General features: G+C 28.9%; 41 protein-coding genes and 6 tRNA genes (1 of these 47 running past the window's edge). 44 read left to right on the top strand and 3 right to left on the bottom strand.

Translation table 4 applies throughout. The features are described from left to right. Together MCJ_RS02555 and MCJ_RS02550 are read left to right on the top strand one after the other, a co-directional pair. Nucleotides 1-1,815: the 3' portion of a DNA polymerase III subunit alpha gene (locus MCJ_RS02555; protein ID WP_012751732.1), read on the top strand. Its footprint begins 1,122 nt before the window's first position; only the last 1,815 of its 2,937 coding nucleotides appear in the window; its start codon lies beyond the left edge, outside the window; it ends in the stop codon at nt 1,813-1,815. Next, nucleotides 1,808-2,689: a 5'-3' exonuclease gene (locus tag MCJ_RS02550; protein ID WP_012751731.1), complete on the top strand. Its 882-nt coding sequence runs from the start codon at nt 1,808-1,810 to the stop codon at nt 2,687-2,689. Before MCJ_RS02555 ends, MCJ_RS02550 begins: the two co-directional genes overlap by 8 nt. A gap of 211 nt (nt 2,690-2,900) precedes the next feature. Here MCJ_RS02550 and gap read toward each other — a convergent pair whose 3' ends face one another. Further along, nucleotides 2,901-3,908 (bottom strand): type I glyceraldehyde-3-phosphate dehydrogenase, encoded by a 1,008-nt coding sequence (gene gap / locus MCJ_RS02545; protein ID WP_041594538.1) that lies wholly within the window; start codon nt 3,906-3,908, stop codon nt 2,901-2,903. A gap of 89 nt (nt 3,909-3,997) precedes the next feature. Here gap and MCJ_RS02540 point away from each other — a divergent pair, with 89 nt between their 5' ends. The 9 genes from MCJ_RS02540 to MCJ_RS02500 all read left to right on the top strand — a co-directional run bounded on the left by MCJ_RS02540 (nt 3,998) and on the right by MCJ_RS02500 (nt 19,407). After that, on the top strand, nt 3,998-5,935 hold the full coding sequence (locus MCJ_RS02540; protein WP_012751729.1) for a DNA gyrase/topoisomerase IV subunit B: 1,938 nt from the start codon (nt 3,998-4,000) through the stop codon (nt 5,933-5,935). Then, the gene (locus MCJ_RS02535) at nt 5,925-8,519 is read left to right on the top strand and encodes a DNA topoisomerase IV subunit A (protein WP_012751728.1); all 2,595 of its coding nucleotides are present in this window, start codon (nt 5,925-5,927) and stop codon (nt 8,517-8,519) included. Before MCJ_RS02540 ends, MCJ_RS02535 begins: the two co-directional genes overlap by 11 nt. A 2-nt stretch (nt 8,520-8,521) precedes the next feature. After that, the gene (ileS, locus tag MCJ_RS02530) at nt 8,522-11,179 is read left to right on the top strand and encodes an isoleucine--tRNA ligase (RefSeq protein ID WP_012751727.1); all 2,658 of its coding nucleotides are present in this window, start codon (nt 8,522-8,524) and stop codon (nt 11,177-11,179) included. Next, on the top strand, nt 11,169-11,843 hold the full coding sequence (locus tag MCJ_RS02525; protein WP_012751726.1) for a signal peptidase II: 675 nt from the start codon (nt 11,169-11,171) through the stop codon (nt 11,841-11,843). Before ileS ends, MCJ_RS02525 begins: the two co-directional genes overlap by 11 nt. Before the next feature lie 148 nt (nt 11,844-11,991). After that, nucleotides 11,992-13,974, top strand: coding sequence for a PTS fructose transporter subunit IIABC (locus MCJ_RS02520; RefSeq protein ID WP_012751725.1), 1,983 nt, complete (start codon nt 11,992-11,994; stop codon nt 13,972-13,974). Beyond that, nucleotides 13,967-14,242: a hypothetical protein gene (locus MCJ_RS02515; RefSeq protein WP_012751724.1), complete on the top strand. Its 276-nt coding sequence runs from the start codon at nt 13,967-13,969 to the stop codon at nt 14,240-14,242. The genes MCJ_RS02520 and MCJ_RS02515 overlap by 8 nt, the downstream gene beginning before the upstream one ends. A gap of 1 nt (nt 14,243) precedes the next feature. Further along, nucleotides 14,244-15,137 (top strand): type I phosphomannose isomerase catalytic subunit, encoded by an 894-nt coding sequence (locus MCJ_RS02510; RefSeq protein ID WP_012751723.1) that lies wholly within the window; start codon nt 14,244-14,246, stop codon nt 15,135-15,137. A gap of 199 nt (nt 15,138-15,336) precedes the next feature. Continuing rightward, nucleotides 15,337-16,701 (top strand): dihydrolipoyl dehydrogenase, encoded by a 1,365-nt coding sequence (locus MCJ_RS02505; protein ID WP_012751722.1) that lies wholly within the window; start codon nt 15,337-15,339, stop codon nt 16,699-16,701. A gap of 117 nt (nt 16,702-16,818) precedes the next feature. Continuing rightward, nucleotides 16,819-19,407, top strand: a complete 2,589-nt coding sequence (locus MCJ_RS02500; protein WP_012751721.1) for a cation-translocating P-type ATPase — start codon at nt 16,819-16,821, stop codon at nt 19,405-19,407. Nucleotides 19,408-19,412: 5 nt separating this feature from the next. On the opposite strand, the gene MCJ_RS02495 is transcribed toward MCJ_RS02500, so the two are convergent. Next, nucleotides 19,413-20,249 (bottom strand): MurR/RpiR family transcriptional regulator, encoded by an 837-nt coding sequence (locus MCJ_RS02495; RefSeq protein WP_012751720.1) that lies wholly within the window; start codon nt 20,247-20,249, stop codon nt 19,413-19,415. Nucleotides 20,250-20,379: 130 nt separating this feature from the next. Between MCJ_RS02495 and MCJ_RS02490 the strand changes: the two genes are divergently transcribed. The 20 genes from MCJ_RS02490 (at nt 20,380) to MCJ_RS02395 (ending at nt 43,934) form a co-directional block, all read left to right on the top strand. Continuing rightward, entirely contained in the window at nt 20,380-21,381 is a 1,002-nt protein-coding gene (locus MCJ_RS02490; RefSeq protein ID WP_041594536.1) for a prolipoprotein diacylglyceryl transferase, read from the top strand. A gap of 19 nt (nt 21,382-21,400) precedes the next feature. Next, nucleotides 21,401-22,318 carry an NAD(P)/FAD-dependent oxidoreductase gene (locus MCJ_RS02485; protein ID WP_012751718.1) on the top strand — a complete coding sequence of 306 codons (918 nt, stop codon included), beginning with the start codon at nt 21,401-21,403 and terminating at the stop codon, nt 22,316-22,318. A 176-nt stretch (nt 22,319-22,494) separates the two neighbouring features. Next, the gene (locus MCJ_RS03740) at nt 22,495-25,608 is read left to right on the top strand and encodes a P97 family adhesin (protein ID WP_012751717.1); all 3,114 of its coding nucleotides are present in this window, start codon (nt 22,495-22,497) and stop codon (nt 25,606-25,608) included. A 21-nt stretch (nt 25,609-25,629) separates the two neighbouring features. Then, nucleotides 25,630-28,605, top strand: coding sequence for a P110/LppT family adhesin N-terminal domain (locus MCJ_RS02475; RefSeq protein WP_012751716.1), 2,976 nt, complete (start codon nt 25,630-25,632; stop codon nt 28,603-28,605). A gap of 113 nt (nt 28,606-28,718) precedes the next feature. Next, nucleotides 28,719-28,794 (top strand) — tRNA-His (locus tag MCJ_RS02470). 165 nt (nt 28,795-28,959) lie between these two features. Beyond that, the gene (locus MCJ_RS02465) at nt 28,960-30,549 is read left to right on the top strand and encodes an APC family permease (protein WP_012751715.1); all 1,590 of its coding nucleotides are present in this window, start codon (nt 28,960-28,962) and stop codon (nt 30,547-30,549) included. Nucleotides 30,550-30,699: 150 nt separating this feature from the next. Then, a complete protein-coding gene (pheS, locus tag MCJ_RS02460; protein ID WP_012751714.1) occupies nt 30,700-31,662 on the top strand; it encodes a phenylalanine--tRNA ligase subunit alpha in 963 nt (320 codons plus the stop codon). Between the two features lie 7 nt (nt 31,663-31,669). Beyond that, nucleotides 31,670-33,832, top strand: coding sequence for a phenylalanine--tRNA ligase subunit beta (locus MCJ_RS02455; protein WP_012751713.1), 2,163 nt, complete (start codon nt 31,670-31,672; stop codon nt 33,830-33,832). Nucleotides 33,833-33,897: 65 nt separating this feature from the next. Further along, nucleotides 33,898-34,095, top strand: a complete 198-nt coding sequence (gene rpmF / locus MCJ_RS02450; protein WP_041594534.1) for a 50S ribosomal protein L32 — start codon at nt 33,898-33,900, stop codon at nt 34,093-34,095. Nucleotides 34,096-34,164: 69 nt separating this feature from the next. After that, nucleotides 34,165-34,239: transfer RNA gene (locus tag MCJ_RS02445), tRNA-Asn, on the top strand. A gap of 3 nt (nt 34,240-34,242) precedes the next feature. Further along, nucleotides 34,243-34,318, top strand: a tRNA-Glu gene (locus MCJ_RS02440). Between the two features lie 7 nt (nt 34,319-34,325). Next, nucleotides 34,326-34,401, top strand: a tRNA-Val gene (locus tag MCJ_RS02435). 2 nt (nt 34,402-34,403) lie between these two features. Continuing rightward, a tRNA-Thr gene (locus tag MCJ_RS02430) sits at nt 34,404-34,480 on the top strand. Nucleotides 34,481-34,513: 33 nt separating this feature from the next. Then, nucleotides 34,514-34,598 (top strand) — tRNA-Leu (locus tag MCJ_RS02425). 70 nt (nt 34,599-34,668) lie between these two features. After that, nucleotides 34,669-35,529 (top strand): tRNA pseudouridine(55) synthase TruB, encoded by an 861-nt coding sequence (locus MCJ_RS02420; RefSeq protein WP_012751712.1) that lies wholly within the window; start codon nt 34,669-34,671, stop codon nt 35,527-35,529. After that, nucleotides 35,516-36,328 carry a YcsE-related riboflavin metabolism phosphatase gene (locus MCJ_RS02415; protein WP_012751711.1) on the top strand — a complete coding sequence of 271 codons (813 nt, stop codon included), beginning with the start codon at nt 35,516-35,518 and terminating at the stop codon, nt 36,326-36,328. The genes MCJ_RS02420 and MCJ_RS02415 overlap by 14 nt, the downstream gene beginning before the upstream one ends. Beyond that, on the top strand, nt 36,321-37,163 hold the full coding sequence (locus MCJ_RS02410; protein WP_012751710.1) for an FAD synthase: 843 nt from the start codon (nt 36,321-36,323) through the stop codon (nt 37,161-37,163). The genes MCJ_RS02415 and MCJ_RS02410 overlap by 8 nt, the downstream gene beginning before the upstream one ends. 147 nt (nt 37,164-37,310) lie before the next feature. Continuing rightward, the gene (locus MCJ_RS02405; protein WP_012751709.1) at nt 37,311-40,427 is read left to right on the top strand and encodes a P97 family adhesin; all 3,117 of its coding nucleotides are present in this window, start codon (nt 37,311-37,313) and stop codon (nt 40,425-40,427) included. 17 nt (nt 40,428-40,444) lie between these two features. Continuing rightward, entirely contained in the window at nt 40,445-43,495 is a 3,051-nt protein-coding gene (locus MCJ_RS02400; RefSeq protein WP_041594532.1) for a P110/LppT family adhesin N-terminal domain, read from the top strand. A 34-nt stretch (nt 43,496-43,529) separates the two neighbouring features. Then, on the top strand, nt 43,530-43,934 hold the full coding sequence (locus tag MCJ_RS02395; RefSeq protein ID WP_041594531.1) for an LLM class flavin-dependent oxidoreductase: 405 nt from the start codon (nt 43,530-43,532) through the stop codon (nt 43,932-43,934). A gap of 90 nt (nt 43,935-44,024) precedes the next feature. Here the strand turns inward: MCJ_RS02395 and MCJ_RS02390 are convergent, their stop codons facing one another. Further along, a complete protein-coding gene (locus MCJ_RS02390; protein ID WP_041594530.1) occupies nt 44,025-44,531 on the bottom strand; it encodes an HNH endonuclease signature motif containing protein in 507 nt (168 codons plus the stop codon). 390 nt (nt 44,532-44,921) lie between these two features. Here MCJ_RS02390 and MCJ_RS02385 point away from each other — a divergent pair, with 390 nt between their 5' ends. The 13 genes from MCJ_RS02385 (at nt 44,922) to MCJ_RS02325 (ending at nt 57,663) form a co-directional block, all read left to right on the top strand. Continuing rightward, complete coding sequence (locus MCJ_RS02385) at nt 44,922-45,443, top strand: hypothetical protein (RefSeq protein WP_012751705.1); 522 nt, start codon at nt 44,922-44,924, stop codon at nt 45,441-45,443. Nucleotides 45,444-45,503: 60 nt separating this feature from the next. After that, nucleotides 45,504-46,778 (top strand): DEAD/DEAH box helicase family protein, encoded by a 1,275-nt coding sequence (locus MCJ_RS02380; protein WP_129621956.1) that lies wholly within the window; start codon nt 45,504-45,506, stop codon nt 46,776-46,778. Then, the gene (locus MCJ_RS02375) at nt 46,771-47,448 is read left to right on the top strand and encodes a hypothetical protein (RefSeq protein WP_012751703.1); all 678 of its coding nucleotides are present in this window, start codon (nt 46,771-46,773) and stop codon (nt 47,446-47,448) included. The genes MCJ_RS02380 and MCJ_RS02375 overlap by 8 nt, the downstream gene beginning before the upstream one ends. Nucleotide 47,449: 1 nt before the next feature. Continuing rightward, the gene (locus MCJ_RS02370) at nt 47,450-49,687 is read left to right on the top strand and encodes a phage/plasmid primase, P4 family (protein ID WP_012751702.1); all 2,238 of its coding nucleotides are present in this window, start codon (nt 47,450-47,452) and stop codon (nt 49,685-49,687) included. 16 nt (nt 49,688-49,703) lie between these two features. Then, on the top strand, nt 49,704-50,111 hold the full coding sequence (locus MCJ_RS02365; RefSeq protein ID WP_041594529.1) for an Eco57I restriction-modification methylase domain-containing protein: 408 nt from the start codon (nt 49,704-49,706) through the stop codon (nt 50,109-50,111). 106 nt (nt 50,112-50,217) lie between these two features. Further along, a complete protein-coding gene (locus MCJ_RS02360) occupies nt 50,218-50,754 on the top strand; it encodes a hypothetical protein (RefSeq protein ID WP_129621952.1) in 537 nt (178 codons plus the stop codon). Then, nucleotides 50,741-51,574: a hypothetical protein gene (locus tag MCJ_RS02355; protein WP_012751699.1), complete on the top strand. Its 834-nt coding sequence runs from the start codon at nt 50,741-50,743 to the stop codon at nt 51,572-51,574. Before MCJ_RS02360 ends, MCJ_RS02355 begins: the two co-directional genes overlap by 14 nt. Continuing rightward, nucleotides 51,564-52,793 (top strand): DNA cytosine methyltransferase, encoded by a 1,230-nt coding sequence (locus tag MCJ_RS02350; protein ID WP_012751698.1) that lies wholly within the window; start codon nt 51,564-51,566, stop codon nt 52,791-52,793. Before MCJ_RS02355 ends, MCJ_RS02350 begins: the two co-directional genes overlap by 11 nt. 1 nt (nt 52,794) lies before the next feature. Further along, nucleotides 52,795-53,250, top strand: a complete 456-nt coding sequence (locus MCJ_RS02345) for a hypothetical protein (RefSeq protein WP_012751697.1) — start codon at nt 52,795-52,797, stop codon at nt 53,248-53,250. Nucleotide 53,251: 1 nt separating this feature from the next. Then, a complete protein-coding gene (locus MCJ_RS02340; protein ID WP_012751696.1) occupies nt 53,252-53,737 on the top strand; it encodes a hypothetical protein in 486 nt (161 codons plus the stop codon). A 772-nt stretch (nt 53,738-54,509) separates the two neighbouring features. Then, nucleotides 54,510-55,214, top strand: coding sequence for a hypothetical protein (locus tag MCJ_RS02335; protein WP_012751695.1), 705 nt, complete (start codon nt 54,510-54,512; stop codon nt 55,212-55,214). An 18-nt stretch (nt 55,215-55,232) separates the two neighbouring features. Further along, entirely contained in the window at nt 55,233-55,877 is a 645-nt protein-coding gene (locus tag MCJ_RS02330; protein WP_012751694.1) for a hypothetical protein, read from the top strand. Next, nucleotides 55,870-57,663 carry a terminase TerL endonuclease subunit gene (locus MCJ_RS02325; protein ID WP_012751693.1) on the top strand — a complete coding sequence of 598 codons (1,794 nt, stop codon included), beginning with the start codon at nt 55,870-55,872 and terminating at the stop codon, nt 57,661-57,663. Before MCJ_RS02330 ends, MCJ_RS02325 begins: the two co-directional genes overlap by 8 nt. The last annotated feature ends 8 nt before the right edge of the window (nt 57,664-57,671 follow it).

Below are 57,671 nucleotides of genomic sequence, written 5' to 3'. Positions count from 1 at the left end.
TCAAAAGCTTTTGGCATTAGTGAATCAGAAGTAAATGCTAATGCTAAATTAATTAAGCCGAATATGACGCTTCAAGAATGTTATGATGAAGAAAAATCAGCTTTTCGTTCATTGATAGATCGTCAGGAACAAGATAAAACCTATAAATATAAAGAGATTTTTAAAATTTCTAAATTTTTAGAAGGTATGCCAAGACAATCGGGTACTCATGCTGCTGGAATTGTTGTCTCTAAAGTTCCTATTTGTCAATTAGTGCCTACTTTAGAGTCTAAAGATGGCTACAATCAAGTACAATTTAGCGCTGAGTATCTAGAAGAGTTTTCACTTTTAAAAATCGATCTTTTAGGACTAAAAAACTTAAATATTGTACAGCAAATTCTAACATTAATTGCCAAAGAGAATCATGAGCTTAGCTTTGAGGATTTACCACTTTTTGATGCAGCTACCAATAATTTGCTCTCTAGCGGTTTGACTAGTGGAATTTTTCAACTTGAATCGCCAGGGATGTCTTCAACTTTACGTGGAGTTGGGGTAGATAGCATCGAAGATGTGATTGCAACAATTTCGCTTTTCCGTCCTGGACCACTCAAGCAAATACCCATTTATAAACAACGTAAGAATAATAAAATAAAGTGGGAATCTATTAGTTACGAGTATGACCAAATTGTTGCTCCAACTTATGGAATTATAATTTATCAAGAACAAATTATGCAAATTTGTCAGCAAATTGCGGGCTTCAATTTGGCACAAGCTGATATTATTAGGGTTGCCATTTCCAAAAAAGATGAATCTAAATTGATTGCAATTAAGGACTCATTTATTGAAGCCGCAATAAAAAAAGGTCACAAACTAGAATATATTGAAAAAATTTATGAACTAATTTATAAATTTGCAGATTATGGCTTTAACAAAGCACATGCTGCCGCTTATGCAACACTGGCTTATAAAATGGCCTATTTAAAGACAAAGTTTCCAGCACAATTTTATTCTTGTTTAATAAGTAATGAAAATGGTAGTCATGAAAATATTAAAAAATATGCTCTCGAAGCTCAAAAATCGGGATTTAAAGTTTGTCAACCTGATATTAATCATTCTTTTGAAAATGCTACCTTTGATTTAGAAGAAAAACTCATTTTTCTTCCTTTGACAATGATTAAAGGTATTGGCTCCAACTACATCAGACCACTTTTAAAAGAACGTGAAGCAAAAGGAAAATATAGCAATTTTATAGACTTTTTTCTAAGAATGAAGATAATTAATTTTTCTGAAACACTGATTATTAAATTGATCAAAGCAAGTGCGCTTGCGAGCTTTGGCTCACAAGATAGCTTGCTCGCAAGTGTTGAAATTGCTAAAAATTACTACCCATGCATTCTTGAAGATGCCAAAGGCGAAAAATATATTGACTATTCACAAGTTTTTAATATTCCCTTTGTTTTAAAAGAAGTTGAAATTGATTATCAACAAACTATAAAAAATGAAATTGAATTTCTTGGTATGCAATTTAGCAAACCACCGATTCCCAAAGCTCTTAAAAATCAAATCAAACTTGTTGACTTAGAAGCTAATCAACAATATAGTTTAAATCTTGTTGTTAACAATTTTGCCCTTTTAAAAAGCAAGGCAGGCTCAAGTTATGCTAAAATAAGTTTAAGCGATTTTGATACTCAAGTTGATGTTTTGCTTTTTGGATCAAAGGTATCATTGCTTGAGCAATTAAAAAAAGGAAGTATTTTTAAATTTTTAATAAGTAAAAATTTAAAAAACGAATTTAAAATTTATAATAACAAGTTTGAGGAAATAGAATATGAATAGACCGATTTTATTAATTGATGGCAACTTAATGTTGTTTAAATCTTATTACGGTAGTGTATATGGTGGTGGCCTTTTAAAAAATAGCCAAGGAATAGAAACTAACGCAATTCATACATTTTTTCTTACTTTTTTCAAATTAATAAACCTTTTTAATCCAATAAATTGCTACTTTGCATTTGACAAAGGAAGCAAGACACCTAGACATCTTGCTTTTTCTGAATATAAACAAGGTAGAAGTGAAACTCCTGAGAGTCTCTTTACTCAAATGGAAAAAGTCAAACAAATTTTAACATATGCTAATATAAATTGAAGTCAAGACTATAATTATGAAGCTGATGATTTAATTGCCTCACTTAAAAAACAAATTTTAGATCAAAATCCACAAGCAAAAATAGTAATCTTTTCTGCTGATCAAGACTTATTACAACTAATTGATGAAAATACAATAGTTGTTGATACAATTAAAGCTGAGGGTCCAAATATCAAAAATTTAGATAATTTTTATGATCTTCATCATATTTTTCCACATCAAGTTGTTGATTTTAAGGTTTTATCTGGTGATAAATCTGATAATATTAAAATTATTGCTGGTTTGGGTTTAAAAGGAGCACAAAAATTACTAGAAAAATATGGTAACTTGGAAAATATTATTGCAAATAGTGATCAAATTTCGGGCAAAATTGGCCTTGAAATTAAAGAAAAAAAAGAAAAACTTCTTTTTTTTCAGAATTTTATAACCTTATATAACACAGCAAAATTTAATTTTAATATTTTTGACAATTTAGATATTCAAATCAATGATAAGTTAATAGCCACTTTAGAAGAATTAGAATTAAAAACTGTATTAAAAAATTTTTTAAACTTTCGTAAATAAAAAAAACCACCGCAAAGGTGGTTTTACAGTTTTCTTGCTTAAACTACAACTGCAAAGTTAGAGTTGTTCTTTTTGAGCAGCAGAGAACATCCGCCAAAGCAATACATGTTTAAAACAGCTCAATAATATTTTACATTATTTTAAAAAAAATAAAAAAATAAAATAGAAAAAGAGTGAATAACCACTCTTTTTCTATTTTTTGAAACTTCTATTACTTACTTAATAAAGAAACTAATCTTACAAATTGGGAAACAAATGAAAATTCATTGTCGTATCAAGCAAATATTTTGTAAAGTCTTTTTCCATCTGATTCAACAAATTTAGTCAATGTTGCATCGAAAATAGAACCATGTTTGTCACCAATGATGTCTGATGAAACAATTAAATCTTCATTGTAAGCAAAGGATTCATTTTCATATTTTTTCATCACTTCATTAATTTCTTGAATTGTTGGGGTAGATTTTAATGAGACTGATAAGTCGACAAATGAACCGTTGATAACAGGTGCACGTAATGCCATACCATCTAATTTCCCTGTTAGAGAAGGAATTACAAGACCAATTGCTCTAGCTGCTCCTGTTGATGTAGGAACAATGTTGCTAGCTGCACTTCTTGCTCTTCTAAAATCGCTGTGAGGTGCATCTTGAATTCTTTGGTCTGCTGTATAAGCATGCACTGTTGTCATATATCCATTTTCAATTCCAAATTCTTTTTCAAGTGCATTTACAACCGGTGCTAAAGCGTTTGTGGTACATGATGCCGCTGATAAGATTGTATCCTCTTCGGTAATTGTTTCGTGGTTAATATTGTAGACAATAGTTTTAACATCGTTTCCTGCAGGTGCAGAAATAACAACTTTTTTAGCACCAGCGTCTAGGTGTAATTGTGCTCCTGTTTTGGAAGCGAAAAATCCTGTACATTCAAGCACAATATCGATTCCTAATTGAGCTCAAGGAAGTGTTTTTGGATCTCTTTGGGAAAGAATTAAAATTTTGTGTCCGTTAATTACTAAAAAGCTTTTGTCTTCTTCTTGAATATAATCAACTTTACCTTCAAATTTTCCATGAGCTGTATCATATTTAAATAGGTGTGCTAAGGTTTTAACATCTGTTAAATCATTGATAGCTACAACTTGAATGTTTCTATCTTTTATTTCAAAAATACGGCGAAGAACTAAACGTCCGATTCTTCCAAATCCATTTATGGCTATTTTTTTCATATTTGTCCTTTTTTCTTTAAATTTAATTTTATATAATTTTATCACTATAATATAATATAGTTTATATTTATACACTAAAAAAGGAAAATATGGAATATTCAGCTGAAAAACTCAAAGTTTTAAAAGGTCTTGAAGCCGTTAGAAAAAGACCAGGAATGTATATTGGTTCGACAGATATAGGCGGATTACACCATTTAATTTGAGAAATTTTTGACAACGCTGTTGATGAAGCTATTGCAGGTTTTGCTACAGAAATCAAGCTAATATTAAAAAAAGATAATTCAATTGAAATTAGCGACAATGGTCGAGGCATCCCTGTTGATAAACATAAAAGTGGAAAAACTGGAGTCGAATTAGTCTTTAGCGAACTTCACGCTGGTGGTAAATTCTCAAATGATGTTTATAAAACGGCAGCTGGTCTTCATGGTGTTGGCTCTTCGGTAGTTAATGCTCTTAGTTCCAAGCTTGAGGTGTGAGTTTATCGTGATGGTTATAGTTATTTTACTAGCTTTAAAAACGGTGGTCATCTTGATGTCTCTACTCAAAAAGTAGAAAAAAGCAAAAACAGAGGAACAACTGTGCGTTTTTGACCTGATTTTTCAATTTTTTCACAAACTAGTTTTTCATCAGATATTATATCTGAGCGTCTTCGTGAAACTTCGTTTTTGGTCTCAAATTTAAAAATTAGTTTTTACAATGAAATTAGCAATGAAAATGAAATCTTTTTCTTTCAAAAAGGCTTAATCAGCTTTGTCGAATTTATCAATGTTGGCAAGTCACTTGTGCACAAAGATGTTGTTTTTTTAGAAGGGGAATCACAAGGAATTCAACTTGAGGTTGCCCTTCAATATGTCTCTTCTTATCAAGATACCATTATTTCCTTTGTAAATAATGTCAAAACTGATCAAGGTGGAACACACGAAAATGGATTTCGTGGAGCACTTTTGAGAGCAATTACTACTTATGGACAACAAAAAAGTCTTCTAAAAGCTAAGACAAATCTTGAATTTAGTGATGTAAAACAAGGTTTATCAGCAATTTTATCATTGCGAGTTCCTGAGCCTATTTTAGAATTTGTTGGTCAAACCAAAAATAAATTATCAACTTTAATTGCAAAGTCTGTCACTGAGGAGATAATTTATAATTCATTAATGACTTATTTTGTTCAAAATAAAGAAGATGCAGCAAAAATTATTACCCATGTCAACAATTCATATCAAGAACGAATTTCTGCTAAATTGGCAAAAATAGAAAACAAAACTAGCAAAAATATTTCCAAAGAAAAGCGGATTTTGTCAGGTAAATTAACCCCAGCTCAAAGTAAAAATGCAAAAGAGCGCGAGATTTTTTTAGTCGAGGGAGAATCAGCTGGCGGTTCTGCAAAATTAGGACGAAACCGTTTTAACCAAGCTATTCTACCTTTAAAAGGTAAAATAGTAAATGCTGAAAAAACTAAATTAATTGATTTGTTAAAAAATGAAGAAATTATTGCAATTGTTTCAGCACTTGGAACTGGCCTTGGTGTCAATTTTAATTTAAAAAATCTTAACTATGACAAAATTATTATTATGACTGATGCCGACACTGATGGTGCACACATTCAAATTTTAATTTTAACCTTTATTTTTCGATATATGAAACCCCTTATTGAAAATGGTCATGTTTATATTGCTCAGCCGCCATTATACAAATTAAGCTATAAAAATAAAGACGTTAGATATGCTTGAGATGAAAAAGAGTTGGCTAAATTGTTGGCTAAAAAACCAAATGCACAAATCCAAAGATATAAAGGTTTAGGAGAGATGAATGCAGCACAATTATGAGAGACTACAATGGATCCAAAAACTCGTTCTTTAGTCAAAGTTTCCATTAATGATATTGCTATTGTTGAAAGAAGAATTTTTACTCTTATGGGTGACAAAACTGATATTCGGAAAACTTGAATTGAGAAAAATGTTGATTTTAGTTTAGAAGATAGTTTTCTTGACCGTTTAAAAATAGAGGATGAGCTCAATTATGAAAACTAATTTAAATCAAATTATTAATTCTTCACTTGATAACATAGTTGCAGAAAAATTTATTCGCTATGCTAAATATGTTATTCAAAATCGAGCTATCCCAGATGTTCGCGATGGTTTAAAACCTGTGCAGCGCAGAATATTATATTCAATGTGGATGCTAGGTTTAAAAAAGGAAAAAGCTTATAAAAAATCTGCCCGTGTTGTCGGTGATGTCATCGGTAAATATCATCCTCATGGTGATAGTTCAATTTATGATGCTTTGGTGAGAATGTCGCAAGAATGAAAAATTAATATTCCCCTTGTTGACATGCATGGAAATAAAGGTTCAATCGATGATGATCCAGCAGCGGCAATGCGTTATACTGAAGTTAGACTTGAAGAAATTAGTGCATTAATGCTCGAATTATTAAATAAAAATGTCATCAGCTGAGCCCCCAATTTTGATGATTCTGAAAAAGAACCTACCGTTTTACCAACTATTGTCCCCAATTTATTAGTAAATGGTGCTATCGGAATCGCTTCGGGATTTGCGACAGAAATTCCTCCTCATAATCTCTCAGAAGTCATCGATGGTGCAATAGCTATGATTAAAAATGAAAAAATTACTAATTCCGAATTGCAATCTATAATTCCAGGCCCTGATTTTCCAACAGGTGGAATTGTTTATGACAATGGTGGAATTTCAGATGCTTTTTCTAAAGGAAAAGGTCGTATTTCGCTTGTTGCTAAATATGAAATTGTAAACAAAAATAAAGACATTTCCATTCAAATTAGTCAAATTCCTTATGGGATAGCAAAAGCCAATCTTATTCGTCAAATTGATGATATTCGCTTTGAAGAAAAAGTCTATGGAATCAAAGAAGTCATTGATCAATCTGATCGTAATGGAATTTTAATTTCTATTGATTTAGAAGCTGATGCCAATGTTGATTTAGTGGTAAATTACTTGTTGCAAAAAACAGATATGCAGATTTACTATTCATATAATAGTGTTGCTATTTGCAATAATTCACCAAAGTTGGTCTCACTTTCTGAAATGATTAAATACTACCTTGACCACTTAAAAAATATTAAATTAAAAGAAATTGATTATGACCTCTTCAAAAGTCAAAAACGCTATGAAATTATACAAGGTTTTTTAAAAGTAGCAGATATTACAGATGAGGTTATTAAGGTAATTCGTGCTTCTGATAATTCTAAAATTGGGGTTATAAAAGATTTGATTGCTCATTTTGGATTTACTCAGATTCAAGCTGAGGCGATTGCTCAAATGCGCCTTTATCGTTTATCAAAAATTGATCAAGAAAATTTTTTAAGTGAATCTAAAGAATTGGAAAATAAGATTGAATTACTAAATAATCTCAAAAATGATTCAACTGCCTTTAAAAAGTTTTTAATTAAAACATTAAAACAGGTACAAAATAATTTTGGTCAACCTCGAAAAACACAAATTCTAAAAAAAGATTTTAGTATTAAAATTAATCATGAAGATCTTATAAAAGATGAAAATATTTACTTTGGTATAACTCAACAAGGCTATTATAAAAAAATTTCACTTAAAAATTTTAGTTTGAGCGATCTCGATAAGTATGCAATTAAAAAAGATGATTTTTTAATTTTACTAACAAAATTAAATTTAAAAGATAAAATTTTCTTAGTTACAAATAAAGCAAATCTTGTTGTACTTGCAGCTCATCAATTAGAAGAAACTAGTTACAAAAACATAGGTAATGACTTAAAAATTGAAGTAGATTTTCAACAAGATGAATATATAGTTGCCCAAATTAATATCTCAGAAAACAAAAATAATTCTAATATTATTTTGGTTTCCAAACATGGTTTGGCAAAACGTGTTAGTCTAGATTCGCTTTTTAATTTAAGAACTAAAAAATTAACAAATATTTTCAAACTAAAAGAACATGATGAATTAATTGGTGCTTATTTAACAGATAATTTGGCAAATATAGCAATTATTAGTAACTTAAATCGTAGTTTAAAAGTAGCTGAAATTGATATTCCAATTTATGGTAGAAACTCAGCTGGTGTTAAACTAGCAACTTTGAAAAAAGGTGAGCAAATTCAATTAGCTTACCCCATAGCGGATGGCGAGAAAATTGCTATCATTGATAGTTGAGCAAGTTATGAAGAAATTAGCAATAGTCAAATCACTTTTGGTGCTCGAGGAGCTAGTTTAAAAAATTTAAAAACTAAATTAGATTTTGCTGAATTTCCAAAATCTTTTACCAAATTTGATACAAACTTGCAAATTTTATATTATGATGATAATATCAAATTATATTCATTAGCTGATTTTAAAGATGCAAAAAAAGGTAAACAATATTGTTATAAATTTTTCAATACTAAAGATTTAATAACTGAGAAATCAAGCAAAGTTAAACCAATTGAAGAATCAAATAAAAAAATAATTAATAAAAATATTCAAAATGATAATAAAATAACAAAAGAAAAAAATACTAAGCAAAATAAAATTTTTAATACTCAAGAAGCAATTGAAAGAGTTAAAAATAAGTTAAAAGAAGTCAATGAGATTGATATAGATGCATTGCTTAAAAAATTTGAAGAGGAATAATTATGGATAAGAATTTCTACAAAAATTCACTAAATATTTTTAATAGTGATTTTTCTATGAAGGCTAATCTTTCTCAAAAAGAAGTTTTCTATCGTAGCTTTTGAGAAAGAGAAAAAATTTACCAAAAAGCTTTAAAAATGAACAAAAATAAACAAAGTTTCATTCTTCATGATGGCCCACCATATGCAAATGGTGACATACATATAGGTCATGCCTTGAATAAAATTTTAAAAGATATTATAGTTCGTTATAAAACTATGCAAGGATTTTATGCACCTTTTGTTCCAGGTTGAGATACTCACGGATTACCTATTGAAAATAAGATTATTAGTCAAATTAAAGACCAAGATGTAGTTCAAATTAGAACATTGGCAAATAACTATGCAAATTCTCAAGTTCAATCACAAATGTCTCAGTTTAAAAAGTTAGATTTATTTACTGATTTTAGTAAAATTTATCAAACAAATAAACCAAGTTATGAAGCAAAACAACTACAATTATTTAAGGAAATGGTGAGCCAAAATTTAATTTATCGCGGACTTAAACCAGTTTATTGATCAACAAGTAGTCAAAGTGCTCTTGCTGAAGCAGAAATTGAATATTTTGATCACAGATCACCTTCAATTTATGTTGCTTTTGAAGTTGAAAATGGAAATGATTTTGTTTTAGCTAAAGATAAATTAATTATTTGAACTACCACACCATGAACTTTAATTGCCAACTCAGGAGTTGCCGTTGGTGAAAATTTTGTATATACTCGCTTTGAATATCAAGGTAATTTTTATGTTGTAGCTCAAGAATTATTAGACAATGTTTTAGCTATTTTAGGTTGAAAAGATGTTCAAATTCATACAACTTTTAGAGGTAAAGACCTACTTGGCATTACCTATAAAAGACCAATTAAAGACAAAATTAGTCCCATTGTTTTAGGTGGCCATGTTACCTTAGATTCGGGAAGTGGATTAGTGCACATGGCACCACTTTTTGGTGAAGATGACTTTTGAATTGGTAAAGAATTTAATCTTGAAATGATTATGCATGTCAATGATGATGGAACTTTTAATGAACAAGCAGATCAATTTGCTAACTTATTTTATGAAGATGCCAACAAACAAATAGGTCAATTTTTAGAAGAAAAAAATAGTCTCCTACACCTCAGTTTTATCAAACACTCTTTTCCTCATGACTGAAGAACACACAAACCAGTTATTTATCGAGGAACACCGCAATGATTTATTTCTGTTGAAAAAATTAAGCAAGGCATTCTCAAAGAAATTCAATCAATAGATTTTCCTGAGCATTGACTTAAAAATCGTTTAGAAAAAATGATTGAGGGTAGAAAAGATTGAATAATTTCACGTCAAAGAAGTTGAGGAGTTCCACTTATCATTTTTTATGATGAAAAAGGCAAACCTGTTTTAGATAAATTGGCTCTTTTTGATCATGTAATATATTTGATTGAAAAACATGGTAGTGATATTTGGTATCAATGATCGACTGATGAGCTATTACCTGAGCAATTTCGCAATCGTAATTGAACAAAAGAATTAGATATTTTAGATGTTTGATATGACTCAGGATCTAGCTTTTTAGCAGCTGATATCGATGGTGAAAAATCACCTTTTGATCTATATTTGGAAGGATCAGATCAATATCGAGGTTGATTTAATTCCTCACTTATTAATTCGTATATTTACCAACAAAAATCACCTTATAAGAAGTTGCTATCTCATGGATTTGTTGTAGATGCTAAAGGCAATAAAATGTCGAAATCTAAAGGTAATGGAATTAGTCCGCTTGAGCTCATTGATAAATATGGAACAGATGTTTTAAGACTTTGAGTGGCAAATAGTGAGTATTTTAATGATGTTGTTTATTCAAAAGAAATTTTTGAACAAAATGTTGAAATCTACCGTAAAATTAGAAACACTATTCGTTTTTTAATTACAAACTTAATTGACTATAAAGATGATTCTTACCAAAGAGAAGGAATACATGCTTATATAGCTAATAAAATTGTTCAATTTAAAAACGAAATTATTACTAATTACGATAATTATCACTTTGTCAAAGTGGTCAAACTTATTAATAATTTCATTATTGAAATTTCCAACTTTTATTTATCAATTGTCAAAGATAGTTTATATGCAGACAAACAAGATCATATAAATAGACGAGCAATTCAAAAGAATTTGTATGAATTGCTCAATGTTTTAGTTATCAGTATAGCTCCGATAATGCCGACAACAGCTGAAGAAGTTTATTCATTTATTAATAAGGAAGACAAAAAGGTTTCAGTTCACCTTGAAAACTTTTTTGAAAAATCTGAATTTAATCAAGACTTAGATACAAAATGAAAAGAATTTTTTGAAATCAAAGACAAAGTTTATAAACTTGTTGAAAAAGCTATTAAATCAGGAGTGATCAAGAGGGCAAATGAAGCTTATGTTAAAATTGCTAGTGATTCAAAATTTATTCACTCACTTGATTTAAAAATGTTATTAATGATCGGTGATTTTAGTTTTGCAAGCGAGTTTGCTGTTGAAAAATTTGAATCTAGTAAATGTTTACGTTGCTGAAATCACTTTAGTGGTTTAAACAAAGATTTATGTAGTCGTTGTGAAAAATTTTTAGAAGGTTATAAAGCTGATGGGCAATAAATATTTGCTTAAATTTAAAAAATATTTGTTTAGTAAATATCATCAAGTTGGTAAAAAGCGGATGATTATAAACGCTATTGTGGCTTCTATCATTGTTTTTTTACTTTTATTATTAGATCAGTTAACTAAAAATTTAATTTTTACTAATGAAGAATTTATTGAGAGTACAAAAAGTGGTTTTGTAAGAGTAATTGATTGGAAAATTATTGGTTTTAGACCACTATTACATCCAGGAGTTACCTCAAAAATTAATGAAATTATTGGTTTTACCACAATTCATATTTTTGCATTTTTTATAGCAGTGATATTGATTATTTCTATATTATTTAGTAAAAATTATCTCTTTTTAGTCTTTATGTCAACACTTTTAGCTGGTGACATCGGGAATGAAATTGATCGTTATACTTTCTTGTATGACAAAGAAAATAATAACGCGGTTAAAGATATTTTATTTTTACCTTATCGTGATAGTGGGACATTCAATTTTGCAGATATCTTTATTTTTGTAGGGCCTATAGGTATGATTTTAGTTGTTTTTATTGAAACAATCATTAAAAAGTTTAGAGAAAGCAAAAATAACAATATTGATGATAAGAAAAATTTAGGAACCAAGGTAGAAAAACAAGAATTAAAATCCAAGGATTTAGAAGAGAAAAATCTATAAAAATATAGCCTTTTGGGTTCAAAATAAATAAAAAAATATTTTGTAAAAAAACAAAATTTTGCAAAATATTTTTTTATTTTTTACAACTTTTAATAATGTATAAGATAATTTGAATATAACTTTAAAAGTAAAAAAATGAAAGGAAACTATGAACATATTTACAAGAGATAATATTTTTCTTAACCAAAAACTTCATAGTAAAGAAGAAGTTTTTGATTTTATTATCAATGTTGCTTTTGATCTCAAAATCACTGATAATAAAGAAAAATTATTAGCTGATTTGCAAGCTCGTGAAGCGCAAATCTCAACTGGGTTAGAACAAGAATTTGCAATTCCTCATGCTCAAAGTGAAGCTGTAAAATCTCCAACACTTTTTTATATTAGTCTTGAAAGTGGAATTGCTTGAGAAAATCAAGATCAAAGCAAAGCAAAATATTTGTTTGTAATTTTACTTCCTAAAAAATATACAGATGATACACAAGTAGAATTGCTAGCACAAATTGCAACTATGATTTTAGATGAAAAGCAAATTGTTGAGCTCAAAAGTAATAATTTAGAGCGAATTTACCAAGCTATTTCTAACCAAAGCACTAAGCAAAAGTCTATAAAAATCAACGAAGAACAACCTTTAGCACTTGCAATTACCTCTTGTCCAGTCGGCATTGCTCACACTTATTTAGCAGCTGAAAAAATCAGTGAGGCTTTTTCGAAGGCAGGTTTTGCAAGCCAAGTCGAAACTCGTGGTTCGGTAGGTCCTAAAAACGTTATTACTCAAGAACAAATTGATAAGGCGCAATTTGTGATAATAGCTGCTGATGTGCAAATTGAAACTGAACAATTTATTGGTAAAAAAGTGCTCTTTTGTTCAACTAAAGATGCAATTCATCAAGCTGATAAAATGGTTGAAAAAGCTCAAAGTGCTCCTATTTTAAAGGGTGAGCGAAATATTTCTACTCAAAAATCTGATAAACCAGGACTTCTCAAACATGTCATTACAGGAATTTCCTACATGATACCATATGTGGTTTTTGGTGGAATTATGATTGCGCTTTCTCTTGGTATTGGAAAATCAATTTATGGTAGTGGCAACGAGGCACCAAAAGGCGATTTTCTCTGATACATGCTACAAATTGGAGTTGTCTCTTTTAATATCATGATTGGGGCTCTTGGTGCCTACATTGCTTATTCAATAGCAGGTCGAGCTGCGCTCATGCCCGCTTTTGTGACCTCGACGGTTGCCAACAATGCCGGTTTATTTTATAATATTGGCGGCATTAATGTCCAAACCCCAATGGGATTTTTAGGTGCAATTTTATTTGGTTACCTCATTGGTTATACTGTAAAATATATAGCAAATCTGAAAATTCAAAACTCAATAAGCGCTGTGATTCCAATTTTTGTAATTCCAATTGGTGTTACCCTATTTTATAGCTTAATAGTAGTTTTTGTTATTGGGGCACCAATTGGCTATGTAATGGACAAGTTTATCAAAACACTCGAGTCTGTTTTTAGCAACAAAGATGGACTTAATCTAGGAATTGTAATTTTACTTGGATTTTTATTAGGAGGTATGATTGGCTTTGATATGGGAGGTCCAATTAATAAGGTAGCCTTTTTAACATCTGCCACTTTGGTAGCCTCTAAAATTTTTGAACCAATGGGAATGGTCGCCGCTGCTATTCCAGTAGCGCCAATTGGTATGGGCTTAACTACCTTAGTATTTGGCAAAAAATTTGATCGTCAAGAAAAATCACTGGGAATTTCAGCAATTATTATGGGATTTATAGGTATTTCTGAAGGGGCAATCCCATTTGCAGTTAGTGATCCAAAAAGGGTTGTCTTTGCTAATGTAATCGGCTCTGCAGTTGCAGGTGCAATTGCCGCTGCTCTCTCAGTTACTAATGCAGCAGCTCATGGTGGGCCTATTGTAGGAGTTTTAGGTGCTATAAGTAGTAATAATTACGGAGTTGGTGGCGGAATAGCTTTCTTTTTTGTTGCTATTTTGATAGGTAGTGTTGTTACTATGTTAATTTATGGTTTGACTAGAAATAGAGATTTTAAATTCTTTTCAAGCAACAAAATAAACTTTTTAAGTGCTAAAAAAGCACCAAGAAAGGATAAAAATGCTTAATTTTAAAGACAAAAGTCATCTAAGTTTTTTAATAATTGCTTTTGTCGCGCTAATTATGTTGATACTAGGGATCTCACTTTTAGTTACTGGTCGAGAAGTTTATGCTAATTTTGTTAGCGCTAAAATTGAAAATGTAAAAGATTTTCAAAATGTTGTTAGTCCAACTAGTTATATTTATGGTGTTTTTTCTATCACAATAGCAATCTTATTAATTGTTTTAGAACTTCTTTTTGCAAATCACCTATTTAACAAAAAATTAAATAGCTAAAATGAAAACTTTTTACTTTTTAAAACCATATTTTCAGGAAAAAATATGGGCTGGTAAGAATTTGCAAAAACACTTTCAATTAGCTCATTTAGTTGGTGAAGCTTGGCTAATAAGTGCGATTGAAAATCGCCAATCTAAATTAGAAAATGGTATCCCTTTAGATGAATTTTTCTATAAAAATAAAGACTTTTTTAATAATTATCCAGCTAGTGTTTATCCAACTTTGCACAAAATTATCGACGCTGCTGATCACTTGAGTATTCAGGTTCATCCAAATGATGAGTATGCAAAAAAAATTGGCTCACTTGGCAAAGATGAGTGCTGATATTTGTTAGAAAATAATCTACACCCTTTTTATATTGGTCTGCAATTGCCAACTATTAGCGATGATCAATTATTTAGTGATAAAGTTTTAGATTATTTAAACAAAGTTGCTTTAAAAAAGGATGACTTTGTCTATATTAAAGCTGGAATGATTCATGCTTTACCAAAAAATTCATTAGTTTATGAATTACAACAAAATAGTGATATTACCTACCGTATTTTCGATTATAATCGTCTTGATGATGAAAATAAACCTCGAAGTTTGCACATTGAGCAAGCAAAAGATGTAATTGATAAGCAATTACAACCTGAAGTCATTCAAGTTCAAAATGGCCAACTTATAAGCAATAATTTTTTTAACCTCAAAGTTGTTGATATTCAAGATCAATTTGTTTTGACAAGTGATCCTACAAAAGTTTATTGATATGAAGTAATCATAATTGAAGGTCAAGGCGATTTAGAAGGAGTAGCCTTTCAAAAATATGATGCACTCATTATTTCTGCTAAAGTTCAAAAAAGCTATATTTTTAAAGGAAAAACGAAGATTTTAATTAACAAAATCACTAAATAAATTTTGTCAAATTTAACATTTTTTCTAATAAAATAAACTATTAAAAAATGCTAATTTTTTTATCCTCTCTTTTAATATAAAATAGCAGATATCTAAAAAATAAAAAATTGTATTTATTATTTCTAAAAAGTAGTATACTTTTGTTTAATAGGCATTTTATTAATAAAAGTCTATTAGAAATTAAAATAAGGAAAATAATATGAATAAATTTGATATTGCAGTTATTGGAGCGGGTCCAGGAGGATACTCTTTAGCACTTATTTTAGCCAAAGCTGGTAATAAAGTAGTTATTTTTGAAGAATCATTTTTTGGTGGTAACTGTGTTAATCGAGGATGCATTCCAACCAAAACTTTAATGAAATCTGCTCGCATTGCAAACACTTTAGCACGTAGTAAAGACTTTGGAATTGACTCTGAAAATTACTATGATCTTCAAACAATGTTTAAAAATGTAGCAAATAATAGCGCAAAACTACAAAATGCAATCAAAGGCGGACTAACTACTTCTAATGTAACTATTATTGAAGCTAGTGCAACAGTGATTGATGAAAATACAATTGAAGCAAATGGTAGTCAATACAGCTTTGATAAATTAGTTATTGCAAGCGGTTCTAGACCTAACTTCTTTAAAATTGAAGGAGCTGAGGCAACAAATGTTTATACATCAGATGATTTGTTAACTAAAAATCCTAAATTTGATGAACTAACAATCATCGGTGGTGGTGCAATTTCACTTGAATTTGCATACTTTTATGCATCTTTTGGCAAAAAAGTAACCATTATTGAAGCAGCACCACAATTATTTGCAAATCTGGATGAATCAATTTCTAGAGCAGCAAAAGCTGTAATTGCTGAAAAAGGAATTACTTTATACGAGGCAACAAAGGTGCTAAGATATGAAGATGGTGCTCTAATTTTAGAAAATCATGATGGACATATTTATCACAAGACCAATAATATTTTACTAGCAGTTGGTCGTCGTGCAAACAACGAAGCTTTTGCTAGTCTAAATTTAAAATTTAATGAGAAAAACTTTATTGAAGTTAATGAATTTTTCCAAACCTCTATTGATCATATTTATGCAATTGGTGATGTTACAGGTAAACTGATGCTCTCAACAGTTGCTTATAAACATGGAGATATAGTTGCAAAACACATTATAACTGGTAGCTCAGATGAAAAATTCAATGCAAGATTTATTCCTTGAACAATTTATGCAACTCCAGAAATCGCATCTGTAGGAAGTAGTGAACAACAATTACAAGCGCAGGGAATTGATTATGAGGTAGCAGAAATTGCAGCTAGTTCACTGCCTAGAGCGCATGCAGAAAATGCTTTTAAACTTGGATTTATCAAACTTATTTTTAACAAAAAAACCTTTGAAATTCTTGGTGCAACAATATTTTTAGATGAAGCTTCATTATTAATTAATCAAATTGCATTAGCAATCAAATCCAAGTTAACAATTTTAGATCTTCAAAAAAGCGCTTACACACACCCAACTTTATCTGAGTCTATTTACTATATCACAAGACAAATAGTTTTTAGTAATTTAGATAAGTAAACAAGTTTTCCTTCAAACTTTGAAAATGCAATAAAACAATCTTTTTATTGCATTTTTTATTTAAAATAGCTTTAAATTTGTATAATTTACAATAAAATAAAAAGGAATAAATTTTAAGTGAAAATCAATTATGAAAATAAAGAAGATTTTTTAAAATCTCTTAATTATAAACAAGGTTTAACCACACAACAAGTAGAATTTTCTAAAGAAAAATATGGGACCAATAACTTAAAGCCAATTAAGGAAAAAGGAATTTGACAACTTATTTTTAATCAACTTAAGGAACCATTAAGTTTGATTTTAATTATAGTTATTATCATTTCTTTAATTTTAAACATTGTTTTTAATGACAAGTTCAAAACATTTGAAGAAAAATTAATTGCTTATTTAGAACCAGTAGTAATTTTTATTATTATTATAATTAATTTAATTTTTAGTCTGGTTCAAGAAAATAAGACTAAAAAAGCACTAAATGCAATTAAAAATCTAAACAATCCTAATGCCACAGTAATCAGAAATGCTAATAAAATAAATATTTCTACTTCTGAGGTAGTTGTTGGTGATATCTTGGTTATCAATTCAGGCGATGTAGTCTCTGCAGATGGTTTGGTAATTGATCAACATAATTTGAAAATGCAAGAATCAATGCTAACTGGTGAGTCAGAGGCAGTTTTTAAAGAAAACTTTAGCTCATTTGATGATAAAAAAGCTCAGGTTTATTCTGGAACCAATGTTCTTGCAGGTCAAGCCCATATTTTAGTAAATAAAGTTGGTGAGCAAACAGAGATGGGGAAAATTGCCCATTTAGTTGAAAATACTCAAGAATTAGAATCACCACTGCAAAAAAAATTAAAAAAGTTTACTAAATATATTGCCTTTTTAGCACTATTTTTTTCTTTGATTTTCTTCTTTATTTATATTTACATGGTGGAAAAAGGTGACTATAGTTTTGCTGAACAAGCCATTATTGTCTCCTTGAGTTTAGCCATAGGTTTTATCCCTGAATCTTTAATTCCTTTAATCACAATTAATTTGATAATTGGAGTAAAAAAACTAGCCAAGGATAAAGCAATTGTCAAAGATTTACAAACAATTGAAACTCTAGGTAATATTTCAATTGTCTGCAGTGACAAAACTGGTACACTAACTGAAAACAAAATGGTAATTAAAGATGTTTTTGTTAATCAAATTCCAAAAGAACTATTTTGAAAAAAAGCACTTTTAAACACTCAAGCTTTTTCTTATTTCGAAAATGAGCAAGAAATTTTTGTTGGTGATCCAGAGGAAATATTAATTTTACAAGCGAGCAAAAAACACCATCTAGATAAAAAAGAGCTATTAAAATCCTATCAATTTATTGATCAAATCCCTTTTAGCTCGGATATCAAATTAAGCGCTATTTTATATAAAAATGAAGACAATTTGCACTTTTTTGTCAAAGGAGCACCCGAAGTTATTTTAAAATATTGCAAAAATATTAATCAGACAATTTATACTAAATTGCAACAATACCAAAACAATGGCTTGCGAGTTTTTGCAATTGCAAGTAAAAATATTACAACTCATCATAATGTTTTAAAAGAGCAACTTTTTGATCTAGATTTTGATGGTTTTTTAGCAATGGAAGATCCACTAAGACAAGAAATACCCCAAGTTGTCAGCAAGCTCAACAAAGCTCAAATTAGTACAATTATGATCACAGGTGACTCACTTTTTACAGCAAGTAGTATCGCCAAACAAGCCAATATTTTAGCTGATAATCAAATAGCAGTTAGCAATCAAGAATGAAAAAATGAAGAAAAATGAAGAACTAATATTGAAAATTACAAGGTTTATGCACGAGTTTTGCCAGCGGATAAATTAGAAATAGTCGATGCTTTGCAAAACAAAAATCACACTGTTGCCATGTTAGGTGATGGGGTCAACGATGCCCCTTCACTTAAAAAAGCAAATGTTGGTTTTGCTATGGGTATTACAGGAACACAAGTGAGCAAACAAGTTGCCAACGTTGTCCTAGCTGATGATAATTTTTCTACCTTATACAAGGCAATTAAACAGGGTAGAAGTGTCATCTACAACATTAAGCAATTATTAATCTATTTATTAATAGCTAATTTTACAATGTTGTTAACGGTTTTTATAGGTAGTTTGATATTCAAAGAAAAAATTTTTGGTTCCCTGCAAATTCTTTGGATTAATGTTGTCTCTGAAACATTTGGCGGGATTGCAATGAGTTTAACAAGTGTAGACAAAACTGTTATGAATAAAGATTTTTTAGACAAAAATAAGTCATTAGTTAATTTTAAAATGATTTTTCAAATTAGTCAATGAGTTCTAATTACAACAGCGATGAGTTTGTTAGTCTATTATTTAAATATTTCTAATCCTCAACAAGCATCAGCGCTCAGCTTTTTTGTTAGTGCAATTTCCTTGGCAAGTTTGTCTTATGCTTTAGGTGTACCAACTAGTTTATTTTTTGTTAACTTTAGACAAATTCAATATTTGCATTTAGGCTTTCTTCTTAGTTTGTTAGCAATCATTTTTGTTGTTTTTGTTCCTTATGTCAACACTATTTTTAACATGGATATCTATAAAAATATTGATAGTTGAAAATTTGTCTATTTACTTTTTAGTTTATTACCTTTTGTGCTCGATCAAAGTTACAAAATTATTAAAAAAGCTATAAAAATAAAGACTTTTAACTAATTTAGCTAATTGCTGGAGCTCTTGTTTCAATTGTTTAAGAGAAAATAATTTTGTTCATATTTTTGTTGATATTTAATATCCATAGAATTAGCAAGAATGAAAAAAATTAAATCTGATACAAAATATTGATTAACTTTGGAAGAAATCGAAATAAAGCGTTGTTTTTGTTCTAAAGTTTGATAAATTAATACTTGATTTTTTTCTTGATGAATAACTTGTTTATTAGCAGTAATAATAATGAGATTTTCACCTTTGTCTCCAAGTTGTTTAATTATGAATTCGATTTCTTTAGTTTTGCATGATTTTGAAAATAAAATAATTGTAGATTCCTGATTTTGGCCGCTAGTTAATAAAAAGCTATGAAAGTCAAAAAAACTTGTTGCATTTAAACCTAATTTTTGCAAATTAATAGCAAGCTCGCTTGCGGCCAGTGATGAAGAGCCAGCTCCATAGAGAAAAATTTTATTTGCGTTAGAAATAGTCTCACTAATTTTACTAATTGAGTTTAAATCAATTAAATGGGCAGTTTTAGTAATTGAATCTCTGTAATAAAAGTGAAGTTGATCTAAAATTTTGCTATTCTCACTATTGGAATCTAGGAGAATATTTTTTGAATTTAAATAATGGTGATAGACATAAAATTGCATATTTTTTAGTGAATCAAAACCTAATTTTTTAGTTAATAATGAGATTACCGACATTGAAACATTGGATTTTTTAGCTAGCTCTTTAATTGAAGCGTTATAAAAAAAGACAGGATTTTTTAAGCTTAAATCAATAATTTGTCTTTCTGCTGTTGTCAAGGATTCAATCTGTTTTTGAGAAAAAATAGTTGTTTTCATAGCTTTAATTATATACTATATAAAAAATAGCAATTTTATTGATTATTATTTGTATAAAAAAGCAGCACTAATAAATACAAAAAATTTGAAAAATGATAAAATAATATTAACAATAATAAAGGAGAAAAAAATGGAAACTTCAATACCAAAAGATTTAATAGGAGTGCGACCTTTTAATGAGGGTGAGAGTTACTGAATAATTAAAGATATAATTCCCATTTATGCCTTTACGATTGTTTTAGGAATGTTAGCTTCAATAATCACAATTTTTTTCTTTTGAAAAAGAGAAAAATACAATATGGATTATTTGTTTTGACTAATTGTAATTACTATTCCAAGCTCAATTGTTGGAGCGCGTTTTGGCTTTATTTTAGAACGTTTAGTCGTTGGTGATTTTAGTATTTTAAAGACTTGATGAAATATCCGTAGTGGTGGAATGTCAATTCAATGAGGAGTTATTTTTCCAACAGTTGGTAATTTAATTTATGCTTATTTCAAACAGCGAGAATTTGATTGGCGGAAAGCATTTAGCTTCATTTTACCAGCTGTTTTGATTGGACAAGCAATTGGGCGATGAGGTAATTTTACCAATCACGAAGTTTATGGAAAATTAGATCCTACAGGAGCAAGTGTTGACTGGCTTGGAAGCTTTATTAGACAAAATATGTTTATCCGTGACTCTTTTGCACCAAATGGTCAATTAAGAGTTCCTTTATTTTTCTATGAATTTTTAACTTCCATTTTTGGTTACATTGTCATCGTTTGGGTTTTAAATCTTTTTTCTTGACTCAAGCCAGGATCTACTGGAGCACTCTATATTGTTTATTATGGGGTAGTTCGAGCATCAATGGAATATTTACGTCAAGAAGCCTATCTTTACTATTTTATCATTGCAATTTTAATGATTATTATGGGAATTATTTTGTTTATCCGTTTTGAATTCTTCCCAGATTATCACTTATATATAAATTTAAAAAAGAAAGAATTTAAACTAAATAAAATTGCTCGCTATACTAAATCAAAAGAAGTTTTTTTAGGTATTTCATGATATCGTTGAACTCGCAATCCCGAAGCTATTATAGAACCAAAAGCTAAACAAAGTAGAAATCAAAAACAAGCTGTTACAAATTAATTTGGAAAAAAGGAGTAAAATGAAGACAATTTATGATGTTATTATTATTGGTGCAGGCCCTGCTGGGCTTACAACTGCGCTTTATGCTTCAAGAGGTAATTTAAAAGTTTTAATTTTAGAAAAACTAGCCCCTGGTGGAAAATTAGTGAGTCAATCAAAAATTGAAAACTGGCCAGGAGATGAGAGCATTGGTGGTGCTGATTTAGCAGTTAGAATGTACAAACATGCTTTAAAATTTGGTACTACTCATTTGTATGGAGATGTAACAAAAGTCGAATCTAAAGGTGAATTTGAACATCTAGTTTACACAAGTGATGAAAAAGTTTATTATGCAAAATCAGTAGTTGTTGCAACTGGTATGGTTGAGAGAAAACCAGCTGATATTAAAAATTACTTTGATTTTGAAGGTAGAGGTGTTTCCTACTGTGTAGTTTGTGATGGTCCTTTTTATAAAGGAAAACCTTCAGTTATTATCGGTGGTGGAAACTCCGCTGTTGAAGAGGGAACCTTCTTGGCTTCCATTGCTTCAGAAGTTCATATTTTAGTAAGAGATGCTCAATTTATTGCCGAGCCAATGTTAGTTGATGAATTAATGACTAAAGAGAATGTCAAAGTTTATTTTGAAACAAAAGCACTTGAATTAAAAGGTGAAGATGAACTACAAGAAATCGTAGTTGAGCAAAAAGGAGAAGTTTTTTCTATTCCAACAGCTTCACTTTTTCCTTACATTGGGTTTTTGCCAGCAACTAAATTTTTAGAATCACAAAAGCATATTCTCAATTCTCAAGGTTTTTTGATGGTTGATAAATTCAACGAAACTGCTCAAAAAGGAATTTATGGAGTTGGGGACGTAGTTGCAAAAGACATTCGCCAAATAGTAACTGCTGCTAATGATGGTGCAATTGTTGGTAAAATTCTTACTAATAGAATAAAATAGTTAATTCACAAAAGTAAAAACCAAGTTGTCAAGTTGGTTTTTATTTTTTTAGTTAAAAAATAACTAAAAAGCATACAGTGTAGTAAAATTATGGTAGTAATATTTAAAACAATGCAAAGCAAAATTTGTATATTTTTGCTTTTCTTGTATATAAAAATGGAGAGTTTAATAAAACAATGAAACAAAAAAAACAAGCTAGAGGTAAAAAAAGTATCTTAATAACCTCGATATTAACTTTTTTAATTACAGGTTCAATTTTAGGTGGTTCTATTGGAATTGCTTATGGGTTAGCATACAAAAAAAATAATGATTACCAAAAAAACATTGATTTTCTCAACTCAACATTAGAAAAAATTCGCAATGTCAGCTTTCATTCAAGTAAAATAACTCCTTTTTCTAATTACGCTTCATTAAAACAAGAGTGAAATGAAATTAATGATTTAAAACAAGCAAGTCAATTTTTTAATTTGCAAATCCTAAAATCAAATCAATTAGTAAATTTTGAAATTCCAAAAGAAATCCAACTTACATATACCAAAGTGGAGCCAAATGATGATAAACAGCACTTTGATGTTGAATTTTATTTAAGCATTTTTAATGGCAGCAAAGAAATTAAAACTAAAATTCAAAAAATAAGTGTTGCAATTGATGCAAGTTCTGCTTTTTTTCTTTCCAATTTTGTTGAGGCAACTCAAATTGCATTAGCTTCTATTCAACCTTATCAAAAATCAAGTGATAATGCTAGTCAAAATGTAGCAGCAGAAATTTTAGCAAACGATTTTGCAACTTTTGTTAATGACCCAAAAACAGTAACATCTGATGATGCAATTGAGAAAATTAATACCTATTTTAACTTAAAAAATATTTTAAATAGTGCACTTAAAAATAGCAACTTTGCTATCAAATACAAAGGAAAATTTATTCATCCATACCAAATTGAGTTATTACAAATAGGTAAATCTGATGATAAGAATATTTGAGTAGAAACTAATGAAGAAAATGCTGATATTTTCAATGTTTTTGCTAAAATTTCCTTTAGTGAACAAGCTAAGAGTGAATTACCACAAACTTTTGATACTAATTTAACCAAAACTATTAGTTTCCGCCTTTTAGACAACAAAACTAGAAAACCAGCTTTTATTAGTACACAAGAATTTATTAGCAAAGTAACCATTAATTCTCCAACTAAAGAGCAATATTACTTAGCAAAAACTACTCAAAATGGTCAAGCAGCACAAACTTTGCAAGCCGCTGGTAATTCAGCTCCAACTGATCAGACTACAGATGCAGCAACTGAAGATCAAAAAGTTGATATTTTAGATAAAGATATTCTAGATGTTTATAAATTAATAAAATATGATAAAGGTATCCTCAACTCTCCTGAAAAAGCTAAAAAACATTTATTATCTTTTTTAAATCAACCTTTAGAAATTGATTTTAGTCAACAACCATTTTTAGCTCCACAAGTTCGTAAACGTTTTGACTACTATTTGTTACCAAATGATATTAGAATAGGCACAGATGAAGAATCATCTTTTATCAAAGTACCTTTAAAAATTACTTATAAAACAGATCCAAGAGTACCAGAAAAATTAGTTGAAATATTTATTAGACATTTCAAAAATTCTGATTCACTTCTCAATGGTCAATCTATTGAAAAAAACAAAAATTTAATTCCCCAAATTAGTTATCAAAGAGAAACTCAAAATTCAGATACCTCAGTTGTCTTAAAAGCAAGAGAAGCAGTTGCAAAAGCAGAAATATTATCATTATTAGAAACTAAGAAAAATGATCAACTTTTTCAATTAATCACTGATAGAAACAAATTCAACTATAAATTTAGTGAACTTGAACTTTTAAATGCTTGAATTTCAAACTATCAATTACCAAGCATCAATGATTTTCTAAAACAAACTCTTCTACCAACTTTACAAGCTGATGGTAGTTTAACTAAACCACTTTTTAGAACTGATAAAGAATTTAGTCAATTTAGCCAAAAAATTATTGCACTAGGGCAAGAAGTTGCAAAACTTTATTTAGATCATATTTTGGTACTTTTAGATTTGAAAAAAGCTTCTGAGAATACTGATGCAAAAACTAGTGAATCTGAAGTTCAACAAAATAGTCAAACTAACTCACAACAGCCTTCTAATTCAACTGGATCAAGTACAGATAAAACTTTAAAAGAGAAGTTAATTGAAGGGATTAGAAAGCTTGAAGATACTTTTTCACTCTCAAGTTTAGACCCTCTGATTACTTATATTTCATCTCAAGATAGCATTTCATCTATTGATGATTTTACAAAAATCTTTTTTACAGTTTATGGTGAGAGTGACAAAAATAGTCATTCTGTAGATTTGTTTGATAATTTTGCTCAAGGTCTAAAATATCAAATTCAATTTTATAATTTAGATGAAACACAAGAATTAGATAACTCCAGTGGAAGTAGCAGCAATGCTAGTCAAAATCCTGCACCTAGTACACCTGCAGTTCCAGCTCCAACTCCAGCTCCAGCTCCAGCTGCTCCTGCTCCTTCTCCAGCTGCTCCCGCTTCAAGTAGTACCCCTACAACTTCTTCAACTAATGAGATAATCAAAATAGGTTATTATTTTGTTTTCTTTAACAGCGATAATAGTAAAATTGCTTTCCAAACTAAGCCACAAAAGCTTGAATTACAAGTATCTTCATTAAATCGTCAAAATTTAGAAAAGCAAAATTTAGCAAACAGTGTTGTGCTTAATTTTCCTTCATTTGCAAAGCAATTAGAAACAAAATTAACACTTGAGAAATTTAAGGAAAAATTCGATTCTACTAAAAAAGATGATGCCAAAGAAGTTGCTACATTGTTCAAAGAAGTTTTTGGACTTAGAGAATTTATGAGTGTCTACCCACTATTAAAAGGATTTGCACTAACTTATCCAGAAAATGGTCACTCAACTAATGCTTTAAATCAAAATCAAATTAGATTTGAGGTAGTTTCTGTCAGCGAAGAAGATTATAAACAAATTATAGATATTAATAGAGCACCAACTGTTCAGTCAGCTGGGGGTGGAGGTGCCGGAGCTTCAAGTTCAACTTCTGCTCAACAACCTAATCAAGGAGCAGGAGGTACTGCAGCTCCAGGGGCTTCAGGTGGACAAACTCAGGCTTCAGGGGCTCCAGCAGCAACTCAACCTTCAACAACTAGTTCTCCAAGCGATGCTTCTTCAACATCAATCAAAGGTATTTTCCCATTAATTTTTACAGTTCAAGTTGCTCCAGATCCTGTAAAAGTTACAAGAACAAAATAATCTAAGAGATAGGATTAAATTATGAAAAAAACAACTATTAAAAGAAAACAATCAAATGCTCGTCCACTTTTAATTCTAGCTTCTGGACTTATTTTTGCAGGAATAGTAATTACAGGATCATATTTTGCTTATAAATCTTTTTTGAAACAAAGAAGTGATTTATTAGATGAGTCACAAAATGTTGTCCAAGAGTTAAATCAAGAAGGTATTAAAATTAGCAATGAAGATTTTGCTAAAGAAATTGCTGACTTAAAAATTATTGATGACTATAAAAAATATTCTGCTTTTCAAGTGTTAAATTTGGCAAAGAATCCCACTTTTACCTTTAAATTGATAGATCTTTTTAATCTTAGTGAAGTTAATAAAAAGTATCCAAACTTAAAAATTATTGCTAATGTTTTAAATCAATCGGATGTAACTAATGCGTCTCAAACAACAAGAGTTGAAGACAATAAAATTGTTAATGTACTTTTTACAGCCCATGATTTTCAAAGTCGTAAAACTTATAATTTAGTATCTAATATTGAAGGTTTTGAAGGCCAAAGTGATCAAGATGCTAGTTTTAATAATTTTATTGTTGATGAAGAAAAATCTAGCTTTAGCATTCGTCAAGAAAACTTTGATAAACTAGCATCTGCTCAATTTTTTATTGATGATATAAATAATTACTATCAAAACACTGCAAATCAAAACGCATTGCAAACTATTAATAAATTTGGGGTTATCAAACTAGTTGATCAAAATGGTAATTTTATTAATTTTCCACAACTTACTAGCTTAGATTTTGCCAAAGATGAAAATGGTAAAATCAAATTTAAAGATTTTAGCCAAGAAGATGGTAGCATTTCTCTTCAGTTTGTTTTATTAGATAGTAACAAAAAACAAATTACTAGTTTTTACTTACCAGTAAACAATTTAGTCTCCTACAAACAAGCAACTAAACAATTTGCAAATCTCTTAAACGGTTTAGATAGAAAAATTTTAAAACTCAAACCAGAAAAACAGGCAGAAATTACTCTAAGTCGAATGAGTATTTCAGAATTTTTCCGTAATAAAAGGGATATTAGTGATTTTTTTGACTTTAGCGAACTTCAAAAATATTTTAATGGTCTAGATCCAAAATTTGAAGTTAGTGTCAAAACCACTAATTTAAGCTTAGATAAAAAAAGTGAAATCGAACTCAGTGTTAATGTTATCTATGATAATCAAGAAGATGCTAATTTACAACAAGGAGCACAAACACTTCAAGCTGAGATTTCAAATCCCAAACCTCTTTATCAATTTGATTTTATTTTTAAAGTATTTGAAAACTTTACACAAGATTACTTGGATATCGTAGTTGGCAATAATGACTTTTTTATAGTAAAATCAGATAAAAGTCACATTGATGGACAAGATATTATTAACTCGCTGAAAAATATTAATGCTGCTTTTTACTCATATGTTGAAAACAAAAGCATTAATAAAGGATATGAAGTAATCAACCTTGAAGACAATTCTACATATGATACTCTTAGCAGTCAAAGTGCAATTATTTTCTGAATTAAAAAAATCTTTGCTGATACATTAATACTACCTTTTAATAAACAACAAAAACCTTCATCTTCCGATGCCGACTCAGCAACTACTAGTTCGACATCTCAAGGTGCTCCAAGCACTACATCTCAAGATACTACAAGCGCAGGGCAATCTCAAACTCAAGGCACTCCAACTTCAGGAGACAGCCAAGCTCAAACTACCACCCCAACTGCTCCAGCACAATCTAGCCAACAAAACAACACTAGTGATGCAACAAATAGTCAATCTTCAAACACTTTAGCACAGCAAGCTGTCAATGAAAAACCAGAAGAAATCTTAGCTCAAATTTTTAGTAGATTAAATAATATTATTAATCAAAAACAATTAAAAAATAATGTTGTTAGATATAAATTAAACTTTGATAATACAAGTCATAAATTAACAATTGCTATTACAATTGTAAATGAGGATAATGAAATTGTTGCTAGTCGTGATATTACAATTATTGGTTTTGCAAGCTCCAGCGAAGCCCTCTATAGTGCCAAAGCTAACAATGCAAAAGTTTTCTTTGAAGCAGCAAGTGGTCTTGAATATAAACAAGATGGTAATACTTTTAGATCTGATTTACAGCAAGTTAGTGCTTTAAGATCAATTATCAATCCAAATGCCCAATTTGTAAATTCTGAAAGCAATCAAGCTATTAACTTTATTCATACACCTTTAGTTAGTGGTGTTAGCTTAGATGGCATCCAACTTGTTCTACAAAACAAAAGTGCTACTAAAGATAAAGAAAATAGTTTTGATTATGGTAGTGCAGCTTCATTTGCGCTTGCGTTTTCACAAAAAAATGATTTGCAAGCTGGTAAAGCAAAAATCATTTTATCAAGTGAGCAAAAAGGTGTTCAGCCTAATAAAACCAATTCCATTTTTATTCAAAAACTAGCCAAAGGTACAACTATTGAAGCAAACAGTCAAAATGAGCTTCAAAAATTTGCAGCACTCAAAAGTGAAAGTGGTACCACCTCACAAGACTTGTGAGTTATTGGGCTTACCTCAGAGACTGTTGGTGAGAATATTTTAATGAATAAACTATTTGATCCTGCTCAACAAGATAAAGTTCAAATTTTAGGTATCTATCCAGTCAGTCAAGATACAAATGACTATACTACCTTTATTATCTCTAATCAAATTGATGCTAAAAGTAACAAAGTTATTGTAGAAACTGCAGCTATTTCTAATAACAAAGTTGAAAAAGAAAAACTAGAAATTAGCTCTACATCAAGCTCTACTTCAACCCCCACCGTTACAATAACACAATCTCAGACAACTTCTAATCCTTTTCCAGCTATTTTATTAGGTAGCAAAAATAATAAAGATTCCGAGACTATTTTTAGATCATTATCAATTTTTGACAAATCTGAAAGTCAAAGCGAAGGAAAATCACTTTTTGATTCACTTATTGAGACTTATTCAAAATAAAACAATTACTCAACACAACTAGTGTTGAGTTTCTATTTTGGACTCAGAAGTAAAAAAAGAAAACATAATTGTTTTAATTTTTAAAAAAAATGTTAAAATATTTATGTTAATTGGCAGATGTGGCGAAGTGGCTAACGCATCGGGTTGTGGTTCCGACATTCGCGGGTTCGATCCCCGTCATCTGCCCCATATCTTTTGAAGACTAAAATTTACAATATCAAAAACTTTTATTATTTTTAATAAAGGTTTTTTTCTTTTCTAATTTAATGTTTTAAAAATTTTTATCAAAAAAAATAAAATTGTGCAATAATTATATAGTTTATTATTATTTAAAAGAAAGGATTTCTACTTATTATGTCTAGTAAGTCTGCCAGAAAACTTGGTTTTTTTGCTGCATCAGCTATGCTAATAGGATCTGTTGTAGGAGTTGGTATCTTCTTTAAAAATGGAAGTATTGCTCGAGCAACAGATTCTAATGGTATTGCGTGATTATTAGCGTGAATAATTGGTGGTATTATCTCCTTATTTGCTGCTATTAATTACTCAGAAATTAGTTTTCTAAAACCTAGCAAACTAAACGGTCTTGCCAGCTGAGCATACCGTATCAAGGGTAAAAAATGAGGTTATTTTATACTTTTCAATTATTCATTTTACTACTTATCAATTTTAGGTTTACTACTATCTATTATTGCCTCAGAGGTAACGATTTACTTTATTTCTGAAGCTTCTGGTAAGTCTATTTCTATACCATTTTATGCTCATTTATTAATTGGTTTAGCTTATTTAGTGTTTTTTGTGGTATTAAACTTTATATCTATTTATACCTCAGGATATATTGCTTTAATCACAACAATACTCAAATTTGTTCCGCTAATTATTTCTTTATTAGCTGGTATTATTCTTCCAAATACTTTCAATGACGGGGGTCAGAGCACTTTTGTAAAAGAATTTATAGCTTCTCACCCTTTTGATTTTAAAAAAGTTGTTATTGCATTGCCAGCGGTTTTGTTTGCTTATGATTCATTTTTATCTGTTGGATCCTTGCATAACAAGGTTAAAAACGCTAACAAACGTGTTCCTTTAATTATTGTTGCTTCAATGATTTTAATTGTTGTTGTTTATACATTAATTGGATTATCTTCAGCACTTCACAATAAAGGAAATATCCTTGATTTAATACGAGATGTATTTCCAAAAGAAGCAGCTAAGGGTATTGGAATTTTTGTTGCACTATTTTTATTAATCTCAACATTAGGGGTAAATAACTCTTTCAATGCTATTTATATTAACCAAATTCGTGATCTAGTTGCATTTAACTCTGTTTTTGGAGCTAAATCATTAAAAGCTAAATTTGGTCAAACTAAAGCAACTATTTTTTACATCATTGCAGTTTTTATTTTCTGAGCAATTATTATTTATGTTCCTTCCCTAGCTGCCTGATTACCAACTAGAGAATCACTAGAAGCTGGAGGGGAATTAGTATATAAACGAGGAAGTGATGTTATTGCTGATTCTATGTCTAACTTCCCTTCACTTATTTTCTTCGGTCTTTACATGGCAATTATGATTGTTTATGCAAATAGACGAAAAACTTTATCTAACCCAAAAACAAGAATAAATGATATTCTCTTTTGAGTATCAAGTATTTTTGCAAATATTATCATTGGTGTTACTATTTTTGCTTTTGTTTATACAATAATTAGTGAGATTGATCTCAAACCATTTGCTCCTTCTTCAGCTGGAATTTTAGCTGACAATGGTTTATATTTAACAAACTCTGGAAACTTTGGAATCTTTATTTTCCAATTGATTATATTTTTATTCTTCCCAATTATTAACTACTATTTAATAAAAAAAGTTGAAAAATATGATCTTTTCAAAGAATTTGATAAATTAGTAGAAATTGATGATAGTAGCGAGATTCAAGAAACCCAAACAATTTAGAACTATTTTATAAAGATAAAAACCTTCAAGATTGAAAATGGAGGTTTTTTATTTTATTATAAATATTTTGTGACTAAAATACTTGTCTAAAAACTTGTAAATTAAGATAATTTTGGTATAATGTTGAAAAAATATAAGGGGTGTAAAATCATGGATGTTAAACAGTTTTTTGCTAATCTAGTTATTAACAACTTAGAAGATTTGAAGTTGGCAAAAAATTCTTTTTTTGGTAAAAATAGCTATTTAGCAGAGTTGCAAAATAAAATTAAAAGTGCGAATCAAGAAGAAAAAAAACAACTTGGCAAACAAATTAGTCAACTAAAAGAAGAAGCTAATTCATTTTTTAGCAATGCCTTGAAACAACTAGAACAAAAAGAGCAAGATTTAAAAATAGCTAATCAATGACTTGATATTTCCTCTTTTAAAAACACTACTTTTGGACAACTACACCCATTAACCCTTATTAGTAATTCTATCCGCAATTGATTTGTAGCAAATGGTTACTATGAAGCAAAAGCAAGTGAAATTGTCAGTGATGAGTATAATTTTACACGCTTAAATATTCCGAAAAACCACCCTGCAAGAGAAATGCATGATAGTTTATATATCAATGCTAATTTACTTTTACGTACTCATAATACTGGTGTTAGTGCTCTTGAGTTGGAAAAAAATAAAAACCTTGCTTTTGGACAATTTACTATTGGTAAAGTTTATCGCAATGATGAAGAAGATGCGACACATTCACATCAATTTCAACAATTAGATTTTGTTGCTGTTGATAATTGTTTATCAATTGCTAATTTAATGGCAACAATTAAATCGCTTTTGAATTATGTTTTTGAACAAGATGTTCAAACACGCTTTCGTCCTTCTTTTTTCCCTTTTACAGAACCATCATTAGAGGTAGATATTTTTTACAATAATCGCTGAATTGAAATTTTAGGTTGTGGAATGCTTCATCCACAAGTTTTAACTTTGGCTGGTTATGATAATAAAATGCGTGGCTTTGCCGGTGGTATTGGTATTGAAAGACTTGCAATGATCAAATATAATATTAGCGACATTCGTGAGTTATATAAAAATGATCTTCGCTTTTTAAAACAATTTAGGTAGGTAAGAAATGATTTTTTCACTAACAAGACTTAAAAAATTAGCTAATTTACAAACTATTGCAGATGAAAAAATTTTTCAAGCTATTAATGATTTAGGTTTCGAAGTTGAATCTACTAAAAAACTAAATCAAGTTAGTGGTATTAAATTTGGGAAGGTTTTGCAGGTCTATCCAAACCCTGATGCCGATAATCTTCAAGTTTGCAAAATTATCTTCAATGATAAGGAAAGAATTATTCAAACCCGAGCTAAAAATGTTGTTGCTGGTAAATATATAATGGCTTTTGTTCCTGGTTCTAAAAGCGGGGATATTACTTTTGCTGCCAAGAAAATGCAAAATATTGTTTCTGAGGGAATGCTAGTCTCCTTAAATGAGCTTGGCTTTGATGAAAATTTGATACCACACGAGCTTCAAGGCGGAATTTTTGTTTTTGATGAAGAAGTCGATTTAAATTCAGACCCACTTGATATTTTTGAACTTGATGACTATTTAGTAGATATTAAAATTCTAACAAACAGATCTGATGCTAATTCATATTTAATTATGGCAAACGAACTAGCTGCCTATTTTGGTCAAAAATACAGCTTACCAGATTTTAAAACTAGTGGTTTTATCTCAGATGTTAAATTTTTAGATAATAATTATGGAAAACTATCAGGTGTTGAAGCAAAAGTTGTTGATAATTTAAAAATTAACGATTTGCTTTTAATACTAAAATCAGGCATTAAAATTTTTTATTCCCCAGTTGATTTAACCAATTTTGTTCTCCTTTATAGTGGTCAACCTTGTCATGTTTATAATAAAAGCGATATTCAAGGAATGCTAAAACTAGAGCTTGTCAATCAAAAAGCTAATATTTTTGGTAACAAAGCCGTCGATGTTATATCCGCTCTTGCTGTCAGAGACGATCACAAAACTTTAAGTTTTGCTGGCATCATTGGTATTGAAGAATTGAAAGTAACAACCAATAAAGATTTAGTTTTTGAGATTGCCAATTTTGATTCATCATTAATTAGACAAAGTATGAAGGAATTAAAAATTCAAAATCAAAGTGCTAATCAATCTTCTAAAAATCTTAGTCAGGGAAGCCAACTTTTAGCTCATATTGTTTTAAATAACTATATCAAGGAGATTTCTCAACCAATTAATTTTGAATATTTGCATCAAGAAAAATTAATCAATTTTAGTAAAACTAAGCTTGAAGAATTTATTGGTCACAAGCTAGATGAGAAAAGATATCAACAAAGCATTACAAACATGCAAATTTTAGGTTTTGTTTATAAAAATGAAGCTTTTATACCACCTTTCTACCGTTATGATGTCAATATTTTTGAAGATTTAGTTGAAGAATTTATGCGCTTTTATGGCTATAATAATATAACTAGTTATCTTCAAGCACAAAAACCTTTTATTGTCAACAAAAATGATTTTATCAGCCAACTAAAATCACAAATTGTTGCCCTAGGTTTTGCAGAAATTAACACATTTACTTTGACAGATAAAAATAGTAACGAGTTTAACCCTTTTGATTTACAAACTACTCAACTTGCTACTTTTTTATCACAAGATCTTATTCAAATTCGCCATTCATTGGCTATTAGTGCTTCAGCAGCTCTTATTTATAATCAAAAAAGAAAAATTAGTTCACTAAGCTTTTTTGAAATTGCGATGATTTCTGAAGAACAACAAAGTTTGGTTTTAGCTTCAACTGAGTTTGACTTTTTTGATATTAAAAATATCTTGTTAAATATTTTTAATCTTGAATTTAAATTTTTAAGAGCACAAAAATATTTACATCCTGGCAAATCTGCATTAATTTACATAGACAAACAATTAGTAGGTTGAATTGGCCAACCACATCCTCAATTTAAATTTGCAGAGGCAACATATTGTGAAATTAATTTAACAATAATAGAAAAGTTATTAAATTATTCTTTTAAATTTAATAATTATAATAATCAATCTTTAGTAATTCGTGATGTAACAATTAGTTTACAAGAAAAACAATCAATTGAATATTTTGTAGAAGAAGTTAAAAAAATACCTGGTTTTTTTGCTATAAATATTAAGGATAGTGCTATAATAAATTCACAACAAAAAGTTACATTCAAAATTACCTTTGAAAGTACTTTTCTAGAAGTTTGAAATAATTTTTTGCAAAAATTTAACTAAAAAACAATATTTATAGTATAATTAAGCAAGTATTGAAACAAAAAACACAAATAAGGAGGTAAATAATGGCGATAGTTCCTAAACGTAAGACTTCTAAACAAAGAAAACACAAAAGAAGAACACATGATTCATTAAGTATGCCAAATATTGTAACATGTTCAAATTGTTCAAATAAAAGGCAACAACACCATGTTTGTGTATTTTGTGGATTTTACAAAGATAAAAAAGTTCTATCATTTAATGCAATAAATGATAGAAAATAAAAAATAAATAAAAAATGTCTTTAAAGTTAATTTTAGTGTATAATAATATATTGCAATTAACTTTATTATGCCGATTTAGCTCAGCGGTAGAGCAGCTGGCTGTTAACCAGTTGGTCGCAGGTTCGATCCCCGCAATCGGCGCCATTTGGCCCGTTGGTGAAGCGGTTAACACACATGGTTTTCATCCATGGATTCACGGGTTCGATCCCCGTACGGGTCACCAGTTTTTAGGAAGATTAGCTCAGTTGGGAGAGCAACGCCCTTACAAGGCGAAGGTCGGGGGTTCGAGCCCCTCATCTTCCACCATTGCCACCTTAGCTCAGTTCGGCAGAGCAGTCGCCTTGTAAGCGAAAGGTCGTAGGTTCGATTCCTATAGGTGGCACCATTATTGGTATTTTTAGTTTAAATTTTATTGTGCGCGCGAGTGGTGAAATTGGCAGACACGCTAGATTTAGGCTCTAGTGCTTTACGGCGTAAGGGTTCAAGTCCCTTCTTGCGCACCACAATATAGATATTATTAGATATTAATCAACTAGAAAGTTGATTTTTTTTTTTTTTTAAAAGGAGGTTTTTATGATTAAGCTTTTGTATAAGCCAAGTGGTATTAGCTCTTTTAAATTTATTACTAGATTTGCTAAAGATAATAAGATACAAAAAATAGGTCACACAGGGACATTAGATCCACTTGCTCGTGGTTTGATGTTAATTGCTACTGATGATGATACCAAATTAATTGAATATATAGACAAAGGTGAAAAAGAATATATAGCTGATTTTTATTTTGGTAAAATTTCAACTACTTATGATATTGAAGGTCAAATAAGCAATTATTTGGGCGCTAAAAAAGTTGATAAAGAAGCTTTATTATTAGCTTTAGCTAATCTAGCAGTAATCCAAGTACAAAAACCCCCGATTTTCTCTGCTAAAAAGCTCAATGGTGTTAGAGCATATTCGCTTGCACAACAACAAAAAAATATTGAATTAAAAGATATCCCAATTAAAATTTTTGATTGAGAACTCCTTGATTTTGATTACCAAAATCAAAGTGGAAAAGTTCGCTGAGTAGTCTCGAGAGGAACCTACATTAGATCACTAATTCATGATTTAGGTTTTATGCTTAAAAGTGGTGCTATTATGTCAGGTCTTGAGCGGACAAAAATTGCGCATTTGGATAAAACTTTTTTAGATTTAGAAATAAATCCAATTAATTTAATTAACAAGGAAATAGTAAAAATTAATTTTTCTGAACTAAAAAAAATTTTTCAAGGATATAAAATACCTTTTTTTACATCTTCAGGTGAAAAAATTATTATTTATGATGGTAAAATTATAGGAATTGGTGCAATTGCTAATAATGTTTTATTTTCATCGAAACTTTTTGGAAATAAAATTAAGAAAATAATATATGATGTGGAGCACAATGAAAAAAATTAGATTTGTAGCAACAGATATTGATGATACTATTCTTCCTTATGGAAAGTACGAATTATCAGATAATATCAAAAAAATGTTTATCAAACTAAGAGATAAAAAAATTGTTACTTCTTTAGTTACTGGTAGGGATTTTGTGACAATAGGGCAAATGATTAAAACCGAAAATGTTGATTATTTTATTGGGGCTAACGGCGCCTTTATTTATGATATGAAGTTAAAAAAAATGATTTATGAAAAGTTCATAAATCATAGTGATCTTCAAAAAATTATTGATTTTTTTGAACAAAAACGAACTAAATATGTTGTTATGGATGACAACTTTATTTATCATCCACAATATGATTCAAAACATCAAGGTTTTTTGCGCAATTATCAAGATAGAATGAAATTAATTTCTGAATATACTTTTTCTAGCAATGTTCACATATTTACAGTAATTGATGATTTTGCAGAAAAAAGTCCATTACAATTTGAATTTGAAGAATTTATTAAAAACAACAACTTAGATGTCCATGTGAGTTCGCGTTGATCATGAGGTTTTTTTGTAGCACCTAAAAACGTTAATAAATTTGTCACTCTTAAATATTTAGCATCACAAAAAGGTATCTCAACTGAAGAAATAATTGCCTTTGGTGATAGTAGAAATGATGTAGAAATGATAGCAAATGTCGGCTTGGGTGTTGCCATGGACAACGCAATTGAAGAATTAAAAGCAGTTGCTAAAGATATTGCATTAGATGTCAATGAAGATGGAGTTTACTATAAATTGGTTGATTTAAAAATTATTGAAGATGACTAAAATTTTCACCTTTCCTTTAAAAAACCATCGTTTTGAGGATGCAACTTTTGTTCTTGGAGCTTTTGAATCATTCCATCAAGGTCATTTATCATTAATAAATCAAGCACCTAAAAATAACAAAACAATAGTTTTAGTTATTTTTTCCAATCCTCAAGACTTACCAAAAAATCGAGGAAAAATTTTTTCAAATCTCAACGCTCGTTTACAGACAATAGCTAATAATGGCATAAAAAATATTTTGATGCTCAAGTTTGATGATTATCTTGCTAACCTTAGTGGGAACAAATTTATAAGCGAGTTGATAAATCTAGGGGCTTCAGGCTTTATTGTTGGTAAAAATTATCGCTTTGGTAAAATGGGATCTTGAGATGCAAAGCGTTTAAAAGAAGTATTTAATAATACTCATATTATTGACTTTTATAGAATTGAGCAAAATATAAAATTATCAACAACATTATTGAAAAACTATCTTCTTTTTGGTCAATTTGAGCAATTAAACAAATATTTGTCCTCAAATTACTTAATCGAAATTTCATGTAATGAAGAATTTTACTTTATTTGAGATGAAAATGTAATTAAGCCTAATAGTGGTGTTTACATTATTTATTTTGTTGATCAAAAAGGAAAACAAAAATATCCAGGAATTTTACATATTAATTTCAGTGAAGAAGAAAAAGAGCAATTATTCTTATTTTGTCAACCAGATTTTCATGTTGGTTTCCTTGAAATTGTCAAAGAAATTAGACATATTAGCTCAAACAGGTTCAATATAATTGGCCAACAAGATAAAGAAATTGCAACAAATTATTTTATTAGACAACAAAACAATAGTTAGCAAATTATTGTTTTTTTCATTTTTTTGATGCTGATTTTTTTTGGTATAAATTTGATTTACATAGTAAATTTATACCAAAATGTTTTTTTTTTTTTTTTTCATCATATAATTATCTTCACAAAAGTTTTTTTAAATTTTAATATTTTAATGAAAGGTAATCAAACTGATTTTTCTATGAAAAAGTATAATAGAAAATTCGTTGTTGGTATAAGCGCGGCTGCAATAAGTATTTCTACTTTCGCTTTAGTAGTTGGTTTATCAACATTAGCTAAATATAACGGTGATGATCCACAAAAAGAAGTAAGAGCAGTTGCTTCGAAAGTCGCAAATGTTACTTTTGATTCAAATAGTTTTTCAATTGATTCTAATTATGACAATTTAAAAGCTAAATTATTTGATCAATCAAACAACTTAAAAGAAGATGTTAATTTAAACGAACTAATTAAGTTTTACTCTAAATCACAAAATGAAGAATTAAGTCTAATCAATTATGACACAAATGATTTGAGCAAACCTCATTTTGTCATTAAAGATTTATCCGCAAACGATAGTGAGAAAAACTTTGAACTAAAATACGCTGTTGAGCAAAAATTTGACAATGGAAGGATAGCAAGCTCTGATATTTATAAAACCACAATTTTTGTTGCTGATTTTTCACAAATATATTTTAATGACTTTTCAGCAAAAGTTTTTACTAGTTTATCAAGTTTAAATCCAAATAGCATCTCTCAATTTGACAAAACAAAAAAAGAGAATAAGTTTCCAGCTCTGCTTCGGGCACAAGATTTTTATGTCGACATAAATGACAATAGCAAAAATGCTAGCCAAGCACTTGCACAAGTTAAAAAATATTTTACTAATTTTGATACTATTTTTTCTAGTTTGCAAGACGATTCACTTAACAAACTAGGTGATGGAACAAACATTTATGATTTTGAGCTATACAAAAATCCAGCTACAAGTCAATATGTAGATTTGATTAATGGTGAGCCTACCATTTATGTAAAAATTCAATATAGTGATGCTGCTAAATCCAAATTAAGTAATATTGATACATCAAAATTTAAAATTGAAGCTATTAAATTAACTAAAAATCAAAGTAATAATCAAGCTTATTTTGCTGCAGATCAAACATTTCAACAAATCAATTTGGCGAATTTGGTAAGCCAAAATTTTAAATCTGCTGAAACAGCACAGACAACACAAGCCGATGATATTGCACAGTTATCGGCTTATGATTTTTTAAACAAAGTTAATATTATTGCATCAACTAAAGATTCTCAAAATCCTCTTAAAATCAAAGATTATTTAAATTCCTTGTTAGCAAAACCACTAGATTTTGATTATGGAGAAACACTTACTCCTTTTGTAAAAGCTGGTATGACAATTGAAGGTCTAGATTACAGTTTTGATGGCAGTCAAGCAAAAGTTGTTGTCAAAGATGACCAACATGTAGTCGAAATTCCAGCAACTATAAGTGCAACAGGAGCATTTTATGGTGATCAATTTAACAAAAATAAAATAGTAAAATCAAAACAAGTAACTTTTAATATCAGCGGCTTTAAAGCAGAAAAACTTGAAAAAGCTGCCACAAAGGCAGAACCAGTAATTGCTGATTTAACAAAACAGTATTACTATAATTTAGATCCACTTCCATTTTTTACTTCTCAAGCAAATCTTTTACAAGAAAAAGAACTTTTTGGAATTTTTAAAGACTCACCAAACAAACGACTTACAGTTGAAGAATTTGATAAACTATTAAAAGAGAAAAATTATACTAAATTAAAAGATATAATCTCAAATCCAGTTCTTTATGCTTACAATTTCGATAACACTGATTATAAAGTTGGTGCTTGAACAGGAGATGTTGATTTTCCAAGTAGTCAAGATTTTCAAGATAATTTTACAGTTGATACAAGCTCATATGCTCGTCAATATGGAGTTGCATCACTAAATAGTGGTAAGTTTTTCCACAATCCTTCTGCTGTTGCAGCATTTTATGCACATCTTGTAAAACAAGGTAAAAAGGCAGTTGTTAGCAAATTATTAGAAATTGTTAAAGCTTTAAAATTAGTAGATAAATTTGAAAAAATTGATTTATCTGATCCAAATAAAATTTTAGAAAATGCTAAAAAAATTAAGCTAAGCCCTACTTTAAGCAAAGAAATTTATGAAATATCTTTTAATAGTCAATACTTAAATATCTTGAATCAAGGTTATTTTTCAACACTATTTTTACCACATGATTTTGATTCAAAAAATTTAGATTTTGCATCCAAAATTGATTTAAAAACTTTAGATCAAACTTTAACTGACAAGGATATTCAAGGTCAATACTTTAATAAATTTATTGATAGCAATGGTAGATTAACTGTTAGTGATAGTAGTAAAACAGATCAAAACAGATTTAAATTAGTAACTGAGAAATCTACTATAAATGTAGATAATCAAGGTAAAGAAATTTTTGGTAATATTAAAAACACACAAGAAAATATTAAAATTTTTGAAAAATTTAAGAAGTTAGAAACCTTTGAAGATGTCATTTTAGCTTTTTACTACAAAGCACAACAATTGCAATATTTCCAAGCATTTAGCAAAATTGATAGTAAATTAAGCTCAGAAATTATCTTTGAAGAAGATAAAAGCTTTAGTTCTGAAACATATTTTGCAAATAAACCGAGAATTGAAATAAAAAATGACAAAGGTGAGACCCAAAAATCAAAAGCTATAAAGCTTGATTATTATTACCGAATTGGTTACAAAAATGCTGACAATCTTATTGATAAGGCAGAATTTACTACTCCAAAACAAAGTATAATTCTTCACTTAGTAGATGAACAAGCTAATCCAGATCAATCTATTATTAATCAACTTGACCAGGCAATTATTAGCATTCCTAGCGAATTTAGAAATGTAACACTGTCTGAAGAAGATTATGAAGGATTAGAGAAAAAATTAGATCCAAGTTTTGATAAGAGCAAACCTTTAAATCCAAGTGATTTTGGAAAATACACCGATGTTGAAAAATTAAGTGCGCTTGGAGCACGTGGTAATGATTTAATCAAATTTTTCAAAACTAATTATCCACAATTTCAAGTTTTAGTTTTCCAATTGGTTGAGCCTGATAGATTTAACTTTAATAAAAAATCATTAACTATTTTTCTAGCTTCTCCAAAAAGCAAAACAAGTTCAGCACCTGATCTTATTTTTTCAAGCTTGTCTTTTAAAATTTTAATAAGCAAAGATGAGAGCAAAAAAGCCTAATGAACAAAGGATGAAAAATGAAATTTAATTTAAAAAGTACAAAAACTTTAGTTGGTTTAATAGCGCTTTCTACTGCTCTTTTAACAATGATTGTTGCAATACCTGTTGGACGTAGCTACTATCAAAAATCATATGATAGCAAATTTAATAGGAATCTTGGTCCCCAAAAAACCATTGAATTGGCTAACAATCTCAAAATTAGCTATGATAAATTTAAACAAGAAATTGATGATCTAAAATTTAAAGATAATTTTCATCTTTTATCAGCCGAGACTGCTCTAAGTCTTCACAATGATAAATTACAAGATTTTTCACTGCTTTCAGCTTTTGATTTTTCATCACTAACTAGCAAAGGTTTTAGTCTTGCAATTGATACATCACAGGCTAGTTTGTCAACAAATGCAATTGAAAATGTCATTATTCATGCTTATAATAAGCAAGAGAAACTCAATTATAGTTATAAAACTAATTTGAAAAATTTTGCTGCTAATAGTAGTCAAAGTGCAACAACTTTTGATATTAGTAGTAACTCAACTATCAAAGCCGAAATTAAAGGTTTTGTCTTACCTAGTGACTACAAAGAATTATTAGAAGCAGAATTTACTAAAAATTATTCAGAGCTCAAAAATGTTAGTTTAGCATTTAGTAAAACACTTTTTCAACTCAATGCACATTTTAATTTACTGGACCAAATTGGCTTACCAACAGTTTTAAATCCAGGTTTCCAATTAGTACCAGTTACTCAAGGTGTTGTGGCAACTCAAACTCAAACACAACAAACACCTCAAATTAAATTTGTAAAATCTAATGATGAAACAGGTGAGTTAATCATTGAATTCCAACTTGTTGATGGTCAACAAAAAGTTGTAAAAACCTTGAATTTAAAAGTTGAAAATTTAACTAATAAACAAGCAATTGGAGACAATATTGCCAAACAGTTTAATAGTCTATTTCAAGATCACTTTAGAATTAAGCAAGATCTTCTAGAAGCACTTAAAAAAGATAACACTACTTTTATTGATTATATAGTAGCTAGTCAAAGTAGTAATGCTTCAGAATTGAGCACTAAATTCTCAAATGTTAATGCTGAAATTGAAAAAATGGTTGATATACCTGAGGAAAAACCTTATTTTTCATTTTCAAAATCAGATTCTAAATCATCAGAATTATTTAAATATTTTGATAAACCTTTTGTTGACAATCGTGCTTTATCAATTAAGATAAATAATCAAAAATTTGAAATTAAAAATATTACTTTTGATCCAAGTATCAAAGATAGACTAGCAGAATTAAAAGCCAAAGGTGCAATTAGTCTTAATTTTAGTTTAAAAACTAATGAAGGAAAAACTAAAATTAAAACCGATTATAGTATAGATGTCAAAATTGCAAACAACACTTATGAAGAGAAATTGTTTAGTGCTCTTGGTCAACAAAAGACTAACTTTAGTTTACCACAAGACAAAAATCAAGCTTTAGTTTTCCAATCAAGTGTTAAAAAAGCACTGCAAAATCTCATTGATAGTTTGAAATTGACAACTTTAAGCGCAGAGCAAATTAGTTCACTAATCAAAGATAGCTATTTATTAAACAACGGAAGTCAAATTACTTCTCAAGAGAGCCAAAAATTAATTGAAGAATCTAAAAAATTAACAAATATTAATCTTGAAAAATTAACTACAATTTTTCCAGAAGGCTCAATTTCTCGACAAATAGTTAATTTATTGACAAAAGCAAATACTGCTAAATTGTTTGCAGATGAGCAAATTAGTTTAAAACTAGAAGTAATAGATTATTCATTTAATGCGCCAGCTATTCAAATAAGTGCGCACAAAGATGGCAAAATGGTTGCAAATGCTCATTTAATTATTAATAATGTTGCTCCTGATAATCTAGCATACAATGTTGCTCAACAATATAATGTTGACTTTTTCCTAGACGGCAGAAGTGGAATTGTTGATAAAACTAAAGATACAATGTCCAACATTGATATTCGCGGAGTCAACCGTGGTGATCTTGAATTTAATATTGATGATGCACAAGTAACAAAACGTGGTTTAGTACTTTCTAAAAAAATTGATCTTGATCAATTTAGTGCCATTGATCCTTTTGCTAAGTTAAAAGCGGCTTCAACACAAAGTGATGATATGCAAAAAGAAAAGGAAGCTGCTAGCAAATTATATACAAAAACACAGTCCAAATCTCCTTTAACACTTGATACAGGAGTTGCTTATTTAGCTTTTAGTTTGAATAAATTAAAAGATTATAAAAAATATTATCTTTTAAGTGATGCTACTGGTACCAATGGAATCTTTATTCAAAGAGTGGATAAATTGCAAGCAAATGCTAAACAATCTACAATGGAAGGCAAAGAAATTGCTACCAAAAATAATGGTGTTTCTTATGTTATTGGTGTTGATACAACACTGAAAAATCAAAAAACATCAAAAGCACTTATTATTTCAGGCCCTTTATATGAAGAAGTTAAAAAACACCTCAACGGTGATAACACACAGGCATATTTTAATTTGCTTGATAATAAAGGTAATAATAAAAAATCTCCTTCACTTAATTTAAATAATACTAAAGAAGATATTTTAACTAGAGCATTTAGTGGAAACAATACTACCACTTCTATAGAAGTTGATTCAAATTTATTTCTACAATCGTTAAATCAAAAAGATCCTTCAAGTCATAATGGAGGTTTACGTGATAATGAGATATTGTTGATTTCAATTGTAAAAACTAAAGCAAGTATTGAACTTTCACTACAAACTAGCAATTCATATGATTCACGAAGTAATACTATAGAATCATCACTTTCACAAATTAAACTTAGCTTTGACTTAGTATCTCCTCATTCACCTAAGATGCAAAATCTAACTGACTTTCAATTAGAAAACTCATTGAATTGAAATAAATTAGGTTTTGATGCAGAAACTAATGATTCTGAAACCAAATTTATTCTCAAAGGTTTTGCAATATTCAATGATCCAAGATTAGTTGCAAATAAATTGGCAAACAAAAATATTAGAAAAGCTTTTGTAGATACCTATTTAATTAAAAAATAATTTATGAAAAACGTACATTTTTAAACAAATAATTATGTACGTTTTTTTATTTAGTAATAATTTACTAAGCAAAAATTTGGACTATACTTCAACTATTAATTACAGTTATGAGTATGCTAAATTAGCTGAAAAGTTAAATTATCACTCAATTTGATTAACACAACACCATAGTTTACTCTCACTTTTAATTAGTCAACCTGCAATGAAAACTTTGCATATTTTAGCTAAGACATCAAAATTAAAAGTGGGAATTGCCGGAAATTTTCATGTTGGTTTCCTTGAAATTGTCAAAGAAATTAGACATATTAGCTCAAACAGGTTTAATATAATTGGCCAACAAGATAAAAAAATTGCAACAAATTATTCTATTAAACAAAAAACAATAGTTAGCAAATTATTGTTTTTTCTCATTTTTTTGAGGCTGATTTTTTTGGTGTAAATTTGATTTTCATAGCAAATTTATGAGAGCATTCAAAGAAATGGGGTCTTAAATCCTAGATCTTTGAAAACTGAATATCGCTAAAAACCTCTATTTAAATCTAGAGGCAAAATATTCGGAGATAAAAGAACCATCAAAGTTGTACACAAAATTTAAACTTAAAAATTTTTTCATTTTGAAAAAGTTAGTTAGCATTTCAATAATGGATCATATGTTATTTAAGGTTAACGGGCTATCCGCAGCTATTTTAAAAGTATATTGATCTCAAGGATATCAGCTAAAATAAGTGTGGGCACTAGTAGCAAAAAATTCTGAATTAATTAAAAACCCATCTTTGTCTAACAGAATTTCAATTAAGGTATTTGTTCTTTTATATTTTGATAAGTATTTAAAAGCTGATGTTTTTGAGCTGTGGCATTTAATACATAATACTTGTAAATTATTACGATCATAAAAAAGTTGTTCATCACCTTTATGTTCTATAATGTGGTCAACCTGTAAATTAAAGGTATTTTGACATTTAGAACAAAAAGGATGTTCTGAAATGATTTCATTTCTTAATAATTTTCAGTATTTAGTAGTGTATAGTTTGTCCATTCTTTATCTCCTTATCGACAAAAGTTTCCTAACCTCCCACTTATTATATAATTTTTTAAAAAGGCGTGTGTTTTAAAAAGTTATAAGTTTAAACACATTGTTCATAATAATTATAATAAAAAAGTTAAAGAAAATCTATTAAACCACTAATCTTTAGTTTTAATCACTATCTAATAAAAAGTTAAAGAAATCATTATAACTCATTAGTATTACAAATTTTAACCAACTAAATATAAAAAAATCGTATGGTTCCTTTAAAATAGGTGGGAGATTAGGGAACTTTTGTTAACAGAAGGCATATTTAACAGTATGCCTTTTTTTATTAAAAAAATACAATTAACCAAACTATAATCACCAAACAAAACCAAATTATAAGAAAGAAATAAATTAATGAAAAAAGAAAATTCTTTTTCACCGCAAAATTGAGATTTTACAATTAACATTGATGAGTTATTTAAAACTGATGGGTGAGATGACCCTGGTGTAGAACGTAGTGCTTTAGATATTGAATTAGAACAATATGCTAGGCAATTAGAATTCGATGCTAAACTAGACAAAATTCAAAAAACTAAATATTTTAGCGATGAAGAATTGCTTAGTCTTTTAGATACTTACACTATTGATGAATTATTGCAACAAGCAATATCAGGGGCTACTAAAGCTAACCCGGTGCTAATAAATTATAGTGCTAAAAATTCTTCTAATGTACAAGAATCTCAAAATTTAAATCAAAGTAAAGATGATTTTATAAAACCTTTATTCAAAAATACTAAAAATATTTTTATCAAAAGTATTAAATCATTTTTACAGAAAAAAATATTCAAAATAAACCTTGATTCTTACCTTGATTTTAAAAATCAAAAAATACCTTTATATAATTGAAAATTTAGACACTCATCGAGTGTGCCTTAACATTAGGTTCTCCTATCAGTATGATAGAAATTAATAATAAGAAAGTTGTTAACAATAGTTATGATAAAACCGTTTTTATTCTATGAATTTAGAAGAGATGCACTATATATAGCACGCTCTAAAAACCGGTTTATGTTAGGTGTCGATAAAAGTTTAGGAAAAAATAAAATTGTTGCAGAGTGAGCAGCTTATGCTTTTAATAAAGCTATTGCCAACATTGTAATTGTAGTTGATGCTAAACAAGTAGACAATTGAGCTTATGAAATTAAAAATAAGTTCATTAAAAACCGCATTCTTGCCATCAAGGAAAACAAACCACTCTTTGCTGAACTTATTAACAATACTGTTTTCCATATTTTTATAATGTCATATACCACATTTTATGCGCTTCACTCAAATATTAGAATACCTTTTCACCTTGTGATTGCAGAGGCTAAAATCTTAAAAGAACATGATAGCAAAATAAGTCAAGCTTTTTTATCAATTAGTGGGCTAATTCAAGAGATGTTGTTATTATCTAGTAGTAATTTTGCTTGTCAATATGAGCAACTTTATATTCCCATTAAGTTATTAAAACTTTTGCCAGATACAATAAATTATTTAGACTTTAAAAAGGCAATTAATGTTGAGCAAGATCACCAAAATATTAATCATTTTTTAAAATTAATTGAACTCCAAGCTTATTTTATTACTTCAACAGAAATAGCACAATTACCAAAAGTTAAAGAGTATAAATACATGGTAGAGGCACCGCAGGAATATTTTGCAAAAGAAAAAATTACCTTTAATAATTCCAAGCTTGAAATGCAAGATTTGACAAACTTGCGAAAATTAGCTTCCGGGATTCTGATAGGTGAAAACAGGAAAGCAACAATTGTAAGTAATTATAAAATTAATTACATTAAAAAACTAATTCAACCCAAGACCAATTACTGTATTTTTTACAATTTTAATGAAGAGTTAGAGATGATAAAAGAATCATTATCGAAATTTAAAATTTTTGAAATTAATAAAACTAAAGTTGAATTACAAGAAGCTCTTAAGTATGAAGACAATTTTATTATTGCCATCCAGTATAAATGGGGTGCCCGTGGCTTTAAAGGTTTAGAGAATAAAGTTTTTAATCAAATATACTTTTCCCCTTCCCTTAATAAAGAGGATTTTTGGCAATCATACATAAGAATCTACCGACCAGGACAAAAGCAAGAAGTCAATTTTTATTATATTGCTGGTAAAAATTCAATTGAGTTAGCAATATATCACCACCTTTTTCAAGCCAAAAATTTCTCTTTAGAAACATTTAAAACATATATTAAGAAAGGAAACAATGAGTAAAATAAATTATCACCAATTATTCGAAGAATCAAAAAAAGAATTCAATGCTAATCGTAGTTTAGAACCTGGTAATTATTTAGTCAAAATTTTAAGTGCTGATGTAGTTTTACAAGACTATAAATTTGGCAATAGTAATACGATTGTTAAATTACAAACTTTGCAAATTAGCTTTGAAGTTATTATGGGCAAGAGAAAAGGATTTACCAATAAACTAATCTTGATTTTAGACCCACGTTATAAAGATAAAACAAGTGATAAAAATGCAGGTTATAAAAAATTTATGACAAGTATTTACCAATTAGGATTTATTTGTGAAATGTTTGGCATTCCTTGACAATATATTGAACAAATTAAAAACTCAAGTCAGGAATTAAATGGGAAACAAATTGGTATTCGAGCTAACCAAGTAAAAAATGAGCAAGGAATTTTTACCTATTACAATATTATCACAAGCAAAGAACAAGTTGATCTGCTTTACGAGCTTCAAGAAAAAGAATTTAAAAGTGCGCTTGCAGCACAACAAAAAAGTTTAGCTCTTTCACCTAAATACACTCCACTAAATAGTTTTGCTTCTAATAATGAAAATAAAAATCCAATTTTTATTAATGAAGATGACACAACTGTTAGTGATTTTATTATTGATGAATTAGATAGCATGAACAAGGATTAAGATGTCACAAGATCTTAACTTGTCAAAGTTTGTTGATTTATATGGTGAGAGTGCCGAATTTATCCCTTTAAATGCTGATAAGAGTCCTAGAATTAAAAAGTGAAGTGGCACTGGTAGCACTAGGTACAAACTAAAAGAAATTTTTAGCGAGCAAAATATCGGGATGATTGTGCCTCCTAATTATTGTGTTATTGATATCGATAACAAAGACAATCCAGAGACAAGTACAAAATTAATTAATCTTATTACTCGCTTAAAACTCAAAACAAGTATTCTTGAGACTACTAGAGGTCACCACTTTTTCTTTCATTGCTCAATTGCTAAACCTTATACAGATACCCTACTAGCTTTAGGAATAAAAGCTGACATAAAAACCGGCTTTAAAAATGCCTATACAATGATTAAACAAAATGGTAAATGAAGAAAGTGGATTCAACTATTAGAGCCGCAAAAATTAGATTATTTACCTAGATTTTTAACACCTATAGGTGGAAGAATAGCCGAAAAGATTGCTGAACTTGATACGCCAACAAATTTAGTTGAGGGTTCCCGTCGTAATAATTTTTTTGCAAGAGTATTTCCACTTTATCGTCTAGGTTATAGCAAGCAGGAAATTATTGATATTATCACATATTTAAATATCTTTTTTGTATCAAAACCAATATCAGGTCACGAGATTAAAAAAATCTTTGATGGCTTTGATAATATTTTTATTAATCAAAATTTAACACCTGATTATGACAAAGATAATCAAGGTGATAACCAAGAACTTTTTGCCAACCTTGAAGCAACTACAAGACAAGAAGGTTTGCCTTCACCTTTTGAATTTTTCCAAGGTAGCAAATTCAAGCATAACCTATTAGCAGACTATTTAATTGAAAAGTACCATATTAAAATATTTAATGAATTAATTTACTTTTACAATGGCTACATTTATGTCTGTGATGAAGTCAAACTTAATGGGAAAATGCTTGAGATAGTCCCGGATTTGACAATGCGACAAATTCAAGAGGTTACCAAAAATATTTTAAATAAGCCAACTATTACTTATGCAGAATTAGAATTTAATATTGTAGCACTAAAGAATAATTTAGTCAACATTAATACTCGTGAAATAATGCCTTTTGACCCTAAATACTTTATTATCAACCAACTTCCAATTGACTATGATGACAAAGCAGATGATAGCCAAATCCAACGATTTTTAAAGCAAATATGTAGCAATGACATACAACTTGTACAAATCCTAATGGAATTTTTAGGATATTGTTTAACTGGCGACTTAAGATATCAAAAAGCCTTATTGCTTTTTGGTCCAAGTGCTGCAAATGGAAAATCTACTTTCCTTTCACTAGTTATCGCACTTTTTGGTAAAACTAATACTTCTAACATTGCCCTTGAAAATGTTGGCAAACGATTTCAAACCGCTAACCTTCTTAATAAAATGATTAACATTGGTGGTGACATTAGTGTTGATCATATCAAAGAACCTGCTACTCTTAAAAACCTAATTACTGGTGATATTATTACTGCAGAGTTTAAAGGGCGAGATGTTTTCTCTTTTGAAAACAAGGCAAAAATGATTTTTGCAACCAATAAACTTCCAAGTAGTGGTGAGCGTTCAAATGGATTTTTTAGAAGGTTTATAATTTTACCCTTTTTAACCCAATTTAAAGGTGATAATGTCGATATTAATATCTTAGACAAATTAAGAACCCCTGCTAATTTATCAGCACTTTTTAACCTTGCACTTCAAGGTTATTCTAGATTAAAAACTAATGGTGAATTTACTCATAGTCAAAAAGCATCACTACTTTTAGAACTCTATGCCAAGAAAAACAACCCTGTTATTTTGTGACTTGAGGAAAATGCAAAACAACATGGAGAAAAAGGAAGAATTTACCTCAAAAAAGGAACTATTATTCGCCAATCATCACCTTATGATACATATTTAAATTACCAAAGCTTTTGTGAAAAATATGGTTATAAACCTTTATCAGTCATCAACTTTAGTGAAGAAATTATTACTTATTATGCCGATGAAGGCATCCAAAGTGATGGCCAATTTTGAAGATGAGTGGATCATGAACAAACTACTAATCAGACCAATAACAACACTAATCAAACAAGTAGTCAACAATACTTGAGTGGTTCACCACACAATAATAGACAAGAAAAAGAAGATGATAAGCAAGAGTCAGAAGATGACTTTGACTTCTTGTCTGATATTTTCGATTAATTAAGAAAGGAAAAAAATGAACATCCCTATTACCAAATTTAAAAAACAATTTGATTATATAATGTCTAACCCACCTTATCAAATTAATTTACCAACTAGTGAAGAACAAATTATAAAAAATGCTGCTCCAATGTATAACTATTTTATATTAGCAGCTTGGGAGTTTGCTAGATGCTTTGCTTTCCTTACACCTAGCACTTGATTAGTTTCAAAAGCACCAATCAATAAATATTTAATAGATTTGGTAAAAAACAATGTGCGTGCTGTTGGTATTTTTAGTAATTTAAGGCCATTATTTACAAATATTGGAATAGGTAGTGAAATTAGTTTTGTCATTGTGGATAAGAAAATCAAAAAAAAAAAAAAAAAAAACGCACCATTTTTTTTGAAAATGAAAAAAAACACTAGGAGAGCATGATTCTAATTGAGAACTAGATCAACACAATAAAAGTAATTTTATAGACGAGGATATAGGAATTTATTTAAAAAATCATAATTCCTTTCCTATTATCAAAAAAATAAAGTCATATATGAAGGAAAACAACATTGTTTCTTTTGAAAATAGGAAAGTTATACAGCAAAACATTACAAGAAGGGAAATTAGACCTTATATTTGTTTAGACCAAAAATGTCCACAAAAGCACGTACGAGTAGCAAATTATATTGTTGGCAACAACCAAGATAAGATACATATGGATTTTTTTACTGATAGTAAAAAACGAGAAGAAATTTTAAAAAACCTACCCTATTGAAAAATAGCACGGAATAGATTTGGGTTGAAACATAATAAATGATTTATTGTTCCTCCTTATGTTTTATGGATTTCAGAAATTTATTTTTTAACTGTAAATAGCAGAACAGAAGCAAACAATTTTATTAAATTCTCACAAAACAAAATATGCGATGTAATAAGTAGTGCACCAGCCTTTACTCAAAAAAATAGAAATCAAGATTTATTCCTGTATCCCTGACTAGATTGGAAAAATTACGATGATAAACAACTTTATAAGATTCTTAAATTAAGTGGCAAGGAGATTAATTACATAAAAAAATATGTTTGAATTTAAACCTATTAAAGATTTACAAGATCACAAAAAAAGAAAGTTTGATAGAGATGCAAATATTGTTAAAAAACTTGAGGAATTTGTGGCTTTTTTAAAACCTAAGTTGAATGAAGTACAGCAAAGTATTTTTGAACAAATCAAACCTGTAAAACCAGTTTTTTATACAAGGAAGGGAAAAAATGTAAAGTTTACTCATAATGGAAAAACTTATGGCTCTGATGATAAAGATAATGTAGAAATCTTTACACCAAGACATGCTATTTTAAAAATGTATAAAATTAGTGATAAAGAGGTCTTAGATTTTACCAAAACTTTTTTAGAGCCTTGTGCCGGAGTTGGCAACTTCACTGTTGTTCTATTTTATTTAAGAGCTAAAAACATTAGACCAGACAAAATATTTTGATATAACTTTTTAATTTTGATTAGCAACATTTACTCAATGGATGTCAATTTAAATTTAGTCAAAGAACATATCAATAGATTATTTTACAACTTGTGCTTATTTGTTAACAGAGCACCAAAAGTTTATTATGATTTAGTAAAAATAATATTGTGTCTTAATAATGTTTGAGGCTCTTTTAATTTAACTCCAGCTTTTGCCGAATATAGCAAATATAAACAAGGAAAAGCTAATCAATTCGAACTTTTTAACAAAGAGTTTCCCGTTGGTTATTACATGCCTTTTGATTATAAAATCTGATTCAATCAAGATGTAAATAATGATAATTGAGAGCATCTATTAAAAGATGCAAAACCAATTGCATTTTTAGATTGAAAAAATTTAATTATCCACTTTTTAGGTGAGTTTAAAAATGACAAATAAAAAACATTTAACTATTTTTGAAGCATTTGCTGGATATGGTTCCCAATATCTAGCACTTAAAAAAGAAGCAGAAGATTACAAAATAAAAGTTGATTCTCTTGGAATGATTGAATGATATATTCCAGCAATTAAAGCTTACACACATCTACACGATCTTAATTACTTTTTAGACTACTCTTATACAGAAGAGGAAGTCAAAGCTATTAATCAATTAATATTTTCCAATGATAGCAAAAAACCAAACAAAACAAATTATTTATTAACCTTAAATGAAGATAAAAAAGATTTAATTGTACCTTATTTGCTCCCTTTTGTAAGGCAACCAAATAATTATATAAGTGATATTAAAAACCACAACCAACCTTTACCTAAAGATATTGATATCCTAACCTATTCTTTCCCTTGCCAAGATATTTCCAATATGGGAAGTAAAAAAGGCTTTGCTGATAATAGTAATACCCACTCTTCTATGTTGTGGCATATAGGGAGATTATTAGAGTTATCAGATTTAGATTTAAGGCCAAAAATATTATTAATGGAAAATGTTGCTGCTTTAGCATCAAATAAATTTGATGAAGATTTAAATAAATGATTATTAAGATTGATTGACCTAGGTTATCGCACTAAATGTGAAATTTTAGATGCAGGTGATTTTGGTAGCTCACAAAGAAGAAAAAGGTTGTTCTGTGTCTCTTGATTAGAAAATAAATTCAATAATTACTTTAGCTTTTGAGATATTAACAAATGAAAAAATAAATATGACAACCTTATTATCAATCACATTATTAACCATGAACATAACACACCAGAGAATAACCTTTTTGGCAAATTAATTAAACCAGAGAACTTGCCAGAGTTTAAGAAAAATGGTGATGTTATTTCTTGCAAATTACAAGGTCTTCCCTTATTTAATATTGAAGCAAGTGTGTTTGATCCTAAGGGAAAAGGGCGTACAAATATAGCCAGATCTAATGTGATAAAAGTAAAGTTGCAAGACAATTATATTCGCTCTTTAAAATATGATGAAGTCCTTAGATATATGGATTTAGACCAAAGTGAAGTTGACAAAATTTTAAAAGCTAATTTAGCACCAACACACTTTTATAGAATTGCAGGCAATTCTATATGTATTAAGCCTTTACGTGCAATTTTTGGGCTTATTATTGAGTTTTTTAACAACAATCTCAAAGAAGATAAAACCAACAAAAAAGGAAAATAAAATGGAACAAAATAAAAATTTAAAAATGCTAAACATTATTCTAATTATTGAACAATTAAAAGAGATTGCTAAATTAAACAAAATTATAGATCGACATTTTGTAATACCAGAAACAACAGCAATACAAGTATATTTCAAACAAGAGAAGTTCCCTTATTATGATAAACTAGAAGACATGGATCTTTTTTATTGTATTTTTGAAAAAACATGGTCTTTAAAACCTTTGTTTGTTTGACCAACCCAATATTTATTGGAATTGCAAGCCAAAGAACAATTAGACCCTCTTTATATTAATAAGATTATTAACCACCTAAATAATCAAGTGACTCAAAACAGTTTGCTATCACGAAATATCAAAAAACTTGAATATTTATTAAAACAATTAAAAGAAAATTTAGATAGTTATAAAATTGCTTTAGAGAAAAACCAAATTATAAGTAAGGAGATTCTATTTTAGAATGAATTTACACAATATAAAATTACCAAAAGATTTTTTTAAACAATTAAATAAAATAATACGACTTGTTAATTTATATTGAGATTACAGCAATCATGATCAAAGAGATTTTGATATACTAAGTGATTATTGTTCTTCAAATTTAATAATTAAGGATTTAAACAAAATAAAAAAAGAATTATTAAAAGACTCTAGAAATTTCAATGAAAATAGGTTAGCAAAATATTTAAATAGTGATATATTAACCAATTACATAAATGGACTAGAAAGAAAGTTAGAAATTTACCAATTAGGAGTCATGCAATGACAAAAAAATATTTTTAAAAGGTTAGATTTTTTTCTTAGTATAAAAGACTACATAAATGAATATATTAAAATAGATCCAACTATTTATAATAGAAAGCTTATTACAGTAAAAGAAAATAATAAAAGAAAAGACCAATTGATAACAAAAGATGAAATTGAAAAAGTATTTAAGAAAAATTAACTTATATTAATTAAATAAACAAATATAAAGTTAAGCAAGAGTGCTTACTTTGTGTGACTTTTTTTACACCCTAACGGGTGTTTTTTTATTATTTTAAACAACAACAATAGTTAAACACTGATTCCTATACTAGTGAATTGCCTTTTAGTAGTTTAATTAACCTTATAAGGAACTTAAAGGTTGACTTAACAAGATTTAGCTTTATGACTTTACTATAGGGGGGAGTTTAAAAAAACAGGGTTGAGCTGTTTACCGAGCACCCCACCTTGTTGTGCATTTTTTTTAGATTTTGAAAAACAAAATTATTTTTTTATAGCTTTTATTATAATCTTTTTTCTCAATTTATTTTTAAATATTATTGATAATATGATCATCATTTTTAGCTACAATCTTTCTTTTGCCTTTTCCCCAAAGTGACTATTATTTTTTTAATTTATAAAGATTTTAAAAATGTGTGTAGAAAAAGATTAACTTACATTTTTGAACAAAAAAAATTTTACCTGGAAAAAAGGTTTTTAAAAGTGTGTGTCTTTATTTTTCTACACACATTTTTAAAAAAAGGATAAAATAGAGTAAAAAGCCTGTATTTAGGTGCTATTTTGATAAAAAAGTATTATAATATAAAGTGTGTTAGTGTAAGTAAAATTAAAAATAACTTGGTTGAACAAAAAAATTTTTTTAAAATTTAAAAAATAAAAATGAGTTTATTTTTAAAAAACTTACACCAACGTACTTTTTTGAGTTCAAAAAATAATTAAAAAACAGGATAAAAATGGAATTAATTTTTACTGACAACAATAATAAAAAATTAAATTTTAAATACCAAAAATTATGGCAAGAATGAGAAGCACAAGTAAAATCTCAAATTCAATGACAGAGCAAGGAGGAAATTGCATTGTATGATTGAAAAGCACAATTAGATATTTGTAGAAATACGGTTCAACATCAAAGGGATTTGGGTTTACAAGGTTTATGCTTAGTAGCCTACATTAATGTTAAAATCCAAAAAAGCCAAAAAGATCCTTATTATAAGAATATGCCAATTAATGAATTAGTTTTTGAATTTGCTTTTAATAAGGATGGAAACAATATTATTAATTGAGCTACATTTTTTGGGATTTATCACTTATTTAGAGATTATCAAACAGAAGCTAAAGAGAAAAAAATTAAATATAATAAGTATGAATTACTTACCAATTGATATGGCTTAACAGGCCAAAATATGATAAATAGATATCTAAAGCCGAAAGCTAACACTAAAGTAGTTTCATTTTCTAAAAGTTTTTTTGTCGTTATGAAATACGCCAGCTTAAATATGCCAGAATACAAGTGTGCCCAAATATTGTCGGGTTGGATAAATCTAAATCACAATTACATCACACATTCACAATATGATAAACAAATATTGCAATTAAGATTAGCAGTTGAGGAGTTAATCCAAAAACTTAAACAAATCTCAAATGACTTTTTATTTTAATCAAGGAGGTAATTTTAATTGAGTCTAAAAAAACAGGAAAAAATCGATTTATTTAAACAATTTAAAAATAAAAAAGAGATTCAAAAGATCTTGAAAAATATTGAAGAAGAAAATGCTAACAAACCTTTTAAAGCTGATGATTTTATAATATTTTTATTTTCAATGGATGACTTGATCCAAAAAATTAAAGCTCAGGAATTAATCTTTAAACAATGAACTCAAAAGATTAAACCAAATAAAATCAAACAACTTAAAAAGGACATTGATTTTTATAATGCACATATTAAAAGGTTGGAACAATCAATCGATAAAAACAAGCAATTAATGGAAAATATTTATAGTAAAAATAAGAAAGGGGATGCTATTAAGACGCCAGAGCTCAATGCTTTTAATACAATGATAGACCGGGATTATAAAAGTCTTGTTAAAACCCGCGAGGACTATAACAGAGCAAAAAAGGAATTGCTAGAAATTAGCGCCACCAATCTTGTTTATTCAATTGATGATAAAGGTATTCTTAAAAAGCAAGATATCGATTTAAACCAACATTATAACCAAATTATTAATATGTTAGCACAACTAGGATTAACACCTTTGTCCAGACAAAAGTTAAAAGAAAGTATTATTGAAGAGCAAGAAGAAGATTTATCAGCTTATGAATAAAGAAGTACAACAAATTTTAAATTGATTTAACAATTATAAAATTGCTCCTGATGATTATACTACTCAATATGCTTATAAAGTGGTTAATAAACAAATAATTACCTCTAATATGGTTTATTTGCAGTGTTTGCGTCATGTAATCTTTTTGTATCGTCAACAAGAGGTAAACTTTCCCTTCCGCTTTTATAAAAAACCTTTATTAAATCTAATTAATTTTACAAAAGATATTGTTATCCCTGAAACTAAAAAAGCTTTCATCTTTCCTGATTTTCGACAATTTATGGCGGGTTTTATTTTGGGATGAAGATACAAAGATGACCCCGAAAGTATGATAACTGAGCAAGTCTTCGATGTTGAAGCACGTAAGCAATGGAAATCCTCTTTTTGAGCAATGTTTGCTCTAGCAGTTGCCAATGGTATCACAAATGATAGCGCTACACAAACTTATATTATAGGACCACAAAGGGAAGCAAGTAGAATTGTCTACGATACAGCACAAAAGTATATTCAAAGTACTAAAAAAATGCGTGCCCGTTTTCATAAGTACAACACTATTCAAATCATTAGTAAGAAAAAAGGACTCATTAAAGCTTTAGCATTTGAGAAAAAAGCCCTTGAGGGTAAAAACCCTTCCCTTGTGATTTTAACAGAGTACCACCTTCACAAAGACGATACAATCCAAGAATCAGCAATGTTGGCAAATAACTTGTCAAGAAAGAATTTTTTAATTATTTATGATACTACTAAAGGAAACAATATTGACTCAGTTTGTTATGAACGTGAGCATTCTTATAAAACATTTCTGAAAAGACAAATTGATAACCCTTTTGTTGAGGATCCAACTTTTTCGGTGTTTTTATGAGCTGCAGAATTAGACAAAGAAGATTATAATAATTGAGAAGATGAATCCTTATGGATTAAAGCAAATCCTGCTTTAGGAATTAGTGTTTCTCTTGATAAGTTACGGCAAGAGTATTCCCTTATTACTAGTATTGCCAGTGAAAACGAGTTTAAAATTAAAAGGTTAGGAATGTGAGTTTCTAATGCTAATGGTTATTTTAAAGATCAAGATATTAAAGCATCGCAAGAGGAAAACAAAGCTATTGTTAAAAAATTAATTAATGATAACTTTTTTAAAGACTACCCAGGTATAATAGGAGTTGATTTGTCTTCAACAACAGATACCACCGCTATTTGCATTGCTTGAGAGGTTCCACAAGAAGATGGCGAACCTTTGTGAGTTTTTAAGGTCTTAGGATTTTTACCAAACTCTCACATTCACAAAAAAATAGAACGTGATGGTGCCCCTTATTTAGATTGGCAAAGAGATAATTTTATCGAACTAATTAATGGCCAAACTATCGATTATAAAATAGTATCCAAAAGACTAATTGATTGAAAAAAAGACTTTAATATTTATGCATTAGCTTATGATCCTTGGGCTTTTAGCATCATTAAAGACTATATTTTAAAAGATGGTAATTTTAACGAGTTTGAGCTAATCAAAACTAAGCAAGGAGTATTTTTATCACCTGCACTTATTCGTTTTGAAAAAAAATTAAAAGATAAAAAAATCTATATCATTGATGATAATAAGTATGCTATTTCGCACATAATAAATACAGCAGTAAAAAATGTTGATAATCTTTCGGGAAATGTCTTTGTTTCCAAAATTAATCCTAACAAGAGGATTGATGCCTTTATAGCTATGCTAATGGCTGCTAACCAATTACATAGATCTGATGAAGGTGTAGCTAGTGGATTTTATTATGTCCCCGATGCTTAAATAATCGT

This window comes from Mesomycoplasma conjunctivae, from assembly GCF_000026765.1.
GTDB lineage: Bacteria > Bacillota_I > Bacilli_A > Mycoplasmatales > Metamycoplasmataceae > Mesomycoplasma > Mesomycoplasma conjunctivae.
The sequence above is the reverse complement of the archived record's forward strand: the minus strand, read 5'-3'. Positions and strand labels throughout refer to the sequence as shown.